This window comes from Insulibacter thermoxylanivorax, assembly GCF_015472005.1.
Classification (GTDB): Bacteria; Bacillota; Bacilli; order Paenibacillales; family DA-C8; genus Insulibacter; species Insulibacter thermoxylanivorax.
In genome coordinates this window covers 57,672-105,816 of the sequence record NZ_BMAQ01000008.1, presented here as the reverse complement: position 1 = coordinate 105,816, position 48,145 = coordinate 57,672, and the positions used below count along the sequence as shown (strand labels likewise).

At 52.9% G+C, this 48,145-nt stretch carries 37 protein-coding genes and 4 pseudogenes; 8 read left to right on the top strand and 33 right to left on the bottom strand.

The annotated features are described in order from the left end of the window. Positions 1-103 precede the first annotated feature (103 nt). The 12 genes from PRECH8_RS06025 to PRECH8_RS05970 form a co-directional block, all read right to left on the bottom strand. Positions 104-1,285, bottom strand: a complete 1,182-nt coding sequence (locus tag PRECH8_RS06025; protein WP_200966191.1) for a two-component system regulatory protein YycI — start codon at positions 1,283-1,285, stop codon at positions 104-106. Between the two features lie 314 nt (positions 1,286-1,599). Beyond that, positions 1,600-2,442: a sulfurtransferase gene (locus tag PRECH8_RS06020; protein WP_200966190.1), complete on the bottom strand. Its 843-nt coding sequence runs from the start codon at positions 2,440-2,442 to the stop codon at positions 1,600-1,602. A gap of 93 nt (positions 2,443-2,535) precedes the next feature. Further along, entirely contained in the window at positions 2,536-3,018 is a 483-nt protein-coding gene (locus PRECH8_RS06015; protein WP_200966189.1) for a hypothetical protein, read from the bottom strand. A gap of 55 nt (positions 3,019-3,073) precedes the next feature. Then, on the bottom strand, positions 3,074-3,502 hold the full coding sequence (locus PRECH8_RS06010; protein ID WP_200966188.1) for a hypothetical protein: 429 nt from the start codon (positions 3,500-3,502) through the stop codon (positions 3,074-3,076). Between the two features lie 46 nt (positions 3,503-3,548). Further along, on the bottom strand, positions 3,549-3,695 hold the full coding sequence (locus PRECH8_RS06005) for a hypothetical protein (protein WP_200966187.1): 147 nt from the start codon (positions 3,693-3,695) through the stop codon (positions 3,549-3,551). Position 3,696: 1 nt separating this feature from the next. Further along, positions 3,697-3,861, bottom strand: a complete 165-nt coding sequence (locus PRECH8_RS06000) for a hypothetical protein (RefSeq protein ID WP_200966186.1) — start codon at positions 3,859-3,861, stop codon at positions 3,697-3,699. Positions 3,862-3,989: 128 nt separating this feature from the next. After that, the gene (locus PRECH8_RS05995; RefSeq protein ID WP_200966185.1) at positions 3,990-4,886 is read right to left on the bottom strand and encodes a hypothetical protein; all 897 of its coding nucleotides are present in this window, start codon (positions 4,884-4,886) and stop codon (positions 3,990-3,992) included. A 114-nt stretch (positions 4,887-5,000) separates the two neighbouring features. After that, complete coding sequence (locus PRECH8_RS05990; RefSeq protein ID WP_207161774.1) at positions 5,001-5,948, bottom strand: type II secretion system F family protein; 948 nt, start codon at positions 5,946-5,948, stop codon at positions 5,001-5,003. Next, positions 5,945-7,255 carry an ATPase, T2SS/T4P/T4SS family gene (locus PRECH8_RS05985; protein ID WP_200966183.1) on the bottom strand — a complete coding sequence of 437 codons (1,311 nt, stop codon included), beginning with the start codon at positions 7,253-7,255 and terminating at the stop codon, positions 5,945-5,947. Before PRECH8_RS05985 ends, PRECH8_RS05990 begins: the two co-directional genes overlap by 4 nt. A 305-nt stretch (positions 7,256-7,560) precedes the next feature. Then, a complete protein-coding gene (locus PRECH8_RS05980; protein WP_200966182.1) occupies positions 7,561-8,439 on the bottom strand; it encodes a CpaE/TadZ family protein in 879 nt (292 codons plus the stop codon). After that, entirely contained in the window at positions 8,420-9,154 is a 735-nt protein-coding gene (locus PRECH8_RS05975; protein WP_200966181.1) for an SAF domain-containing protein, read from the bottom strand. The genes PRECH8_RS05980 and PRECH8_RS05975 overlap by 20 nt, the downstream gene beginning before the upstream one ends. A 223-nt stretch (positions 9,155-9,377) precedes the next feature. Beyond that, on the bottom strand, positions 9,378-10,007 hold the full coding sequence (locus PRECH8_RS05970; RefSeq protein WP_200966180.1) for an MBL fold metallo-hydrolase: 630 nt from the start codon (positions 10,005-10,007) through the stop codon (positions 9,378-9,380). A 175-nt stretch (positions 10,008-10,182) separates the two neighbouring features. Between PRECH8_RS05970 and PRECH8_RS05965 the strand changes: the two genes are divergently transcribed. The 4 genes from PRECH8_RS05965 to PRECH8_RS05950 all read left to right on the top strand — a co-directional run bounded on the left by PRECH8_RS05965 (position 10,183) and on the right by PRECH8_RS05950 (position 12,247). After that, positions 10,183-10,629, top strand: a complete 447-nt coding sequence (locus PRECH8_RS05965) for a cupredoxin domain-containing protein (protein WP_200966179.1) — start codon at positions 10,183-10,185, stop codon at positions 10,627-10,629. Between the two features lie 70 nt (positions 10,630-10,699). Continuing rightward, entirely contained in the window at positions 10,700-11,014 is a 315-nt protein-coding gene (locus PRECH8_RS05960; RefSeq protein WP_200966200.1) for a dehydrogenase, read from the top strand. 121 nt (positions 11,015-11,135) lie between these two features. Then, entirely contained in the window at positions 11,136-11,855 is a 720-nt protein-coding gene (locus PRECH8_RS05955) for an SOS response-associated peptidase (RefSeq protein WP_200966178.1), read from the top strand. A 167-nt stretch (positions 11,856-12,022) separates the two neighbouring features. Then, positions 12,023-12,247 carry a DUF1128 domain-containing protein gene (locus PRECH8_RS05950; protein ID WP_200966177.1) on the top strand — a complete coding sequence of 75 codons (225 nt, stop codon included), beginning with the start codon at positions 12,023-12,025 and terminating at the stop codon, positions 12,245-12,247. Between the two features lie 339 nt (positions 12,248-12,586). Here PRECH8_RS05950 and PRECH8_RS05945 read toward each other — a convergent pair whose 3' ends face one another. After that, positions 12,587-12,865, bottom strand: a complete 279-nt coding sequence (locus PRECH8_RS05945) for an alpha/beta-type small acid-soluble spore protein (RefSeq protein WP_200966176.1) — start codon at positions 12,863-12,865, stop codon at positions 12,587-12,589. 133 nt (positions 12,866-12,998) lie between these two features. Beyond that, complete coding sequence (locus PRECH8_RS05940) at positions 12,999-13,184, bottom strand: hypothetical protein (RefSeq protein WP_200966175.1); 186 nt, start codon at positions 13,182-13,184, stop codon at positions 12,999-13,001. 213 nt (positions 13,185-13,397) lie between these two features. On the opposite strand from PRECH8_RS05940, the gene PRECH8_RS05935 reads away from it, so the two are divergent. Continuing rightward, positions 13,398-14,564 (top strand): iron-containing alcohol dehydrogenase, encoded by a 1,167-nt coding sequence (locus PRECH8_RS05935; RefSeq protein ID WP_200966174.1) that lies wholly within the window; start codon positions 13,398-13,400, stop codon positions 14,562-14,564. A 97-nt stretch (positions 14,565-14,661) separates the two neighbouring features. Here the strand turns inward: PRECH8_RS05935 and PRECH8_RS05930 are convergent, their stop codons facing one another. Next, on the bottom strand, positions 14,662-15,261 hold the full coding sequence (locus PRECH8_RS05930) for a DoxX family membrane protein (RefSeq protein ID WP_200966173.1): 600 nt from the start codon (positions 15,259-15,261) through the stop codon (positions 14,662-14,664). A gap of 412 nt (positions 15,262-15,673) precedes the next feature. Between PRECH8_RS05930 and PRECH8_RS05925 the strand changes: the two genes are divergently transcribed. Further along, on the top strand, positions 15,674-16,210 hold the full coding sequence (locus PRECH8_RS05925; protein ID WP_371871181.1) for a DoxX family membrane protein: 537 nt from the start codon (positions 15,674-15,676) through the stop codon (positions 16,208-16,210). A 97-nt stretch (positions 16,211-16,307) separates the two neighbouring features. Here PRECH8_RS05925 and PRECH8_RS05920 read toward each other — a convergent pair whose 3' ends face one another. From PRECH8_RS05920 to PRECH8_RS05885, 8 genes and pseudogenes are all read right to left on the bottom strand, one after another. Continuing rightward, positions 16,308-17,120 carry a LysM peptidoglycan-binding domain-containing protein gene (locus PRECH8_RS05920; RefSeq protein WP_200966172.1) on the bottom strand — a complete coding sequence of 271 codons (813 nt, stop codon included), beginning with the start codon at positions 17,118-17,120 and terminating at the stop codon, positions 16,308-16,310. 118 nt (positions 17,121-17,238) lie between these two features. Beyond that, positions 17,239-23,034, bottom strand: coding sequence for a right-handed parallel beta-helix repeat-containing protein (locus PRECH8_RS05915; RefSeq protein ID WP_207161773.1), 5,796 nt, complete (start codon positions 23,032-23,034; stop codon positions 17,239-17,241). Between the two features lie 591 nt (positions 23,035-23,625). After that, positions 23,626-24,504, bottom strand: coding sequence for a hypothetical protein (locus tag PRECH8_RS05910; RefSeq protein WP_200966170.1), 879 nt, complete (start codon positions 24,502-24,504; stop codon positions 23,626-23,628). 214 nt (positions 24,505-24,718) lie between these two features. Beyond that, complete coding sequence (locus PRECH8_RS05905; protein WP_200966169.1) at positions 24,719-24,898, bottom strand: YezD family protein; 180 nt, start codon at positions 24,896-24,898, stop codon at positions 24,719-24,721. A 282-nt stretch (positions 24,899-25,180) separates the two neighbouring features. Next, positions 25,181-25,777, bottom strand: a pseudogene (locus PRECH8_RS05900) (sulfate ABC transporter substrate-binding protein); the annotation flags it as partial. Positions 25,778-26,231: 454 nt separating this feature from the next. Beyond that, on the bottom strand, positions 26,232-26,804 hold the full coding sequence (locus PRECH8_RS05895) for a hypothetical protein (protein WP_242457456.1): 573 nt from the start codon (positions 26,802-26,804) through the stop codon (positions 26,232-26,234). A gap of 52 nt (positions 26,805-26,856) precedes the next feature. Further along, positions 26,857-29,163 (bottom strand): thiamine pyrophosphate-dependent enzyme, encoded by a 2,307-nt coding sequence (locus PRECH8_RS05890; protein ID WP_200966167.1) that lies wholly within the window; start codon positions 29,161-29,163, stop codon positions 26,857-26,859. A 172-nt stretch (positions 29,164-29,335) separates the two neighbouring features. Further along, entirely contained in the window at positions 29,336-30,340 is a 1,005-nt protein-coding gene (locus PRECH8_RS05885) for a 2-oxoacid:acceptor oxidoreductase family protein (protein ID WP_200966166.1), read from the bottom strand. Between the two features lie 353 nt (positions 30,341-30,693). Between PRECH8_RS05885 and PRECH8_RS05880 the strand changes: the two genes are divergently transcribed. Both PRECH8_RS05880 and PRECH8_RS05875 read left to right on the top strand, forming a co-directional pair. Continuing rightward, on the top strand, positions 30,694-31,467 hold the full coding sequence (locus PRECH8_RS05880) for a MerR family transcriptional regulator (RefSeq protein WP_200966165.1): 774 nt from the start codon (positions 30,694-30,696) through the stop codon (positions 31,465-31,467). Continuing rightward, entirely contained in the window at positions 31,457-33,310 is a 1,854-nt protein-coding gene (locus PRECH8_RS05875; protein ID WP_276569093.1) for an ABC transporter ATP-binding protein, read from the top strand. The genes PRECH8_RS05880 and PRECH8_RS05875 overlap by 11 nt, the downstream gene beginning before the upstream one ends. 82 nt (positions 33,311-33,392) lie before the next feature. Here the strand turns inward: PRECH8_RS05875 and PRECH8_RS05870 are convergent, their stop codons facing one another. The 10 genes and pseudogenes from PRECH8_RS05870 to PRECH8_RS05825 all read right to left on the bottom strand — a co-directional run. Continuing rightward, complete coding sequence (locus PRECH8_RS05870; protein ID WP_200966164.1) at positions 33,393-34,508, bottom strand: rhamnogalacturonan acetylesterase; 1,116 nt, start codon at positions 34,506-34,508, stop codon at positions 33,393-33,395. A 67-nt stretch (positions 34,509-34,575) separates the two neighbouring features. Then, positions 34,576-36,780 (bottom strand): glycoside hydrolase family 88/105 protein, encoded by a 2,205-nt coding sequence (locus PRECH8_RS05865; RefSeq protein WP_200966163.1) that lies wholly within the window; start codon positions 36,778-36,780, stop codon positions 34,576-34,578. Positions 36,781-36,877: 97 nt separating this feature from the next. Continuing rightward, the gene (locus tag PRECH8_RS05860; RefSeq protein ID WP_242457458.1) at positions 36,878-38,086 is read right to left on the bottom strand and encodes a rhamnogalacturonan lyase family protein; all 1,209 of its coding nucleotides are present in this window, start codon (positions 38,084-38,086) and stop codon (positions 36,878-36,880) included. A 182-nt stretch (positions 38,087-38,268) separates the two neighbouring features. After that, the gene (locus PRECH8_RS05855) at positions 38,269-39,840 is read right to left on the bottom strand and encodes an extracellular solute-binding protein (protein WP_200966162.1); all 1,572 of its coding nucleotides are present in this window, start codon (positions 39,838-39,840) and stop codon (positions 38,269-38,271) included. Positions 39,841-39,971: 131 nt separating this feature from the next. Then, positions 39,972-40,859: a carbohydrate ABC transporter permease gene (locus tag PRECH8_RS05850; protein WP_200966161.1), complete on the bottom strand. Its 888-nt coding sequence runs from the start codon at positions 40,857-40,859 to the stop codon at positions 39,972-39,974. A gap of 16 nt (positions 40,860-40,875) precedes the next feature. Beyond that, a pseudogene (locus tag PRECH8_RS05845) lies at positions 40,876-41,860 on the bottom strand (ABC transporter permease). Positions 41,861-42,052: 192 nt separating this feature from the next. Next, positions 42,053-44,422 carry an AraC family transcriptional regulator gene (locus PRECH8_RS05840; protein WP_200966160.1) on the bottom strand — a complete coding sequence of 790 codons (2,370 nt, stop codon included), beginning with the start codon at positions 44,420-44,422 and terminating at the stop codon, positions 42,053-42,055. Positions 44,423-44,724: 302 nt separating this feature from the next. After that, complete coding sequence (locus PRECH8_RS05835; protein ID WP_207161772.1) at positions 44,725-45,657, bottom strand: helix-turn-helix transcriptional regulator; 933 nt, start codon at positions 45,655-45,657, stop codon at positions 44,725-44,727. 266 nt (positions 45,658-45,923) lie between these two features. Next, positions 45,924-46,820, bottom strand: a pseudogene (locus PRECH8_RS05830) (pectate lyase family protein); the annotation flags it as partial. Between the two features lie 387 nt (positions 46,821-47,207). Continuing rightward, positions 47,208-47,774: pseudogene (locus tag PRECH8_RS05825) on the bottom strand (LamG-like jellyroll fold domain-containing protein); the annotation flags it as partial. Positions 47,775-48,145 lie beyond the last annotated feature (371 nt).

The following is a 48,145-nucleotide window of genomic DNA, read 5'->3' as shown; positions in this document are numbered from 1 at the left end:
TAAGACTAGACAAGTCCCCAGGATACACAGAACAAAACGCAGAGATAGAAGGGCTTGTTTAAGATGAACACCTAATGAGGTTAGAATAACTGGCAATTAACCCTCACCTCGAACCGGAGATTTTCTCACCAGTGATGGCGTGCACAACGTATTGACGATATTCATATTTAATAGAGTCTTCATCGGAATGATCCGATTCATAAGGCTCGGCGACAGTGATCTTCCAAGCGGGGATCAACTCGAACGTCTCCTTCCCTTTCGGGATCGAGACGTAGACCAGTTCCATCGAGGTGACTGTGAGTTTTTCCTCTATGATCAAATCAGAATACTCGTCAATCATGGTGCGCAATGCATGGACTGGCGAAACCACCGGCATAGCTTCACTTGCCAGTTCTTCCTTGATTCTGTACATATTGTATGCACTTATATCTTTGAAGCCGTCAGTCATATACACAACGTTTATCTCTGTACTCTGCATCCAATTCCCTGCTGGACCAGTTCCCGTTCCTCGCCCCCAATACCACGATGCGTTCGAAACAGGGATGCCGTCGATCATTTGGCGGAAATGAAAGATATACTTCTCATCCGCTGTCGTCCAATCTTCAAGGTCGAACTCGGGTTCAATTCCTCTTTCTTCCACATAATACTCGTAGTGCTTCCTCTGTGTCTCGACATCCATAGAATAGGTTTCTGACACAGCCAATTCAGGGAAACCCATTTGCTTCATATGTTCCAGAACCTCTGCCAAAGCTTCCTCATAAGGCTTAAAGGTTAGATCGGCATAGGAGGAGTAATCCGATTTGGCCATACTTTTTCTTCCCTGATCACTAAGAGTTAGCGGATCGGGATGGTTGACGATCAAGAACGGCTTCTCAGTTTCACTCTTTTCATAGACGACATAACTCATTCCGCCGGCAGAGCTTTCTTCTATACCAAAACTTTTGCCGTTGTCATAAACATTCAAATATTCATCGTAGGTATCACCGCTGGCATGATACCAAGGACCTTCGGCCATGGGTTGCATCTCAACAAGCTCTCCCCGCAGCAGATGCTTAGAGACTGTCTCAGGATCCAGTTCCCAATATCCCGCTTCATGGATACGAGCTTCTTGGGCAGATACGACCGTCTCCGGATCAATGGCAATCTCGAGATTATTAGGAAGTTTAACCTGCTGTAGATACTGTTCTAATGTGAGGTTGTCTTCATCGTCCCCCTCCTTGGATCCTTCGCATGCAGCGAGGAATACTAATGATAGAATAAGCAGACTTACCATCAACTTTTTCAACACTCTTCATCCTTCCGTGAAAAATTAAACAACCAACATAGATGAAACACCTACATTGGTTTCTCTGCTATTCCCCGTACACCGTACAGGTTCATATTGATACTGATTAGTTAAATGTGGTGAAATTATTTTATATGACCTTTGTTGACATAATATAAGATTATATTACATGATTCTACCAATCCTGTAAATGGTATTATAGGGCTAATTATCTGATTCTGAACAAAAAAGCTGCGTCCCGGTCAGTTCTACTCTGAACCAGGGCGCAGCCAATTTATAGTTATATCTATTCTTTAATTTCAACCAGAACGCAATCATTCGCCCTTCGCAATCGGACGATCCTTATAGCTGATCCAGTCGCTCCAACTGCCGGCATACAACCTCACCTTGCGGAATCCGGCTCGCTCCAATGCAAGCACATTAGCACAAGCGGTAACACCCGAGCCGCAGTAGACGATGATCTCCTGATCCGGATCTATGCCCGCAGCGGCGAAGCGTTCGCGCTGTTCCTCAGGCGACTTCCACAGCCCCGCATCATCGAGGCTTTCCCGCCAATATGCATGGACCGCTCCGGGGATATGCCCAGCCGTATGATCCATTGGCTCTTCCACGCCGAGGAAGCGTTTTGCTTCCCGCGAATCGAGCAAGACAGTGTTTGACGCATATAAGCGCTCATATACTTCCTGCCGATCAGCGAGCATCTCCTCTCGGATGCGAACCTCGAATCGCTTGGGCACGATGACAGGAGGATGCGCATCCGATACCGGATAGCCCAGCGACCGCCAGTAAGAATATCCGCCGTCGAGGATGTATGTCTGCGTATGCCCGTGATAGCGCATCAGCCACCAGAACCGCGCAGCCAAGGCGCCTCCCTGATCATCATAGGCAACGACTCGTGTCTCATGATCGATGCCGAGCCGGCTGATCGTATCAGCGAAGGTCTGCGGATCAGGCAGCGGCTGCCTGCCGCCATGAGCCGCCAGCGGTCCGCTAAGATCCCGCTCCAGATCTGCATAGACTGCCCCGGGGATATGATCGCGATCGTAAGCGGCGCGGCCTGCTGACGGAACGCTCATATCATAACGGCAATCCACGATCACAAGATCCGGCTCATACATCCTGGCAAGCAGCCAACGAGGGTGTACGATGGGTTCCATATGCAAGTCTCCTATCTCCTGTTCTTATATCAAGCTGCCTACATTGTACCGGATCAGCCGCTGCCGTCTCAATCCTGTACCTTGCACCACAGCTTATCGCACGATCTCCGCAGCACCCTTCACCTGCCAGATGATCGGACCAAGTCCGCTGAACATCCGCTGGTACTCCGCCTCGATGATCAAGATAACGCCCGGTCTATACAGTGTCACGGCATAGTCATAGACTTCGTTCGTATATTCATAGGGAAACGTGCTGGCATCGTCAATAAACTCCAACACCAGGATGTCCACACCGCCCTTGATCGAGGCACCTTCCCCCGCCATCAGCTGCTCGTCCAAGTACAGGTTATGCTGCAGATACCAAGCCGCCGCTTGAACTGCTGCAGGTTCGTCGAAGACGATGCGCCCGTCTGCCAATTGCTCCAGGTCCACCTGCTGGGCGGCCGCATGGGCAGCGCGGTTCACCGCATGTTTAAGTTCGAACAATACCCTCACCGCCGCCTCCTCATCCAGCTGCACTCCGTACAACCCGAAGCAAGCAGCGGCAAGCACTGCGATGAGCAGAAGCTTCTCCATAACGCCCCCTTTCCCCGTCTCAACCTGATCTGCATCAACCGAGTATTGCTAATAGCTAATAAGGAATATATTCGCTCATCTTAACACCCGATGCTTGGATCATCGTGTTCTCATCCGGCGGGGTGATGCCGATCAACCGATCGATCACAAACAGATCCTCGATCGGGTAGCGAATCGTCAGTTCCAACCCGCTCCCCCGCGGCAGCGGAGCATCGGGGGAATCCGCCGCCTGTCCCGTATTGGAACGCACGATATAGACTAACCGTTCACCGTTGAAGCCTTTGTCCATAAGCCGTTGCCGTGAAGCTTCAACCATCGCCGCGTCGATATAACCATGCGAACCATTCGCACCGATCTCCAGCAGATAATCCACCTCTTGCTGAAGAGCAGCCTGCCGCATGATGAGTACATGGCGGTAGATCGGCGCGAACATCAGCCAACAGAGCAGGCCTGAGAGCATGACGAATACCAGGATCTGTTTCAATCTGCCTCCCTCCTGTCGGAAGCCATTGCTAAATTACAGGCTTAAGTTATGGACTTAACTTCATCATCCGCTCAGTGATCTTCGGCTCGCTGCGTTCCAGAATCGCATGCAAACCATCGTCACTATAGAACACCGCATAGCAAAGACTTACTGTGACGATCAGCAGCAATACGGTGACCAGAATATTCCGCATCTTAGTTCAACCGCGCATTCGGATCATAGAGTGTCTGGATGCGCGTGATCGCGATGTTCCCCTGATCCTCGATGGCATCCTGCAATCCCCCGTCCCGCGTCACCACATTGACGAAGATCACCGCCACAACAATCAGCATCATAACCGTCACTAGGATACTTCTCACCGATTCTTCACCTCTTAATGTTAATTTCACGCCTATATCACGTTGATTTACGCCGTTTACGAACCTTATGATGACTGCACAATTTCAAGCTTTACACCTCAAGGTCTTGCTCACACCGCTCCAACCAGCTAATACAAAGTGGAGAACAGATACCTTGACTCCGCAACCCACGGATAGATGAAGATCAGAAAGGTATACAGGATGGGGATTCCCGCGATCAAGAACAACACATAGGAAGCCGCTTCCCTGCGCCCTTCGCGGATGAGAGCCAGCTTCTCCTTATAGCTGCGAGCTCTTTCCTCCAGCAGGTCGTAATATCGCTCGCTGCCATGCAGACGAAGGGCATTCAACGTCTCTGCAAAATCATCCGCCTCCTCCACAGAGAGCCGCCTGCGAAACTTGGCAATCGCCTCGCCGGAGCCTTCGTACCACTCATTCACGAGCAGCTGCATCTCCTTGCGAATATGAACCGCAAGCGGCACACAGCGTTGCAGCTGGCTGTGAATATTCAAGCTGGATTGCCGGTAATACAGCAATTGCAAACTGATCGCCTGCAGATCTTGAACGATCCTCGCCCGGCGCCTCTCCCGCATTCCCCGCAGGATCATCTGGTCGCACGCCAGCAGGGCAGCCGCTGCCCCGCCTATGATCCAGACGATGTAGAGCACCGATCCTGCAAGCCATCGCTGTTCCCAGGCGAGATAAGCTGCCGCAGCAACGAGGATCACTGCTGCGGACAACAACCTTCTGACAACGGCATAATCAGCTGCATCCACCTGCAAACCACAGGCGGTTAATAAGCTCCGCAATTCCTCCAGCTGCGAAGACTGCTTCGGCAGCAGCCTCAGGCGGCGATACCAGCGGAGTTTGCGCTCCTGCGCCAACATCAACCGGATTCTCCGCAAGGGATCGATCCTGCGATTCGGCCACAGATATAACAGCAAGGAAGATACGGCGATATAGATCGCCAAGAACAAGATCACCAGCACAACGGCTTCCCACATATGCCAATACCCTTCATTCATCCCATCACCACCTTATATGATCCCGCACGAACACCGGCCCTTCATCTTCACTTCCTGCATTGCCAATATTCTGCTATTGCCTATATTCAGCTCCTTCCCATATCCTGCCGCAGCCTACATCCTGCGCATCGACAGCCAGATCCCCATCACGAAAGATGCGAACATCAAGAGGAGACCATTCAGGACCATATGCCGCCCCGCCGCATCAATCAGGTAGTAGTAAAGCGCCTGCTCCCTGTTCAGCCGCAGATTGACCAAGACGAACAAGAGGAAGAACAAAGGCGGCGAGAAATTCGCGATTCGAATCTCCAGCAGCCTGTTTCGCTCCCTGAGATCCTCCCGCTGCGCCTGCCGCATATCCCGGATCAATTCCTGCAGACTGGCTGAGATATCCGCCCCTTCCGTCAGACCGACGCGCAGCAGATTGGTCAAGTACTGCCCCCAGACATGTCCGAGTGAGAAGGAAAATATCCGCAGCGCCTCTTCCATCGGCCGATTCGTCGATAGATGGCGGAACAGCCTCTCGAAGGAAGCGCGAACCGGCGATCGCAGGCGGCGTTCTTCCAAGCACAGGGCCAGCACCTGACGAATATTGCGGGGCTCAACCATCATGTATGCCTGGTAGAATATTTCAACCGCCGGCAGAAAATCCATCCGCGCACGCATCTGCCTGCTGATCAGCCGCATCCGCAGCCATAGGTAGGGCAGCGCCGCCGTCATCGTCGACAACATCAGCAGGCCATTCACACTCTGGAACCATAATCCGCCGATCCCAACACCGATGAGCCAAGCGATCCCGCTTACGATTGCGAAAGCTGAAGCGGACATTGTCATGTTCAAGGCTTCCAGCAGATCGGCAAGATGCCTCATGATCCATGACAAAGACCAGCCGAGATGACGGGTTCGATCTCCCTCGCCATGCCATCTCCGCTGTGTTAATCTCAAGCGCAGGCGACGATCCGCCGTCTTGATCAGTCCGGTAAGCAATTGACACGAGGAAATGAACAGCAAGCTGAACAGGGCAAGAAGCAGAGCGGCTTGCACCAACATGTCCATCTTCAATCCGTCACCCACCCTCTCTGCCGCAGACGGCTGTAGGCCTCGGGCGCATGGCGTTTGATCCATTCGCTGGATTCGCTGCTGATCCGCTGCACCGCGCGCCAGGTATCGCTGTCGGCATCATAAGCGATTAGATCCCGCACCAAGATCTGCCCGTCCAGCTCCGAGATCTCCGCGATGCGAACGATCTTCCGCATACCCTGCACCAACTGCATCTCGATGCCGATCTGTGTGACGAATCGGGCGATCCTTCGCCGCAGGCGTTCCGGGTTCATCCCGCGCTTGTCCAGCATGCACATATCGGTGATCGCATCGGGAACATCTTCCAAGGTGTTCACATGGGCTGTCGTCATGCTCCCCATATGGCCGCGCGTACAAGCACGAACATAGAGATTCGCCTCCTGATCGCGGATCTCAGCCAGGATGATGCGCTCCGGCGATTGCCGCAGCGCCAAACGGAAGGCTTGTTCACCGAGACGCACACCGTCTTCATCCGAAGTTTCGAACTCCACGATATTCTTATCCGGGAAAGTCCGACCCAATAGCAGCTCACATCGCTGTTCGATCGTTACGATCCGCTGTTCATCCGGGATCTCGGCGATTAGAGCCTTCAGCAAATGGGACTTACCCGTATTTGTCGCGCCGATGATGATCAGGTTCAGCCGCGCGCTGACGAAGGCTTTGAGCAGCAGTGACGCATCCTCATTCAAGGTGTGGTACGGCTCCTGGATCAGGTCATCCAGCTTCACAACCTGCACCGGGAAGAAGCGAATCGTAATCGTCGGTTCCCGGGTATAGCCGAAGCTGGTCATCGTTACCCGCGATCCGTCGGGCAGCGAGACTTCTGCCCATCGCTTACGCGTGTTGATCGCATCGCGGTTATACAGCACGAGGTTCTGCTGCAGCCGCTCGACTTCTTCCACGGAGCGGAAGCTGTAGGCCGATCTTAGCGCACGCCCCTGCCTGACTTCGAAGATTCGCGTACCGATCACCTGTACTTCTTCCAGGTCCTCTTTGTCCCGCAGCACGGATTCCAGAACATTCATCCCGATCACTTCCGCAAACACTGCCTCCGCCATCGTTGCATACTGCGTGGACAACGGACGGAGATGATGCAGCCGCCGCGCCGCCAGCCGATCTTGTATCATCGCCAAGAAAGCCTGCCGTTCCCGGCTGTAGCCGAGCACAGCCCGGTTGAGGGCGGTGCTGTAAGCGATCTGCTCCTCTTCGCTTTCCGCGCGATGATCCACCAAGTAAGCCCGTATATCATCCACGATCTCCATAAATTCCTCATCAGAACCGAGATACACCCTTCCATCTCCGCGCTTGCTGAACCTATACCATGCTGAAGGATGCTTCGTGTCAAGGTCATACTGAACATGTTGAACATCATAGTATTCTGTGGGCAAATTCCTTCTCGTCGCATAGTCCCATATTGAAAACCGCTCTTCGTGCACATTGGTCCCTGACATAGTTGATGCTTGCACGCTGTCTCTTAGCAATTTATCTCCTTGCGCGTTTTCCCCTCGCATGTTATTTCCTCGCACTTTATCTCCTTGCACCTGATTCACAGACTTTTTCTCAGACTTTATCGCCCTGACTCCGATCCTGCCGCTCATGGTTTCCCCACCGCCTGTTCCGCTGCCTGCTTCCACCTCCGCATACGGATGCCGAGAAGCGAGCGCGGCGCCTCCGATGACGCCCAATCGATCCCTGTCCGCTTGGCTATATAGCGGCAGACGGGATGAATGGCCCGCGCAGCAGCACGATTCGTCAACTGCCAGCTCTGCAGCCGGCCTTGCTGCATGTCCGTTATCAGCTGTTTGTCATAAGGAATCGATGCGATCATAGGCAGCCCCGTCGCCTGCTGAATCTCCCCCGCTCGATACTCATCGGCTGACTGCCCCGTCTGTGCCAAGATCAATGCGAACTCCCGCGGATCGATTCCGAACATCGCGGCGGTATTGGTGATCCAGCCATGATAATCATCCTGGAAAGCATCGAGCTTCGGCTGGGTCACGAGCAGCTTCACCTTCGCGTGCATCCCGCTGACAACGGTGGCCGCATTGTCCCAGTAGGCGCTGCAATCCACGACACAGAGATCATAAGCTTCGCCGGCGACCATAAGCAGATGTTCGAGATCCTCCGGCGCGAACAACTCTGCCTGCGCCCGCTGCATATTCCCGCAGAGCACGAAGAGATTCGCAAGCGGCTTAGCCCTAAGGCACAGCTTCTCCAGCCGCGCCGCCGTCAGCGACCGTGCTTTCAGCTCCGCCCGCAGCATGCTGAGCTCTGCATGAGGATCATGGATTCCCAAGTAGCGGGCAATCTTCGAACTCTTCAAGTTCAAACACAGATAAGCAATCCGGCTCTTCGGAGCGCCGACGGCCAAAGCCGCCGCCGTGCGATAAGCGATCGCCGTCGTCCCGATATTCGGTGTAGTACCGACGAACATCACGAGATTGTCCAGCGTCTCACCAAGTCCGATCCTCATCATCGATCCCTCCATTCCATCCTTCCGCCGGCTCAGGACCCGCATCCCCAGGCAGAGCAATGATCAGCTTGCCCCGCTCCTCGCCTTGACAAGCTTCATCGATGGCCAGCCATTGCTCCTCAGTAAGTATGAGATTGATCCGTTCGATCGGATGACCAGCCCGCAGCGCCAACAGCTGCTGGTGCCCATCCGCTGCCTCCTCACGCAGCTCCGGACTGCCGCCGTCCCGCCCGGCAATCGACAACTTCACCGAAGCAACACGCACATCTTCCACAAGCAGTCTCCTGCCTCCCTGTTCACTGGAGACATAGACGCGGACGAAGTCCCCTTCCCGGATCCCGCCGGAGATCGAACGGATATACTCCCTTGGAATCTCGAAGGCGGATTCCCCCGCTGAAGGCAGCACCATATGCGAGGACAGCTTCCACTTGAGAACGGGCTCCCCGGCGCCGAGGGGGATCAGCGCCTGCTTGCCGACCGCCTCCTCAAAGCGCGTGATCATCTCCCCATCCACCGCCGCCGCCAAGACGGCGCGCTGCTTCAGAAGCTGTTCTGTCAGCACGGTTCCCTGCGGGATGAAGCGGGCAGGAACGATGACCTGCCTCGTCTCCTGCATCTCCACCTGTTTCAGCAAGGCGACGTAGATCGCATAGACCAGCGCTCCTGCCGCCACAGCAGCCGTTAAACTGATCAGCAGACGGCGAATTCGCAGCATAGACCATTCCCTCCCATCAACCAAAAATAAAAAAACGCACAACCGGGAATCTTCCCTGGTTATGCGTCCTTCGCCAACCATAACTGCGCTATTCAACTATGTAGACGTCCAGCATACCTGCCAGCGATCGCTGTACCAAATCCTAATCAGAGATTCGGTGTATAAATATTACCAGATGCACAGGAATTTGTCCATACTTTTGTAAACTTTTCTTGATATTTCCTCACACGTATGGGTTATGCTCCTTCTCAAACGCAATCGTCGTCGCTGGTCCATGCCCCGGCAGAACATGAGTTTCTGGATCCAGCGTAAATAACTTCTCGTGAATGGAAGCATACAGCTCGCGCGAGCTTCCGCCGTACAGATCCGTGCGCCCGACGGACATGCGGAACAGCACGTCACCGCTGAAGATCACCTGCTGCTTAGCCAGCAGGAAGCTGACGCTTCCCGGTGAATGGCCAGGAGTATGAAAGACTTCGAAGGTCTCCCCCAGCAGCTCCAGCCGATCTCCTTCCTTCAGCAGATGCTCAGCCGGCTTCGCCGTGATCTCCCCGCCGATCTGCGGCCACATGAGAGAGCCGTTGAGTTCCCCGTTCGTCAGCCATTCCTGTTCGATCTCATGCACGTACAGCGGACATCCCTTGAGCTCTCGTACTGCATCCACCCCGCCGATATGATCAAAATGCGTATGCGTAAGCAGCACCGCCTCGATCTCGATCTCCTTGATGCGTTCCAGGAGCGGCTCCGGGTCCATGCCGGGGTCGATGATCACGCCGCGTTTCTCATCTTCTGTAAGGATGAGATAGGCGTTCGTCTCCAATGCTCCGAGTGCGAAACGTTCGATCTTCAGCATAGACAAGTCACGATCCTTTCTGCCTAGTTTTCATTGTTTACATTGTATGCATACTCATCCGATCAAGTAAAGTCAGACCCTCACAAGTTTGACAAACTGTCGGCATGTCTCATTTCCCGCTGCATACACATAGATACTAACAACGTGTACACATGTTGAAAGGAGTGATCTGATTATGGCCAGGGTCTTCGTATTAAGGCGGTCCACCTTGATCCTCTTCGGTGCCCTGTTCGCTGTCGTCCTCATCGCGGCCTTCTATATCAGCTCCGTGAACTCGGATACACCGGCTTCAGCGGCGGCGAGTACCGCGGAATACCACATCGCAGTCATCGAATTCGAAGGCAAAACCAAACAAGGTCAAGAATACGAGATATACCGGTTCGATCCGGGGACGATCTACGTTCAGCACGGACAGCAAGTGACCTTGAATTTTCACGGTGTTCACGGAGCGCAGCATCCCTTCATCATCGAAGGTTATAACATCCAGGATACCGTGAAGAAAGGGGAAACCACCTCCGTACAATTCACCGCCGACCGCAAGGGGACGTTCCGCATCATCTGCATCGCTCATGATGAGCACACCAGCCATGTACCGATGATCGGCTACCTCGTGGTGAACTGATCTTCCCGCAGGCAGTAGCCGCCTCTTCCCCCCATGCATAAACATGTAAGGAGAGGAGGCGTTGGTCATCTTGCAGAAATTCCCGAAGGAGAAACACGCGGCACCTCTGCCCACAGCCCGCGGCATTCGGCGTGCATGCAACAAGGAGCTCTATCGAACGATCAAGCGTCTGAAGATCTACGTCCCGCCTGGGAAGGCAGCTGAAGCAGAGAAACTCTACTTCCGCAAGGTCGTCGGCAATCTGCTCTGGATCCATGAGAACGGAAGCAATCGCAAGCTGCTGGCCGATTGGTTCGATGAAGAGGTCGCCGGTGAGATCGCTGCATTATGGAATATCGATAAGGAAGCGTTAAGCCGGGCATTCCGGGATGCGTTCGGCGGTTGATGTGTGTTACAATGATGCATAAATTCACGGTGACGGCCATGACTTCTCTTAAGACCGGACCTGGCGAAGGAATCATGGCCGCAGGATTCTTTGAAGCATACGTCGACAGGAGGTCAAGATCATGTGCGGGAGATTCACACTAACGGTTTCGGAGGAGGAATGGGTGAACTTCTTCTATGTCCAATCGGTCAATCTGAGATTCGAACCCCGCTACAACATCGCTCCCGGTCAGCAGATCGCAGCGATCATCGCCGATGATGAAGGGCGCCGCCGGGCCGGTCCGCTTCGCTGGGGATTGGTTCCGTCCTGGGCAGTCGATGAGAAGATCGGCTACAAGATGATCAATGCACGCGCAGAGACGATCCACGAGAAGCGCTCTTTCCGCGAGCCGCTGGTGAGGAAGCGCTGCTTGATTCCTGCGGACGGCTTCTATGAGTGGAAGAAAACACCGGACGGAAAACAGCCCCTCCGCATCATGCTGAAGAGCAGACCACTGTTCGCCATGGCCGGCATCTATGATACATGGACAAGCCCCGATGGCAAGGTTCTCCACACCTGTTCGATCATCACCACCGCACCTAACGAATTCATGGCTGAGATCCACGACCGCATGCCCGTTATTCTGCCCCGCGAGGCGGAATCAGCCTGGCTGGATCGAGATCTGCAGTCGATCCCGGAGCTCCTGTCCCTGCTGAAGTCTTATCCCGCAGAGGACATGCAGGCATATCCCGTTCACCCGCAAGTCGGCAACGTGGCGAATGACACGCCCGCTTGCATCGAAGAATATAAGGTGCCGGATAACGACGCCGGTGGGGACGGCGAACAGTTGACGCTTTTCTAAACTACTATCTCACTGTCTGAAGAACCTTTCCCCAATTCTCCGACTAATCCGGCAATGACTCATCCCGTCACTTGACGCATATAGACGAACACGATACCATATGGGGAGTATACGGGAAGGAGGCCATTCCTTGACTCTGCAGCCTCCTTAAGGAAAGGATGGACATGATGGATCTGAACCAAAGATCGTTAGAGAACGTGCAGTATATGATCGATCGCATGATCACCAAATTAAAAATGGCCACAGCCATCGGCATGAACGCCGAATCCTTCGATCTCGACCGATATGAGGACATTCGCGACATTTATGAACTGGTGATGAGCAAAGATCACTTCAGCATCAACGAGATGGAAGCCATCGTCAGCGAACTCGGCCAGCTGCGCAAGGCTTAGTATCGTATGGATCGAGGCGGATTCGCGTGGCCTGCGCACGCGGATTCGCATGACCCGCGCAGCACGTATGCGCGGATTTTTGTATGATTATTAGGACAAAACACCCGGACGAACCTGCCGACTGCTTGCTTTTATTCGAATTTTTAGGACAAAACCCTGCGGAAAACACCGCATTCTTCCAACTTTTGTGCGAATTTTAGGTCAAAACCCGCCAACGACACCATCATCCTACCATGTTTTGTCCGATTTTTACGTCAAAACTATCGACCCACCCAGCATCCAGATCACATTTATCCTAAATATAGGATAAAATCGCAACACCCCATCCACATGGTCACACTATCTCCGTGCTAACTGTTCCTGTGCCAGGCGGATCATCTCTCTGACCATCGTTCCGCCGATCCGGCCGCCAACCCTGCCTGCATCTTCCGTACTCAGATTGCCGTTATAGCCGGGCTGGAGGTTGATTCCGAGTGTTCTGGCCACTTCATACTTCACATTCTCCGGCCTCTGCGGATCCACTGGAAACCCTGCATCACGCATCACGCGTGCTTGGAACTGAGCCATCTGCGCCCTGGCCTCGGGCACTATAGGTGTACGTCTTCTGCGTCTGGCCAACGTTCATCCCTCCTTTTTTGCTTCTAGGATGCCGCGGCAAAGCATAAGACATTCACGCTCCAAGGGGCTTTAAGCCTCATACAAGGTCTGAGCGATCACCTGAACCATCCATCTAACGAGACGCAAGCCCCGCCTATCCCTCATCTTCTTCCAATTCCCACCTGACCGTGAGATGTTGATTGATATAATCGCGAATGATCATCTCTACAGCCGCTTCTTTCTCTTCCTCGCTCAGCGGCTCGAATTTATCCGGATTAAGATCTATCACCGCCTGACGGATCTCTTCCTCTCCCCAATAGACATTCAGTGCAAGTTTCATCCGTTCTGCCCCCTTCCAGCTTATCCCTGCATTATATCACAGTCTCCATGCCCGCAAAATGCATCATTCCTTTACAAAACATTATAAATCCTGCATCAAATATCAACATCTTTTGCAGGAGTTTTTGCTATAATACGATTGAAGTTTGTGCATCTGATCACCTGTGTTTCAGATGAATTCAGCGCAGTCTACATACCAAGGAGTGAGTGCTGCATGTTAAACTTTACGTTTCAGAACCCCACCAAGATCATCTTCGGGAAGGGGACTGTCAGTCAACTAGCCGAACAAGTGAAGCCCTTCGGAACGAGAGTCCTTCTCGTATACGGCGGGGGAAGCATCAAAAGAACCGGTCTCTATGACAAGGTAATCGAACAGCTCAAGAGCATCGATGCCGCGGTCTTCGAACTGCCTGGTGTTGAGCCGAATCCCCGTGTTACGACCGTTCGCAAAGGGATCGACATCTGCCGGAAGGAAGATGTTCAGCTCATTCTGGCGGTCGGCGGGGGAAGCGTCATCGATGCGGCCAAGGCGATCGCCGTTGGAGTACCTTATGAAGGAGACGTATGGGATTTCTTCGAGCGCAAGGCGCAGCCAGCGTCTGCTCTGCCGCTCGGCACCATCCTCACCTTATCTGCGACGGGTTCCGAAGCGAACGGGAACTTCGTCATCAGCAACTGGGAATTGAAATTAAAACGCGGTTCCGGCAGCCAGCACGCTTATCCGAGATTCTCGATCCTCGATCCCGAACTCACCTACACGGTGCCGCGCGAGCATGTCGTTAACGGAATCGTCGATATGATGAGCCACGTCTTCGAGCAATATTTCAGCAAGACGCCGAATACGCCGCTGCAAGAACGCTTCTGTGAATCCATCCTGCAGACGGTCATCGAAAATGCCGAAACCGCCCTTGCCAAGCCAACGGATTACGATGCGCGGGCGAATATCATGTGGTGCGGAACGATGGCCTTAAACGGCGGACAGATCAGCCTCGGCATGCAGGGAGATTGGGCGACGCACGAGATCGAACACCAGGTCAGCGCTATCTATGATATTGCACACGGCGCCGGACTTGCGATCATCTTCCCGAACTGGATGAAGTACGTCTACAAGGAACGCGTTGATCGTTTCGTCCAATACGCAACCCGTGTATGGAACATCGATCCGGCCGGCAAGAGCGATGAGGAAGTTGCACTGGCCGGCATCGAAGCCACCCGCGAGTTCTTCACCCGCATCGGTGCTCCTGCAACGCTGTCCGACGTCGGCATCGGCGATGAACATCTCGATCAGATGGCCGCAGAAGCCGTAAGGTTCGGTCCAATCGGCCAATTCAAAGAGCTGCACCAAGAAGATGTTAAGGAGATCCTTCGCATGAGTTTGTAAAGCAGCTCAAGTAAAGCAGCAAGCAAAAGGCTGGGTCCGCCCCATGGGCGAATCCAGCCTTTTCTTGTTTACAGGATGCGTATTGTTAGGATTCTGATTATTCGTCGGATTGACCTTTATTGGGCTTTGATTTTTTGCCCTCAACATAGTCCCACGGCGTGCCCAGCTTGAGGAGTGCCCAGCGGTCCAACCCGTACCAGCCCGCCACCTTCCAGGCCAGCACGATCCACGTCGCCAAGATGAACAGCAGCGGGTTCGAGCTGAGCGTCCCAGCGAACAAGAAGCTGACATTCATCAGTGCACCGAAGAAGGCTGCGATTCCCGTCAACAGTCCGAGGATCAAGCCCAGTCCTACAGCAATCTCACCGAAGACCACCAGATAAGAGAAGATCGCCGCATTCGGCAGCACCACATGTTCCAGAAATGCCGCATACCAGCCTGAAACATCTGCACCTGCTTCTGCTTTCGCCAGGGCGCCGTTTACAAACCCGCGGATCGCCGCCCCTGCTTCACTGCCTGTCCAAGCCTCGCTGCCGAACTTGCCAAGACCCGCCTTAAGCCACACATACCCCAGATACAAGCGGATGATCAGCCAGATCCAAGCGGATTTGGTACTGCTGAACAGAAACATCGAGACCGGATTTTCCTTGACGATGATGTAGTCTCCTTTGCGCACTACGGATTTCGCCTTTGCCATGATCACACTCTCCTCGTCTTTCCAAGATTGTCTAATTGTCTAATTTCACTGCTATCATAACACAGTGAAATCGTGCAGAAAATGTCGAAGTGATGTTCACATAATTGTGAAATTTATCACATTCACATTTTCCAATATCTATGTTATAGTAAAAGTGTAACAAAGATCACTAACAAAAGTCACGCCAACATCGTGATCTAAGTTACAAACCATCGCAGAGAGGAGTCGATCGGCATGAAGCACTTCCATTGGTTGAATCCTTGGAATCGGGGAAACATATCGTCCCTGATCTGCTGCCGAACTTTTTATTCCTGGGATTGTGAATTTTTTCACTCATATCTGTGAATTAAATCACAATTATTGATTTCTTTCGATCAAACCCTTAGTAAATAATGATTAGGAGATGATGATCATGGTCAAATTCTTAAGAGAAAACATATACGCAGCCGGCATCTTGCTGATCCTTCGCGTCTATCTCGGTTGGAGCTGGTTGACGGCCGGCTGGAACAAACTGATCGGCGGGTTCAATGCAGAAGGGTATCTGAAAAATGTCATAGCTAATCCCGTCATGAAGGGCGATGAAGTGATCTATCCGACTTATACAGCATTTTTGGAACATTTCGCTCTTCCGAACGTGAAACTCATCAACTTCTTGATCCCTGTCGGTGAGTTTCTGGTAGGCTTAGGTTTAATCCTGGGCGCTCTCACTGCCGCTGCCGCCTTCTTCGGACTCCTGATGAACTTCATGTTCCTCTTTGCCGGCACCATCAGCACCAATCCATGGATGGTCCTGATCGGCGGCATCATCTTCATGGCCGGTCACCATGCAGGACGGTTCGGCATCGACTATTACCTCATGCCGTTCCTAAGGAAGGTTTTCGCTCGCAAGGGGAAAACAGCAGCCAATCAAGACACCGCGGTCAAACCCGGCACCCGTCCTGCCGTGTAATACACCATCGTTGTATAATTAAGCAGTCCCTGGGGAGTCAAACTCCTAAGGGACTGCTTGACTGTATGGCTGCTTCATGATCTTCCGCTCCTCATTCCTACTCGCCTATAATCACCCTCACCTGCACCAGATCGATGATCCGTCCATCCCTCGCACTTCGGGCATATACCCATAGCTCTCCCGACGAAGTTGTCGGCTGGCGCTCATACCGCAAAGCAGATGAGAAGGTGCCGAATGCCGGCGCCCCTTCAGAAACCAACAAGGTTTTCTCTGAGATGACGGATTGTCGGTTATCATCGATTAATTGATAATGGATCACCGCTTCAAAAGCCCTGGCGATCCCTTCCAAGGCTTGACCGGGCATGATCCGTGAACCGGGCAGCGGCACGCGAACAAGGATATTGCGGGACGCGGGCAGCGGGATGATCAGTTCATAATCCTCGTAGAGCAGATCAGGTGAGAAACCAGGCCGGTTGGCATTGGCCTGGATGATCGCGTTCATCGGCACCCCCAACTCCCTCGAGATCGAGTAGAGGGACTGCCCGCGTTCCACACTGTAGATGAAGGCCGGCACCTCCAACGGGAGATCGGCATAGATGAGATTTATATTGGTGATCTGCGGGTTGAGGCCGGCGAGAATATCCGGGGTGACGGAGAAACGCAGGCCGATCGTATACAGGCTGTCGCCTGGATTGACGATATAGGTAATCTCTTGCCGCTGTCCGATCCCCGTCTCCGGAATCAGCAGCACCTGACCGGGATAGATCAATCCCGGGTCTGTGATCGGCGGGAACAGCGCATTGGTCTGCTCGATCAGTTGGACTTCACTGCCGAAGCGACGCGCGATGGAGTACAGGGTATCGCCCGGTCTTACGGTATAGATAATATGAACACCTTGCACGACAGGCACCTTCTATCACACTCCCTTAACAGGCTCTTATATAACAAGATATACAAACCGCATGGGAGAAGTGCCTATTTCCAAGAAAAAGGAGGACGGCATGTCTCCGTCCTCCTCTGTGACATAATCAGCGAGCGTGTACCTCGTTATACAACCGGTAGATGAGCACCGCAGCTTCTGCACGGGATACTTGATCCAACGGGCGTACTAAAGTCCCGTCTCCGCGGATGAGTCCCGCACTCGTCAGTCCTCTGATTGCATCGATTGCGTAAGACGAAATCTTCGCATGATCTTCAAACACCGTCAGATCAAATCCTGCACCCGCATCGTCATCCCACCTGCCTGCTGCTTGCATCGCGCGCGCTGCCATCACAAACATATCCTGCCGCGTGACCGGATCGCGCGGTTTGAAACTGCCGTCGCCCGTACCCTTGATGATGTTAAGTTCTGCTGCGATCTGAACTGCATCGTAATAGTAATCACCAGGTTTGACATCAGCAAATTGTTGAGCATGAATCCCATCGACCAGGCCTTCGAGCTCAAATACCCTTGTCAGAAGCAGAGCATAGTCCGCTCTCGTCAGCGTCTGTCCCGGAGCGAATGCATCGGCGGATACACCTTTGATCACTTCTTTCGCTGCCATGACTTCAATCTCATGCTTCGCCCAAGGATATGCAGCTAGATCTGCGAAGGTCTTGGCAGCGTATGCAATCGCGAACCGGCTGAAGTGTGTTGTCGTGAAGGCAACGCTCTCCGTCTCCGCCGCATATCTGCCGTTCGTGATCGTTGTGATCCTTCCTTGTTCATCGATATGCCAGACGACGATGAATTCATGGTTCGTTTCTGCAGCAGACGGCTTATATGGAATCTCAACGCGAACAGCAGACCTTGGATGGCTCCAAGCGATGCGCTTATCGCCATCTGAGATGAAGATTTCATAGGCTGGACGATCAGCGAGTTGTACCATGCGATGTTCATCAGGCTGAACAATGCGAATGTTGAAGGTGAGCTGATCCGCATCCAACGTTTCACCTGCGAACATATCGCTGGACAGTGTCATCGTCAGAGCATCGGTACGAAGTGTCACAAGCAGATCTTCTGCATCCTTGTCAAACACATTAGCCGGAATCGTGATGGCATAATGATCAGCAGCTGCTGTATCATCCGCCGCATCGATGATGATGTGCTTGCGGGCCATTGCGTCTGCCGCGGCTTCATTCATCGCCCGATCCATGAGCTTCTCATCGATCACGGCGATCCTCACGCCCGCTTCATTCGTTGATGTCTCAACTGTTATCTTAACGCTTCCGTCTTCTCCTACCGACAGATCATACTTCGCGGTTGGAGTCGAAGGAGTCGGCGTGCCGATGATGACATATCCCGGACCTCCGCCGCCCGGCTTCTTAGGTTCTTCACTGTCACCGTCACCAGGCTCGGACGGATCAGTTGGATCCGTCGGCTCATCTGTATCATCGTTATCGCCAGGCTCTGATGGATCAGTCGGATCCGTCGGATCTTGTGTATCATCGTCATCATCAGGTATTTCCGGAGCGATGAATCTCAAGAAATCTCCTAAGACGAGATTACCGTTCTCATCCCTTTCAAATGGCAGCTTAGGTTCCAGGCTTGCGAAGTTCTCATCGCTTAAAGCGATGCCGGCTGCATTGACCGATCTAGTCCCATCGAACAAGAAATTATCCTTCGACTTCAGTCTCTCCGGTACAACATCCCTTGCCGTCCCTTTCGTTCGATACGATACGAATCCGTTCAGTTGAAAGTCTTCCTCTATACCAGTGTAGGTAGAGAGATGGAGGTTCGCCCCGTCATTGTTAAACGAGATGCTGTCCTCGATGATCACACCGGGGTTGCTGTTGCTGGTGAATCCTACTGCCCCGTTCTCAAAGGCAATATTATATCGAACGATATGCGGTACATGAATACCTTCACCGCCAAGCTTAAAGCCGTTCTTATCGCCGTTGCCCACTGTCCCATCCGACAGGAAGCCATTATGATAAGCGATGTTGTACTCGAGAATAACGGGTCCTATGGCTCCTTGGCCTGCTTTGGTGTACAGATCCCAGCCGTCGTCGATATTGTTCCGCGCGATATTCCCAATGAAAGCATTGCCTACCCCAGAAGTGAGCTTCGCAGCAAAACCGTCAGCATTGTTATGAGACGGATCCGCGTTATCGAAGGATTCATTATTCAGGATCAGATTGTACGATGGCCATTCATCGATGGTCGCTGCTTGATCCGTTCGGCTGATCTGCATCCCTGTATCGCCATGTTCATAGAATCGGTTCAACTCGATGATGTTATGGCTGCCGCCCAGGGTATAACCTTTCGTATTAGGTGCACTGCGTGCGAAGTCCAGTCCCTTCACATGCCAGTAATTCCCGCTGTGCACAACGCCCTCGGATTTCTTATCGAAATCGATCACAGGACGCGTGCCTTCTTCAGCATACAGCATCTTCATCGCATCGGGCCGGCCGTCGTTGTATTTCTTAATCTCCAGCTTCGAGTTTCGCTTGTACGTTCCATCCATTACGATGATCTTCTGACCAGGCAATACAAAGTCAATCGCTGTATCCAGATCCAAAGGCTTCTCTCTAGATCCATCACCAAGCGGTGTACCCAGAGGCGATACATAGATATCTCCGTCTTCTTGATAAGTTCTTACTTCAACCATGAAATTCGTGACAATCTTATCGTAGCTGGTCAACAGCTGTGTATCATCAGGGATGAAGGTCAAGCTGAAGCGGTTTTCCCCTCTGCTTAATTCGACCGGGATCTCGACCACTTCACCGGCTTCACCAGCGTGGTCCTGAACGATCAGCTCTCGCCCAAGATTTAAAGTGAATGTACCTGCTGCATTAGCCGCAGCCCTAAAGATATAGTCGGTCTCCGATGTCCGAGCCAGCGAGAGGATCTCCACTTCAGGCTCGATCGGCTGCTTGGGCGGCTCAACCCGCGGTGCATCGGAAGCGGCGCTGGTCACTTCGAATTCAATATTGCTCACTTCGATAACAGCTAATCGTGCCGCGAAAAATCCGACATAGATCTGATCATCCTGTACCGTCAGGATATCCGGTTCATAGATGATCGCTTCCGGGCCGTCATTGATCTTGCCGACGAATCCGCTGTTCGTCTTCGCCAGCGTTAAACGGTAATCCTGAACAGGATACGTGTTCTCCGGTCTCGGACGCTCATTCCGAAGCATGATCCGCTGGATGCCTTGACTTCCTGTGCCATCCGGGGACTCAACACCGGTTCTTACGAATAATTGGGTACCGTTATCATTTCTCGTACCGCCGCTGTATCCTCCGACTGCTGCTATATTCGAGGCAAAGATCGACGAGTCCCTTGCTTTGCCGATGGCATCGCGGGCCATGATTCCGAAGGATTCCTGACCATCATGGGGGTTTTTCGCATATTCGATGACGCGAATATCCGCTGAAAGGACGAAGTTCTCCTCTTTGCCATCGATTACGGTGTAATAGAACGATATCCCGTCGTGATCGCCGGTGACTTTGCCTGCACTGCCTCCGAGCGCTTCCAGAAGTATCGTACCGTCTTCCTTCACCGTCACCTTATTGTTCGCATCAGAGGTCGACTGACCGAAGCGAATCGCATGCCATTCATACTCCCTCTTCTCACGAACGGTAACAGGCAGCTCGATCGGCTCCAGCGTTGGATCATTCGGGATGATACGAATAGGGTACACGCCCGGCTGTGCAGCATTATAGGCCGATGTATCCAAGCTAAAGGCACTGTACAGCTCCCGATCGCCGTTATCATATACTTTGTTAACGGTCATCCCCGTCAGATCCAGAACTTCTCCCACGGTATATGTCGTCTTCGGATAATCCTTAACTTCAAGGTGCGTTGCTTCCTTCTCCTTCACATTCACCTTGAAGCTGGCGGACTTGCCGTTATAAGTCACAACGGCAATCTTATCGCCAACGGTCACAGAGTCGAAGCCGCTGACCGTAAAGTCATCTCTCAGCAGTCTCACCGAGGAGCCATCATCGTATAATGCATATACCTTGATCCCGCTGAGATCCAATACATCGCCTATGAAGTATTGGGTCTTCGCTGGAGGTTGACGTATCTCCAGTGCTTCTAATGAAACTGCTTTGACCGTTACATCGAATTCCACATACCGCTCAGGTGTCTCATTCGAGATCACTCTCACAGTATAATTGCCCGGCTGATCAAATCTAAAGCGATCCCCATCCGGCACCGCATCAGGAATAGAGATCGTATATAGATCCGGCGTCAGAATGCCGCTCAGACCGGAATTATAAGTCGCGTGGACCGCCAATCCCTGAGCATCAAAAATCTCCCCAGGGTAATAGATCATCTTAGCAGGATAGTACAGGATCTCCATCGTTGTGACTGATGCTTCTAAGATCTGAAGATCTATATGATCAGACAGACCGTTAAAATGCACTGTGATCCTGTTCGTCCCCTCCTGGCTGCTGTCAAAGCCGGTCACGACATATTCCTTAGTAGTAAGCCATTCCGTTCTCTGATACCCATATACATCCTGTGTAACGGTCTTGACGTTCAAGCCGGATAGATCCAGGCTCTCACCCACCAGATAGACCGTCTTCATATTACTGGGATCAGCCGTTAATGATAAGGGCTTTCGCAGGTCTTCTTGTGTGCTGAAAGATTGGAACACTACATCTGCATCACGAGCTGCATACAAGCCTGCGTAGATGCGATCTGTGAAAATATCCTTCGCTTCGAGGAGCTGAGTTTGTCCGTTCACCATCAGCAGATAAGTATCCCCGTTCTTACGGATCGACAGTTCATAGATTTCATCCTTGACCGGGTCGTTCACATCATATTGATCCAGCTTTGTCTGCGATCCTTTTTTGTAGAATGCTTTTATTTTTTGATCTAAAGCGCCGACGGCTACATAATTTGATGTCTGGGTACTGCTGTCATATTCCCCTCCAATCTCATCCCTGAGCATCAGACCGAAGGATTTCTGATTGGGCGTGCTGATCGAACTGTCTTCATTGAAACTGCGTACTCTCACTGCAGCGGAGATGGTAAAATTCGCGTCCGCAGATAGCTCTGTGAAGACAAAGGAGAGCCCTTCATCACCGCTTGCAATTTTTCCTCCTTTAGCAATAACTACTAACCCGCCCTCTTCGGAATCAACATAAGGTCTGGGATTCCTAGATTCACTCGTATTGCTGCCGAAGGCTCGGAATTCATAATCTTCATAATCCATATGATATGCTGAAGGAATCTCATAAAGCTCAATTTCGCTGAAGATCACCGTTGTATTTCTTGCAGTATAGAGACCGATATAATTGAAAGTGCTGAGACTTTCGAGTTCCCGCGTCTCGTCTCCGATCCGCAACAGATACGTATTCCCTGTCTTCTTCAGACTTAGATCATACGTTTCTCCAGCAGCGGGAACATTGGCGGTAAATTCATATCCTGATTTGACTTGATGTCCGAGGTTTTTGTAGAATCCTTTCATCTGCTGATCCAATGCGCCAACTGCAAGATAATCGCTTGTGAAGGACGAATTATTTTCATTTATCAAGATATTTTCTCGCATCATGATCCCAAACGAGACCTGATTGTTCGCATTCCACGATTCTACTGTTACCTTGGCACGTAATTCATAGTTCTTATGACTTTCGATTTCCTTGTAATAGTATGCGATTCCTTCCGTGCTGCTGGCAATCTTACCGCGATTATTCGAACTTCTTATCTTAACTGTTCCATCAGACTGCTCGGTGATCTCGAAGTTTTCTTTGGTCAGCTTATCATTTCCGCCTAGATCACCAAACACACTGCCCGACCAATCGCTCAAGATATGGATGATCCCTCCGGCCATTGGATCGGAATCATCAGCGAATCCAGCCGGCGGAAACGTGGATAGAGCGATCAGCAAAGATACAATCAGAGACACTCTTTTTCTGAATCTTCTGAATTTCGTCAACGCACATGCTCCCTCCTGACACAAGTTGTCATCCCAAGCATGTTTCTCATCCATCCTAGACCCCGCTGCCGTCTCTTCATTGAACATTTCCTTTGATTCTTCCTTGATCCTGTGAAAACTACTTACCTCCTTTCCTATAATTGTAAGCGTTAACATACAGATGCATTCCTCGACGGCTTCTTGATGATTCACTCATGTTGGTACTCCTAATGTAACCAAATTGATGGATAACCTCTATAATCAGGTTCTTATATGAAGAGGATCAGCAGGCATTCTCCACAGCACAATCATGAAGATATGAAAAAATGACACCACTATAAAAAAATAAGCATCAGGTCAAAAAACGTCCTGAAAATTAGAAAAAGGCGCCGGAGTCGGCGCCGCACAGTCATGACGAGGCTATTCTATTCCTTCATTGCTCATCCGCAGTACACGAAGTAAAGCATAGCGATTATGATCAACATCCAAACCTTACTCAGCGTGTCCACCCTCGCATCTAGAGCGTCGTTCAGATCAGCAAGCATCGTCGATCATCGTCGATCCTCATTCATTTTCATCATCGATTACGCACGGCAAAACCTCGATCGTTGCTTCTAAATCTCGTTCAAACCAAAAGCGATACATACTATCTTCCGGCTGTAAATAAATATCCTCAACATAAAGTCCTTTCATTCCTACAGCTGCTATAGTGCCGTTCCTTTCATCAAAAAAGACCGGCGCCATATAAGCATCACCATTTGGAAAGACAAACCAAGCATAAGTATCGGTACTGTATTCATAGAAGTCTCGAATATAGAAATTCACGATCCCTTTCCATTCTTCTTCAACAGTTTCAGAATTTTGTCTCTTCTCGCAATAACTCTCATAATATTTTCGAGCTGCAGCTAACAATTCATCCTTATAAGTGGATTTTCCGAAGTTTGGACTTCGTAACTTAGAGATGATTAAATCAAATTGGGAGGCCGATACATAATCACCTTCCGGCACTTCTTCTTTTGTCAAAGTTCTGTCAATATAGACAGTATTGTTCTTATTTAATAACTTAAAAAATTGCTGATCATCATCAATCTCCTCAATTACTGCATAAATTTCATCATCATAAATGCGAACTTCTACTTCGAAGGTTTCTCCAATGTACGGTTCATAATTCGTAATTCCAGGAGGATTGTTCCACATATCATAATTGATATACTCATCGACCGCAGCTTGGATATTCTCCATGGTATAAGGGTCCGGAAGCTTGGCAGGAATCGGTTCAACATTTTGATGCTGGTCGGATTGAACATGTTGTTCATCTGCTGTCGTCATTTCTTGCTCGACACGGTTAGTGTCACCATCCTGCAATGTTGAACCAGTAGAACTTTCAGAAGTACATGCACTCATTAGGAAGATCAATACCAGCAGCCCAAGATACCTATTCATCACTCAGTGCTCCTCTGTTATTGAGCTGATCCTTTTTTCATTTGAGATTATATCCCATTTTTGTATTTTGATCAACAAATTTTCATAGATTTTGAAGATATTTGGAGATGCGAAAAAACGGACCGCCCATCCAAGATCGGACGATCCGTTCTCCTCATACCGCATTTGCTTGCTCCCCTATATCCCCCATACTCAACCGAACTTCAGCTGCTTCTTACTCCGCTGCGTCCCGCTTCCCAGCTTGCGGCGTATCAAAGCGCCTGCGCTCCGTCCGTTCGATCTGCACGATCCTCCCGTCATGCACGATGATCAGCACGCTGCCATATTCCAATCCCTTGATGCTGTCCAAGACCCGCTTGGACCAGATGTCGTCGATCTGCACCGATTTGCCCATCCTCATCCCTCCATATTGCTGAACATACAAATTGCTGTGATCTGCAGCCGTATACCGTGCTCAACCTTGCAATTCTCCCCAACCTTCGCTGCACCGATCCGCCCCGCGTCACACGCCTATGCGCCTGCAGCCATCCGTCCTAACGATTCGCCTATCTCACCGCTGCAGGTTGAGCCGCTGTGTGCTTTGCCTGCGGGAGCTCGATATGCTTATTCGCATTTTCCACGATCTGCAGTACCCCGCCGCGAATCAGATACAGCCTGTGAATGAATACCCCAACCTCTTCTCCCTGTATGAATCGTTATCATATTGCTTCAGCGCATAAGCCCAAGCAGCGAGATAATTCCATCTGGCACCGCCGGAGGTCTTGGGATTCGGCGTAATCACGCTGATCTCCGGCTCGATGAGATCGCTCCAGTCCCGGATGTCTTTCGGATTGCCCTTGCGCACCAGGAAGACGATCGTCGAGGTATAGGGCGAGCTGTTATCCGCCAACCTCGTCTGCCAATCGCTGTCGATCAGTCCGGCTTCTGCGATCGCGTCGATGTCATACGCCAGCGCCAGGGTGACAACATCGGCCTGGATGCCGTCGATGACGGACCGCCCTTGACTGCCGGAACCGCCGTGGGATTGCTTGATCCTCACCTCTTGGTTCTGCGTTTCCCGCCAATACTTCGCAAAAACTTCATTGAACTCATCATACAATTCACGCGTTGGGTCATAAGAAACATTCAGCAGTTCAACGGCTGGCTTCATGGGATCAGCCGCAGGGTCTTCGGAAGCAGACGGTATCCGGGATTGCCCGCCGCTTCCACCGCCGCAAGCGGCAAGTCCCAAGATCATGACCATAACAAAAGACAGCTCAGATAACTTTTTCATCGACATGTTCTCTCCCCTCTTCTACTCATCAAACATGGTTCACCGCTGATCATGCAGAAGTCTGAAAAAGTCTCCGGCTGTCCGGTCGAACTTAATTCATATTAATTATCTAGGATTTATCGGAAATCATACACCCGTCTATTTCTCCTGTCAATAGCTGGCGAAGATGTTGTCACTATGGATAAAAGCGGACAGAGGAGGAGGGAATTCCGGCTGAAACGCATGCATAAGAGCATCTGCGGTCAAGGACTTTTTTTCATTTTGTTAATAAGTAACTCTTTGGGCATTCATCATATTTTCTTATAAATAACGGATAAAAAAATCGCACATCCTGCGGCCGCTTCTCGCCCATGTACACCTTATGCACGACCGCCCAGTCATGTGCCATGTTCATCCTTACAAACAAAAAAACAGGCCATCCGATCCCTGCACGGACAGCCTGTTTGTTCATCCGCTATGTTGAAGACGGATCCTCACCGGTATGCCAGATGACCGTCTCCACCTTCTGCAAGCGAATGTATTCATTTTTCTCTAGATCCGTTCGAAAATAAGCGTACATATACGCGGCCTCCAGAAAGGACAGACCCGGATATACCGCGATATGTTCATGGGAATACGGGTTATCGATGAGCACCTGCCACTCTCCGTCCCTGTCTGATGCCGGGATCTCCCGGAGCAGCGATGACTTGTAACGCACGATCCCTTCGAACTCCCGCCAGAGGTCCTGCCAGGACGGACTGATCTTGCCGGGATCAGGCAGGGCCTTGCGCACTCGCTCGATTAACAAGGCCGCTTCATCGGCATCCTCATCGGTGAACTCGCGGAGCACTTGCCGCAGCTCCTCGAGAAACCTGCGCACGACCGTGAAGCCTTGTTTCGCCAGCTGCTCACCGAACTTCCGGAGGTCTCCTTCGCTGTCCAGCGCCAGCAGCGCCTCCTTCCGTTCGGCTGCCGTCTGTGCCTCATGTGCCTTCTGCCGCCCGCCTCCAGCGAGGGAGCGGCCGGCACCGGGTCCTGTCATCGTCATAAGGATTCTCCTACAAATACAGATTATTAGAACTCATGAATCTCACTTTCAATTACAGATACGGATTCTCGTGTTTGGCTTTGAGGCGCATCCAGCGGCGTTCTACTTCTTCTTCAAACTCCTTCAATGCTTCCGCGTATTCCGGACGTGTCAGATGCCGCGTCTTGCCCATGTTCTTCAGCCAGTCGGTGAGCGGGATGCGCTTGCCCCGATCCTCCGGATTGTACGTGATCTTCGTTTTCCCTTTCTCTACTTCATACAGCGGGAAGAAGCAGGAGTTCACCGCATCCTCGATGATCTTCTGTCCGAGCTTCTCTTCAGACAGCCAGTTCAGCGGACAGGTGATCAGGATCTTACCGTAGACCAGCCCTTCGTTCTGTGCGTAGTACTGAGCCTTCGCCGCCTTCTTCAAGAGGTCTTGCGGGAACGCCTCAGAACCGGTGAACACATACGGAATATTCGTAGCTGCCATGATTCTCGGCGTATCCTTGTGGTGGAAGGTCTTGCCGCCCTGATATTTGCCGATGTTCGATGTCGACGTGCGGTGGCCGAGCGGCGTCGAATAAGACAGCTGCGCACCGGTATTCATGTATCCTTCGTTGTCATATTCGAGGATGATCATCTTATGGTTGCGCAGCGCGCTGCCGATCGCAGCACCCATACCGATATCCATGCCGCCGTCGCCGGTGATCATAACGAAGGTGAAGTCGTCCTTCAGGCCGTATTTGTCCAGTTCGCCGCGGCGCTTGCGCTCCAAGAACATCTCGACCACACCGGAAAGCGTAGCCGCACCGTTCTGGAACAAGTTGTGGATATACGTCGCTTTGTGCGAGGAGTACGGATAGCCCGTTGTGACGACCATCGCACATCCCGTCTGATAGAGCGCGACGATATCCCCTTCGATTCCCTTGAAGAACAGCTCGAGGCCGGAGAAGATGCCGCAGCCCGGGCATGCGCCGTGGCCGGGTGCCAGACGCTTCGGCTTGTTCATCAGCTGGCGGATCGGGGGCACGCGAACATTCAGCTCGCCGGTCTCTTCATCCTTCTGTACGCGGATCAGTCCCGTCTTCAGATCTTCATACTTCAGCGGTTCGATGACGCGCTTCGGCGCCTTGTCCGGATCGCCCGGCGTATGGCCGTAGTAGTCGAAGGGTTTCTCCACATATCCCTTGTTCATCGCATCGATGGCCAGCTCGAAGAAGTGAAGCCCGTCTTCTGCGTAGAAGTCCTTGCCGCCGAGACCGTAGATCCGGCTGATCACCAATGTATCCTTGTTGCCGTAGGTTTGCAGGGCCGCCTTGATCTCGTTCGTCATGTTGCCGCCGTAAGCACCGTAGGAATCCGCGCGGTCGCCGACGGTGATCGCCTTGACATTCTTCAGCGCTTCGGCGATCTGCTTCTGCGGGAACGGTCGGATCATGTTCGGCGAGATCGAACCGGCCTTGATCCCCTTCGCACGCAGATCATCGACCACATCCTTGATGATCTCGGATGCGGAGTTCAAGAGGAACACAGCGACCTCTGCATCTTCCATCCGATACAGGTCGAGGATCGGATAATCCCGTCCCGTCAGCACGGCATATTCCTTGCGGATCTCATCGTAGATCTCGCCGGCTCTGTACATGGCTTCAGACTGCTGATAACGGTTGTTGATGAAGTCCGGTTCATTCATGTACGGACCTACGGTGATCGGATTATTGCGGTCGAGCACATCCGGGAAACCTTCCGGCGGCTGCTCGCCGATGAACTTCAAGACATCTTCGCGGTGCGCGAAGGTCTGTACCCGTCGCTTCTGGTGGGAAGTGAAGTATCCATCCGATGCGACCAGAACGGGCAGGCGAACCTCAGGGTGTTCTGCCAGTTTCAGCGCCATGATGTTCATATCATAGACCGCCTGCGGATCACGGCACAGCAGGATCGGCCATCCAGTGTTCAGAGCGAAGTACAGATCCGAATGGTCCCCGTGAATATCCAAGGGGCCGGATACGGACCGGCATACCAGGTTCATGACCATCGGGAAGCGAGTCCCCGACTGCACCGGCATCTGTTCCAGCATATAGAGATAGCCGTTGGCGCTCGTCGCATTGAAGACGCGTCCGCCGGCTGCCGATGCACCGTAGCAGATCCCCGCGGAGCTGTGCTCGCCGTCGGCTGGAATCAGCTTGATATCATGCTGGCCATTGGCCTTCATCAGGTCAAGAAATTGAGCCACTTCCGTAGATGGGGAGATCGGGAAATATCCCATGATGTGATAGTTGATCTGGTGAGCCGCATACGCCGCCATCTCGTTGCCGGACTCGTAGACCATGCGCTGTTCTACGGTGCCTTTGCTCAGTTCTTTGTCGATATTCATCGCCATCTTTAACCCTCACCTCACATACTTATCTCATGTCAAACGCTGCTAACCTCAGTCCCAATAAACCTCAACCAAAGCCTAACCAAAGGGGAAACCAATATCTAAACCATAGAAACCGCCAAGAACTGCTGCCTTCACCTGCAGCCTCGCCGTCCCGGCATCGATCCGATGCCTGTCACTGCGCCAGTTCGAAGCGATGCGGCACGCGATGCTCTTCAGCATATCCATCCGTTTCACGTTCCGCCACCAGCGCTTGCGTCGGACAAGCCGTCACGCACTTCAAACAGCCTTTGCAGTACTGATAATCAATCCCCTGCAGGAACATCTGCATGCGTCCCTTCTTATCCGGCTTCTCTTCCCACACGAAGCAGAAATCCGGACAAGCGATGTCGCACTGCGCGCAGTGGATGCATTTCTCTTCTATAAAATGCGGCATCATCCCTTGCCTGGAGATGCTGAGATCCTTCAGGATGCTGTTGCCCGGGTTGATGATCGTGCCGCCGATCGGCTGGGTCTCATAGCCCAGGACCGGGATGTCCCAACGAACGGGCTTCGGCAGTTCCGTCCCCTCCGGCAGTTCGAAGGTTTGGAAAGTCACCTCTTCATAGCCGCGCTCGAAGGTGCGCAGAGCCGGTTCAACGGCATGCGGATATTTTTTCTCCAGGGATTTGCGTATGATCCCTTTCATATGTTCCGGGTCCAAGAAATCGCAAAGCCGGAACAATCCACCCAGCATCGCCATGTTCACCCGGTTCTTCTCCTCCAGCGCGATGCCCGTCGCGTCGACGACGGCGATCGTCCCGCCCTTAAGATTCAGCTTCTCCTTCAGCTGTTCCGGCGTCTTCGCCGAGTTCACTAAGACGATGCTGTCTTCGTAGATCCCGCTGATCACGTTGACCGTCCGCGACAGATTCTCGTGGAAGATCCCTACGATATGAGGCCGTTCGACCGGCGTCGTATCGCGAATATTCATGCTGGGATCGCAGAAACGAATATGCGCTTTAACGGGGGATCCTTTCTTCTCAGAACCATAAGAGGAAAAACTCACTCCATTGAAACCGCTTCCAACAACGCCTGCCTCAGCTAACATCTTGCCGGCCAAGTTAGCGCCCAGCCCCCCGATCGATTCCAGGCGAATCTCGAAGAATCCTCGTTCATTCGTTCTCGGAAGTACAGCCATCCTCAATCTCCCTCCCTAGAAACCAAATATTAAGAATAGTCAAAAAAATAAGACCGCCGAGTAAATTATACCACTTATTTCTACTTTTGAATATGATGTTCCTCATTTTTGTGCACTGCACGCCTGCGGAAAGGCGTCCCAGCATACTATAAACCAATATATGACGAGGAACATTCATACTATTACTAGAATTCCTATGATACTTACGATTGATTTATTATACTAGAGTGTTTTATAAGTGCTCGATGACAAATGTCACGCCATATTCACTCGATCCACTGTGTTTTTGTATCGATTGGGTATTGATTCTTCCGTTACGTTAAGTTCTACAATAGCAGCAAGGGGTGATTCCAGTGAATAAAGCCATGTCCATCGGTGAATTTGCCAAGATGACGGGCGTCAGCCAGCGGACGCTGCGCTTCTATGAAGAAAAGGGCCTCTTGAAGCCCAGCTTCGTCAGCGAATCCGGCCGCCGATCCTATAAGATGGATGATCTCGTCGTCCTGCAAGAGATCTTGGCTTACAAGTATCTCGGCTTCTCCTTAGAAGAGATTCGCGCGATGATGCTCCATAAGCCTCGCAGTTTGAAGCAAAATCTCTTGCTGCAGAAACAAGCGATGCTTCAGAAGCGCGCCTCCCTGGATCAAGTGATCAAAGCCCTCGATCACGCCTTGGAACTGCTTGAGACCGAGGAGACGCTCGATCCGCAGGTGCTCTCCTTCATCATTCAGAGCATCATCACCGAACCGAAGCAGCTAAGCTATCTCTCAGAGATCTTCCCGGAACATACACTGAATCACATCAAGCAGCTCTTCTCCGACCAAGCCCGTGAGCTGGAATGGAATAAGAGAGCCGGCCTTCTCTTCCATCAGATGAAGCAGGCGGTCAAGCAGCACCCGCCGGAATCCGAGGCCGTGCAGCTTCTCGTCGATGAACTATTCACTATGACCCGGGAAATAATCGGCGGCGACTGGGATACCTTGCAAGAAGCGAGCGGGAAGCTGGAAGAGCTGGTGAACACGCCGGATCTGTTCGGCTCGCCCTTCACCGCCGAGGAAGAACAGCTGGTGATGCAAGCCTGCGACTACTATATGCGCAAGAAAGGACTGATTCCTGATGAAGCCTAACAACCCCGGCCAATGGCGGCAATTTCTGCGGATGCTGTATGAAGCGATGCCGCCGAAGTGGATCTTGATTGCCGCCCTCATACTAAGCATCGCCGAATCCGCAGGGGGCCTGATCGTCCCGATCTTCACCCGCGATCTGATCGATCAGTTTGCAGCCAGCGGCATCGATTACCGCGTGATCCTCTGGCTGACAGCAGCATTCATCCTGCAGGCGGCGGCCGGCGGACTCTCCTTCTATCTGATGACCTATATCGGTGAAACCTTCGTTCGCCGCATCCGCACCCGCTTATGGGATCATGTGCTGAAGCTGAAGGTTTCTTACTTCGATAAGCATGAATCCGGCGAACTGATGAGCCGCGTCACGCAGGACACGAACACGATCAAGACCCTCGTCGCCCATCATCTCGTCACGTCCGTCTCAGGCATCATCTCGATCATCGGCGCGCTCGTCATCCTGTTCCTGATCGATTGGCGGATGACGCTGATCATGCTGAGCGCCGTGCCGATCTCCCTGCTGATCCTGATGCCCCTGGGCGGGCTTGTCTATCGCATCTCCCTGCAGACGCAGGATGAACTCGCTTCACTCAGCGCTTCGCTGGGCAGGGTGTTAAGCGATATCCGCCTCGTCAAGTCGCATAACGCGCAGATCATCGAGAGCCGCATCGGTGCCCAGAAGATCCGTAACCTGTTCAAGTTCGGCATGCGGGAAGCGAAGATCCAGTCCATCGTCTCGCCGCTGATGACAACGGTCATCCTCGCGCTCCTCGTCGTGCTCATCGGCTACGGCGGTGCCCGGGTAGCCGCCGGCGATCTGTCCGCAGGCACGCTCGTCGCTGTTATCATCTATATGTTCCAGATCGTCATGCCGTTCAGCTTGCTCGCCCAGTTCTTCACCGCCTTCCAGAAGGCGATGGGCGCCACGGAACGCATCCAGGAGCTCCTGGCAACGGAAACGGAAGCCATCGAGCTCGTCGACGCACCGGCCGCAAGTACTCAGCCCTCAGTTCAGCCTATAGATCAACCCATAGATCAACCCATAGATCGGCCTATATCGCAGGAACCGCCGAGTCAGAGGAAGGAGGAAGGAGTGGATTGGAAGCAGCCCATCACCTTCCGCAGCGTATCCTTCGCCTACGATCAGGAGAAGGTACTGCACAATCTAGACTTCACCATTCCACCGGGACGCACCATCGCCTTCGTCGGTCCGAGCGGGGCCGGCAAGACGACGATCTTCTCGCTCTTGGAACGATTCTATGAAGTGACGGACGGCGATATCCTGCTCGGCGGCACCTCGATCTATGCTCTCCCGCTGCATGCCTGGCGGCGGGGGATCGGCTACGTATCCCAGGAGAGCCCGATCATGGCGGGGACGATTCGGAGCAATCTCATCTACGGACTGGAGCGCGAGGTAACGGACGAGGAGATCGCCCAAGCAGCGCGCTTAGCCAATGCCGCCGCCTTCATCGAGGAGTTCCCGGACGGCTATGATACGGAGGTCGGAGAACGCGGCATCAAGCTGTCCGGCGGACAGCGGCAGCGCCTGGCCATCGCCAGGGCGCTGCTGCGCGATCCGAAGCTGCTCCTGCTCGATGAAGCAACGTCCAATCTCGACAGCCAATCGGAAGCCCTCGTCCAGTCTGCTCTGGAGCACTTGATGCGAGGCCGGACGACCTTGATCATCGCCCACCGCCTGTCCACGGTAATCGGCGCCGATCACATTCTGTTCTTGGAGAAGGGCGTGATCACCGGCCAAGGCACCCATGATCAGCTGATGCAAGAGCATGAGCTCTATCGCCGCTTCGTCCAGCAGCAGATGCAGCATGAGGTGCTGAATACGCCGTAAGCATATCCTGTTCAGAGCTCCTGATCATCCCTGCACAGTAAAGAGGGGGACGCCGGACCAGCGTTCCCCTCCCTTCCAGAGATTATGATCTTAGGTACATCGTAAGCGGCCATAGATTCAGCTCGCGGATTCCTTCAGCCACCAGGCCGGCAATTTTCACAGCGCCGTATTCCTGGAAATGGGTATTGTCTTGGATACCAGCCGGGAAGTTCTCGAACTCCCCCTTCGCCCCCCACATGAAGAGCGACTTGGAGCGCTCCGGTCCCAGTTCCTCATACAGCTTCTTCGTCTTCTCCGCCAGATCGATGAGCGGCACCTGCTGCTCTTCCGCCAGTTTGCGCATCGCCGTCAAGTATTCCCCGTGGGTATCCTGCAAAGTGCCGTCCTCATGGAAGTACCTGCGCTGCACGCTCGTCAGCAGCACCGGATGGGCGCCGGTGTTTCGCGCTGCTTCGATATACTGCATCAGATGTTCGACATAGCTCGTATGGGGATCCGTTCCCCGCTCCGGATCTTTCTTCTGGTCGTTGTGTCCGAATTGGATGAAGAGGAAATCATCCTTCTGCATCTCCTCTTTGATCGCTTCGAGCCTTCCCTCGAGGATAAAGCTGCGCGAACTGCGTCCGGAATAAGCGTGGTTGGCGATCACCACATCATGCTTAAAGTACATGCCGAGCATCTGCCCCCATCCGGCATAAGGATACCCTTCCTCCGGCTGATCTGCCGCCGTGGAATCGCCTGCGATGAAGATCTTCACCGCATGCGGCGCCGGTACGATCTCCAGCGCGTTGATGCGCGGTGCTTTGCCTGAGAAGGCCAGGCGCAGCTGACCATTGCGCACATAAGCGGAGAAGGATTCACGGATGAACTGCCCCGGCACGGTCCGTTTGTTCTGGAAGACGATATGCCCCGTCCCGGCTTTCAATGTGGTGACCGTCGGCAAGACGGCATCGCCGATCGTCACCGTCACCATATAGCTGCCATTCGGAACATCGACGACGAAGACGGAGTCGAAGGGGATGCAGAAGTCCCCCTCGATCCCGCTCTGTTCCTCCCGCTTCTTCGCCGTTACCTGACTTGGATCGAGGAATCCATATCCCAGTTTGGTATCATAAGCTTGGTTGTCCGTTACCTTGATATATCCTTCCTGTGCCGGTTCTCCCTCCGGTCCGAAATCATAGCGATAAGTTGCTGCCACTCCTTGTTCCTCCTTCTGCGGTCACTGAGCTTCAAGTTCAAACCTTCCTCACAACCATAACTTCTCCTTACAGATCAGTTCGCTCTCCATGTTCCGAGTTCCTGTTTCTAAGCGCTTCCCTCAGCAGCCACGTCTCGATCCCAGCGAGCATGACGATTCCGATGCCATGGGTATCATTCAGGTTCCACGGCAGGTCATCCTTGTAGTACAGCGCGGAGAAGGCATAACCCGAACCGCGGCAGACGCCGTAGATATTCCCCTCGCCGTCGATCGCATAACGGGCCAAGCCTTCCCAGCCGCGTTCGACCGCCTCCACATAGGGCTCTGGATTCGTCAGCCAGCCGTACCGCACGCCTCTGGCAAAGGCATAGATGAACATCGACGTACAGGAAGCTTCCTCGTACGACTCCGGCATCGTCAATACTTGGTGCCATAAGCCGTTCTCGCCCTGCAAGGCAAGGTAGCCCTCCGACAATTCACGGAAGAAGGTGAGGAGTTCGTCCCGATCCTCATGATCCTCCGGCAGGACGCGGAGAAGTTCCGTCAAGGAGAACAGCACCCAGCCGTTGCCCCGGCCCCACGGCACTTTGTTCTGTTTGTCAAACTTAAAGTCGTAGACATGGGACATGATCTTCAGCTCAGGCATATACAGGTACTTCTTATAGAGCAGGAATTGCTTCGCCGCATCATCCACATATGCCCGATCCCCGGTCAGCTCATAGTAGCGGGCCAGAAACGGCGTGCTCATATACAGGTCGTCGCACCACATCGTATCCTTCATGAACAAGGTGCTGCCGGTGACGCGGTACAGCGCCCCGTCCTCCAGGCGGGACTGTTCATGGCTGATATAGTGAGCGATGCGGTCCGCAACCTTCCGCGCCCCCTTCAGTTCGCGCTGCTCCATCGCATACAACATCGTGGCGGCGAAGGAGCCGCAGTCATCCAGGCTGTCAATCGCCGTGAGCTGATGGTTGATGCCCGCTCCCCCGTACTGCTCCTTGTCCCAGAGCGCGTACTGCTCATAAGCCGTACACTGCTCGATATGATCGAGCACATAATCGACATAGTCCTGTCTTCCCAGCTTCAGCCCCGTCCGGAGCAGCCCGTATAAGGTCACGCCGAGCGGATAGTTCCATCTGCCGTAATGGGTCGTCTCGACGAAGGGGCGGAGCACGGTATTCGGCTGATCGACGCGCCAATAGGTGCCGCCCTTCGCCGCTTCAAAGACGGTATCCAAGCGGCATAGATCAGCGGCTGCGGGTTCACTGCCCTTCCGGAAGGCGCCGGTGTACAGCCAGTCTGCCGCAAATCCGTGCACCAGCACCGGTGCTTGCAGGGCAGTGCCGGAGCTGATCATGCGCAGCTCATGATCCCACTTAGCATCATCGGCCGGCCGCTCAGAGCGGACGAGAAGATCATGCACGCCGTATCCGCAAGGAACAGTGATGCGGTAATTGCCGCTGTCCGATGCGGAGCGGTACACCTCCTTACCGTTCAGATACACCGTAAGCGCACCCCTGTGCTCACCGGCGATCTCCACCGCCGCGCCGTCGGGACGCTGATTCACCAGTTTCGTCCAAGCATAAGCGACCTCGCCCTCTTCATCAGCGAACAACCGGCCGAACACGCCGCGGCGAAGCTCTGCTTCCTCCCAAGCCGCCTGCGGCAGCCAGCGCACCGGGTCATCCGCCTCCGTCGTCCCTTCACCCGGCAGCTCAGCGAGGCGTTCATCCAGCGGCTCAGTGTAGAGCCACCCCTCTTGCCCGTCCCGCTCTGCCGACGCCGTGACAAAATGCAGCGGCAATCCCTTGATCGATCCTGTCCCAAAATGCCCGCCGCAGCCCGTGCCCGTCTTCTCGAACTGCAGGACGAAGTGATTCCATCCCGCTTGCAGCTTCTGGCGGAACCAGCTGCGCTGATCCGGGAAGACATCCTCTTGGATATTCGACTTAAAGGCCAGTTCCCCGTTCACATAGACGCGAACCGGACCGAAGCAGCTCACGCTGAAGGGCAGCTCCGCCTCCTGATCCGACCAGAGCTTCGCCCAGGCATAGACGAACTGCCCATCGCGGATCTCGGGAAACTTCTCCACGAAGTCAAACTCATACCGGTAATCGATATTACGCTTGAAAGCGCCGCGGTGACTTGCCCGGAACACCCAGGGATGCTTCGGCTGACTACCGATATAGCGGTTCGCGATCAACTGCAGGGTATCTGCAACATCGCCGTGATAGACACGATAACTGCTGTGTTCTGGAGGGAAATAAGCCATCTTGTTCACTGCTCCTCTCTCGTTCTGTTCATCGCTTTGTCATATCATATAGATTAATAGAATGAACGGATATACATCATTAGGCAGATCTGCTCCATTAGTATTCCGGCCCGTATTCCCCGCCGGGATACAGGGTTGAGCTGTACAGGCGCTTGCTCTGCTTCAACGCAAGGCCCGGCCGTTTGCGCGACAGATCGAGCGGCCTTGTGCCATAGATCCAAGCCTTCTCATGATCATAGATGATCACCTGCGTGCAGCCGCTGCCCAGCAGATCTGCATGGGCAACATAACCATCCACGGGGAAAACGGCGACGGGATGCATATAACCATCGTAGATCGTCGGCATGACGCCGCCGCCCCGCCGATACGCTAAGATATAATCCAGCATCCCGTCATCCCAATGGCGAAGCGTCTCGATGATCGTCAGCCACCCGCTCGTCCGGCGGTCCTCCTTCCACACTTCACGTCCCTCGGCATCCAGCAGGAACATGCCGTCCTTGCCGCTGCCGCGGTTTCGGCCGTCGCCGCGGCTGATCCGATCAAGCCCGGCGATCTGCAATCCCGGCAGATCCTCGCGGAACCGGCCCAGCGCGATATGCTGCGATTCAATCGAACCCTCATATCGCCAGATCTCCCGCCCCGCCGCATCATACATCACCGTAACACTGCCGCCGATGACGATCTCCATGCCGCTCTCCGGATTGCCGTCCACATCGCCGATCCATACGCTGTCGGCGTGACCGGTCAGATCCTTGCAGCTCCACAGCTTCACGCCGTCATGATCGATGAGATCATATCCTGCCATAATCTCATCGCGGCCGTCCCCGTCAAGATCATATGCCCATGGATAATGGCCGGGATTGCCCTCATAGGTCCACAGCAGGTTGAAGTCCCGATCCAGCGCCCATAACTTGCGGTAGCGGTCCTTGAGGATGATATCCTGCGGGTACTCCAGCCCCCTTAGATTACAGATGAGGATGCAATCATGGGCTTCCTCACCAGGAAGGGGATAGGACCGTTTGAGTGAACCGTCGCGGCCGTCAAGGATCAAGAAGGTTTGGTTCATGACGCAGAGCACTTCGGGATAACCATCCCCGTCGATATCATAGATCTGTGCCGGATAATCCGATCCCGGACCGCCCGCCTGCTCATCGGGCTCACCAACCTGCCACAGGAGATTCCCATCCAGATCATAAGCGGTGAGACACTGCACCTGATGGGGGACATAGCGGTCATCGATGCCGCCGTCCGCCTGCACCATGACCATCTCCATGCGTCCATCAGCATCCAGGTCGCCGAGCAGCATCTTCGTCCGCACGCCGGCTTGACTGATATCGATCGTGCCGAGCAGGATCGGTTCACAGGGGTTCACATGCACAACCTCCGTCCAAGTTTAAATGAAAGCTGATTAGAAGGAATAGACAGTGCAGCGAGCGCTGCACTGTCCGTTATGAACTTATATAAGGCTGAACAGCTGACGAAGCGGGATTAACCATTCTTGGCTGCTTCGTACAGTTCGTTAATCTCCTTGATGTACTCTTCACCGCCGCTTCTCATCCATAGATCGATCGCAGCGTCGAATCCTCCATCATCGATCTGACCCACGATGTATTGGATGCGCGCGTCACCGATGATGTTGTCCAGCTGCTGACCGACGCGGCCGTAAACCTCGGAGACGAGCGGTTCAGCCGGGTTGCCGACGACGATCTTCTCGTTGGCTTCCCACACCTTATTGATCATCTTGTTGATCTCGGTTTCTTCATAGCCGGGCTCCGGCTCACCCAAGAACATCAGGAGCTGGTTGAAGCCTTCGATTTCTTTCTTTAAGCTTGCATCGAGTTCTCTCGGTACGACGTAGCCGTTAACCATGTCATAGTGACGTCCTTCGATGCCGTAACCGAGGAGCAGCTTCATCTCGACATCGTTCAGTTTGTCGAGGAATTCAAGCACACGATGCAGTTCCTCTTCCGTCTTCACCTTGGACTTGCTGATCACGAACATGCCGGACCAACCGGATGTCGGCAGATCGCGATGGCCCTTCGGACCTACCGGAGCCTGGAACACGCCGGTATACGGCTTATCTCTAGGCTCTTTGTCTTGCATGCTGTTGTTTAGACGGCGTGCGTTGTCCGCAACGTCTACGAATACTCCGCTCTTGCCGTTGATGAACGGATCGTTCCACACCGCCGGGTCCATGACCGCGAAGTCCTCGTTCACAAGACCTTCCTCATAGATCTTGCGGAAGAATTTCAGCGCTTCGCGATATTCCGGCGTCATGAAATCCGGGATCAGCTTGCCGTTCTCATCCTCGCCCCATTTGTTCGGCGCGCCGAACCACACCTGCATGATATCCCACGGACCGGTGTACTTCGTGATCGTCATGCCGTAGGTATCATCCTTGCCGTTCCTGTCCGGGTCGCCGTAAGTGAACTGGTACAAGATGTTGTAGAACTCATCAATGGTTTTGGCCGGCTCTAGACCAAGGTTCTCCAGCCACACCATGTTGTAAGTGACACCCATGCGGCCAAGGGTGCGGGCACGATAGACGCCGTAGATCTTACCGTCGATCGACGTATTGTTGAGAACCACTTCATGCGCTTGGCTCAGATTCGGATAGTCCTTCAAGTGCGGACCCACTTCCCAGAATGCGCCGTTGCGCGCAGCGCTGATCACGCTCGGATCCTTGCTTACGTTCATGATCGTCGGCAGGTCGCCGCTCGCCAGCGTGATGTTCATCTTATCCGGATAAGAACTGTTCGGAGTCCACAGAATCTCGAGCTCCGTATTGGTGTACTCTTCAAGCTGCTGCCATACCGGACTGCTCTTATCCGGCAGTTCCGTGCTGAACGCAGGAACCATGATGCTGAGCTTGAGCGGCTCTTCTTTGGGTTCCGGCTTAGCCTGATTGTTCGCGTTTGTTCCCCCTGTATCAGCAGTTGGCTGATTGTTATTGCTGCTGCTCGAACCATTGCCCGAACCGCCGGAGCATGCGGCAGTGATGACCATAATCACTGCGATGAGCAGAGCAGCTAATGGGCGGGACCAATGTTTCCCCTTCATGTTCAAGTGTCCTCCTTTATCGATATTGATATATTAGATAATCACCGGATGGTGATATCTAAACCAAGCCATAACCCTGCATACCTGCAGATTCGCGCAATATACTTACCGATTGCTCCATATTGATCGGATCAGCCCTTGATCGAACCGAGCAGGACACCCTTGGCGAAGTGCTTCTGCAGGAACGGATAGACGCATAAGATCGGCACTGTACCGACGACGATGACCGCCATCTTAATCGCCTGATCCGGCGGTTCGACGAATTCAGGATCCATCGCACTCATGTCGCCTGCAGCCATCTGGGATAACATTACGATCTCCCGCAGCATCACCTGGAGCGGCCACATCTTGTTGTCATTCAAGTACAGCAAGGCGGAGAAGAAGTTATTCCAGTGGCCGACGGCGTAGAACAAACCGAAGGTTGCGATGATCGGCTTCGACAGCGGCAGCACGATGCGCCAGAATACGCCGAAGTCTGAACAGCCGTCGATTCTCGCTGCCTCCTCCAGACCTGCAGGCAGGTTCTGGAAGAAGTTCTTGATGACGATCAAGTTGAAGGCGCTGATCGCTCCGGGCAGGATGACTGCTGCATACGTGTTCAGCAGGCCCAATTCCCTTACTACAAGGTACCCGGGGATCATCCCGCCGCTGAACAGCATGGAGAAGATCACCATGTTCATGAAGAAGTTGCGGCCCATCAGATCCTTCCTGGATAAGGAGTAAGCCATCGTCAAGGTGAAGGCCAGATTCGTCAGGGTACCTGTGACGGTGATGTACACCGAGTTCATGATACTTCTGAAGATCGTGTCAGAAGAGAAGATATATTGATAGGCATTTATCGAAGGATTTCTTGGGAACAGGAAGAACTTCCGCTCGATCAGCTCGACCTCCGTTGCAAAGGACCCTGCGATGATATACACGAACGGCAACACCGTAACCAGCGCGAATAAGGTCAGGAAGAAGTAGTTGAAGACATCAAAGACGCGTTCGCCAAAAGAATCATATTTGCTAGTATTCATGCCGGTGCTCCTCTCCCTATATAATTCCTTCATGGCCGAGCTTCTTCGCGAAGTAGTTACTGCCGTAGATCAAGATGATGCCGACTACGGATTTGAACAGTCCAACCGCTGTACTGTAGCTGAATGCTCCTTGGGTAATCCCGACAAAGTACACATAAGTATCAAAAACATCCGCCACCGACCGGTTCAAGGAGTTCGTCATCAGGAAGATCTGCTCGAATCCCGTATCCAGGAAGTTGCCGAGACGCAGGATGAGCAGGATAACGATCGTGCTGCTGATCGCGGGCAGGGTGATATACCATAACCGCTGCCATCTGGTAGCGCCGTCGACGATAGCTGCTTCGTACTGCTCCACGTCTACAGATGCCAATGCAGCAAGGAAGATGATCGTCCCCCAGCCAGTTTCCTTCCACATGATCTGCAGGATGATCAGCGGCCGAAACCATGCGGGATCTCCCAGGAAGTTGATCTTCTTGCCGACTATCAGCTGTATCAGTTCGTTGATGACGCCGCCGTTCGTCGTTAAGAAGACATAGGTCATACTCGCGACGATCACCATCGAGATGAAGTGCGGCACATAGATCGCCGTCTGCACGACCCGCTTGAAGATGCCGACGCGCACTTCATTCAGCAGAAGGGCCGCGATGATCGGCGCTGGGAAGAAGAATACGAGGTCATACACGGCCAGGATCAACGTGTTGCGCAATAATCTAAAGAAATCAGGGTTGTTAAAAAAAATGTCGAAAGTGCTCAAACCCAACCCATTTGCTCCCGAACACGCCTAAGAACGGACTGTAATCCTGGAAGGCGATGACGACGCCCCACATGGGCAGATACTTGAAGATGATGAAGTATACCAACCCAGGAAACAGTAAGATATACAGCCACAGATCCTTTTTGAATTTCGCCCACCGCGATTTCTTCTTCTTGATCTCGGGGGAGGAAGGGTGAGCCTGTTTGCTCTCTGCGATGTCCGAAACAGCATTGATTGTGGTATCCATCCGCTCTCTCCCATTCTGTCCGTCGTATTCAGCTCGTCTGCCCGCAAGCTGCTCGTAAGCTGCCCGCACGGTGAGCTGTTACTTTTAGTATGGGATGATGATGTGAGCGTTTTCAATTAGACAATTTTGCAAAGCAAAAAGCCTTGATAAACAAGGCTTTGCATGGGCTATGGTACTTTTTTGGACGGTGTTTCAATTTTTGCTCTGCTCAACCGCTTGCAGCGAAATCTCGCGGAATTGGCCGGGGGTAACGCCGACATGCTTCTTGAAGATCCGATTGAAGTACCGTTGCTGATAACCGACTTCGGCTGCGATCTCATTGATCCGTTTATTCGGATGCAGGAGCAGTTCCTTCGCCTTCTCGATCCGAATATTCGTGACATAATCAATAAAGTTCACACCCGTCGTCTGTTTGAACAAGCGGCTTAAGGTGTAGGAGTTCGTCCCCACCCGCTCCGCGCACTCGTCGAGGGAGATATCATTCATATAGTTCTCATGGATATAATCCACCGTTTGATCCACGATTTCCTTCAACTGACGACTGGCCCGTGACTCCCGTTCCTCTATGTAAGGGCGGATGACGCGTTTTTGCATCCAGGTCAGCATCTTATTGGGCTCGCGGATCTGCGAGAGATGTTCGAACAGATTTTCACCCTCATACAAACGAAAGATATTAATCCCCGACTGCAAGATCATATGCTGGATGCTGCCCAGAAGCTGCAGCATGCCTTGCTGGACATAGATCTCCGTATCCTGGCGCGCCAGCAGCTCGTCGAGGAACTGAGCCACGAGCTTCTCCGCTTCTCCCTGTTTGCCGCTTCGCAGCGCCTGCAGGATATCCTGTTCCTTGGCGAAGGGGTAGCCCCCCGTATCCTCGGCGATGGAGTCCGCCGGGATCTCGTCGATGCGGATAAACTGGTACTGATTAGAGAACTTGCGATAGCCCGAGAATCGCTCCACTTCCATATAGGCTTCCGGGGTCTCGCGCAGATAATCGATGGCGCGGGAGACCGTAATCGTCACATTCAAGCCGAGGAGCTTGTGGATCTGCTGCGCCGCACGGTCACCGAAGACGCGCAGTTTCTCCCGCTCCTCTTCATCGATATGGGAGAGCAGGAACATCGCCACGGACAGATCATGGAAGTTCATCACGCCGAATTGCTGGAAAGTCTCCGCCGCAAGCTCCTCGATGATATTGAAAGCCACGAAGGTCACCAAGGCTTCATCCCCCGCTGAGAAACGCCCCTTCAAACTGTCAAACCCCGTTAATTGGAAGCGCAGGATGTAATAGCGATGCTGATCGACTTTCCAGCCGTAGCGTTCCATCTGCCTGTGCAGATCCCCTTCCGAATAAGCATAAAGATGCCCTTGGATCAGCTGTAACAAGAAGCTGTTGCGCAGGTTATGCAGCTGTTCATTCAGCCGCCTCTCCAAGATAAGCCGCTGGTCGGCGAGACTGCTCCACTGGCTCTCGAGAAACTGGAATTCATCGAGCTTCTCCAGTTCCGTATCCGCATCAACCGTCATCTTAGTGAGCAGCCGGCGAATCGGCATATAGATCCAATTCGAGGCGACCCAGGAGAGCAAGAGACCCAGCAACAGGACCGACAAGCTGACGGTGATGATGATATTGGACAGCCTGATTACGGGGGAAGTGATCGCGGTGAGCGGTGCAGCGGAGACATAAGTCCAATCGCTTTCGATCCGCTTCATACTCCCATAGGAGACGGAATAGGTCATATCGCTCCAGTCCCACAAGAAGGTCCCCCGGCCTTCCCCTTGCCCGTTCTCCCTATGGGCGAGGATCGACGCTCGCAGCGCGTGATGCACATCCTGCCCGCCCTGCGGTGAATCGCTTGCGATGACATAACCGTCCCGATCCATCAAGAAGGTAATTCCTTCATTATACGGTGTCATCGTCTTCAGCAGGTTGACCAGTTTATCCGCCTTGACCGTGACCGTTAAGATCCCGAAACGGGGTGAGCTTTCGCCTGGTACTTTGTGCACGAGGCGGATCTTATTCGCTGCATAAGCATGCGGTGACGCTTCCTCCTGCGCGGCGATGTCCGCAAGCTCATACTGCCAGTAGACATGCCGCCGATCGCTGAGCAGCCCGCGGTATAGATCGATCTCCTCCTCCGTCGGAAGGCGGTATCCGGTACGGAAAAGCACCGGCTGTTCACGATCAACATAGAGGACCACGTCATCGATCAGCGGATGGGATCCCTGCAGGATGTTCAGCGTTCTGCTGATATCCCATGTTTCTTGGAAATGATAGACAAAGTCCAGATCCGCCAGTTCCCAGCCGAAGCGGGAATGAAAGGCCCAATGGGCCAGATCGAGTTCCAGATAACTGAGCTGATCATCGATATTCTTAACCCTTTGGTCGATCTGATTCTGGTGCAGGTCACTGAGATCCTGTTCGATCTGCGCTTTAGAGAACGTATAGATGAATATGCCTGTGATGAGACCCGGTATGCTTGCTGTCAGCAGGAACCAGATGAAACTCTTGCGGTAGAACGCTCCTCGCATGGAACTGCTCTTGGTCTTAGGACGCAGCACAAGATTCACCCCCCGGCGATTTTGAAGCGCTTACAACAGACGGTTACAACTGCCAGCCGGATCATCTATTTCTATCGATCGGCCGAATCACTGCATATTCATTACAACACCTCGCCGCGAGGTGCTCAATTGCACTTTTTTGCAGAGACAGGAAACCGTAGTATAACACGATATTCTGACCGCCGCTGTGAGATTCATGCAGGCATGAGAATCATGCTCTTCTTTTGCAGCGGGTATACTTTTTTGCAGCATAGTGAAGTATCTGCTATCCTGCTCGATATTTCAGACGATTCTGCTGCGAGTCAGGCACGCTTCTGCAATTGATCTCTGTACTGGCTTGGGGAATAACCGGACATCTTCTTGAACACTTGGCTGAAATACTGAACATTGTGAGGAAAACCGACCAGCGCTGCGATATCGAGGATCTTCAGATCCGCATTATGCAGCATATACTGCACAGCCTTCTCCATACGCACGCGCATGACATATCGGGAGAACTTCTCTCCGGTTTGTTTGAGGAAAAGCTTGCCGAGATAGTCGCTGTTCATGTAGAACACTTCCTTGGACAACTTCTGCAGGGACAGCGCGGGATCCGACAGATGCTCATGAATATAACGGATCATGCTCGCCACGATATCCGATGATTCACCAGCGTCCGTCCTGGCATCTCTGGTTCCGCGAATCTGCGTTCGTAAGCCCTGCCTCCGCATATCCCCGCGAAGATCGAGGCTCTCTGCGGCACTCACAGGGTTCACAGCTTCATTCAGCAGGCTCATCGCTTCCTTAAACATGCGTCTTAGATTGTGCACGTCGCCGAGATCCGTATAGACGGACATGAAGTTCAAACGATAATAACGCTTATAGTAATAGCGAATCATCTCGACGGAACGCGCCAGACATTCCAGGGAACAGTCATCAACCAGGAACACGAGCGTCGCCCCGACCATCGTATCCAGAGCCAGCAGTCCCTCTTCTCTGAATATGTCTTCTGCGATGTTCGCCAGCGCGAAGAGATATTCGGATTCCAAGCTCCTCTGCGGCTTAAGGAGGATCAAGCGGACGCTGTTCTGCCAGCCGTCCAGATTCAGCAGCTGCTTAAGCTGCACCCAATCGCGGAATCCATAGGTCTTGTTCGTGAGCAGTTCCCGCAGCACCTGTTGTTTGATATGCGGCAGATACCTCTGCAGGCTCAGCTCCGGCATCATCACATCCTTCACCATGATCCTTGGGCTCACCTCCTGATCATGCTCAGAATGGTTAACAACGTTGTTAATCTTGTGCAAAAAAGAAACACTTCTCCTCCGTCTATCCGATCGATCCCTTGCCTGATCCCTTTACTATCATGATAATCGATCCAACATCAGAGTTAAACCATTTTTATATGCGGCTTTGTGCTCATTATTACGACAAAGGGCAAAAAAGCTGTCCATAACACGCATGGCGTGTCTGGACAGCCGAATGCTCTCCGTGAATCCTATACGCGGATCATGACCCAGAATCGTTATCGTGAAGTATCGATCTTGCCTGCTCCCGCATTTTGCAGCACGATATTTTTGACATTCTGTACAGGATCTAATGTGTAACTGTACGGCGGCGTGTAGTTCACCGTCGACGTAGTCGGCATATTGCCAGTGCTGTTGATATACAGATTATTGACCACATGCCAGTAACCTTCTTCTTGGCTGTACATCGTGACGATCGGGTCCTTGGAATTCTCGAACACATTGTGCTCGATGCGAAGTCTTGCACCCATGCGCGAGTTAATGCCCGTATCGATGATATTATTGTAGTAATTGTTGAACAGATGACCTTGCCCGAAGCGGAACAGCGGACCGCGGGAGTTGATGTTCTCGAAGCGGTTGTGATGATAGGTGATCTTGCGGTCGTAGTTGTCGCTGTCAGAAGATCCTACGAGGGACGTCTTCCAGCTGTCATGGAGATAGTTGTAGGAGATGGTGATGTATTCGGCATTTTTCTTCACATCGAGCAAGCCGTCATAATAGTCCTTGTGCACATCCAAGCTGGCATAGATCTCGTTGTGGTCGATCCAGATATTGTTGGCCGGCCCTTCGATGCTGATGCCGTCCTTATCCCCTGTGTTCACATGGTGAATCTTCAGGTTCTGGATGATGATGTTGCTTGCCCGGGTGATCTTAATCCCGATGCCGTTCAGTTCACCGTACTTGCCTGCACCGAGGATCGAGACATCGCTGACATCCTTGACATTGATCTTGCTGTCCGATGAATTGCTCGGCGTGATCACTCCGTTCACATAGATGGTCAGCGGCGTATTCGGGTCTTTGTTCTTCAGCGCATTCTGCAGCTCGGTGCCCGTGCTGACGTACACGACCGTTCCGCCTTCACCGCCTGTTGTGCCGCCGTTCAACGTCGCGAAGCCCATATAGCCTGCCCAGCGGTTGCCGCTGCCGCCGCCCGAAGAGCCCTGCGGCGTTGCACCCGCCTGTTGGGAATGGCCGCTCTCTCCGGCAGCATTCACCGCGGTGATGACATAGTAGTAAGTCGTGCCATTGCTCACGCTGGTATCCATGTAATAGGTGTTCGTCAGCCCTGCTGCGATCTGGCTGTAGGGTCCTCCCGGAGAGGTCGAGCGCTTCACCTTGTAGCTGTCCGCATTGCCCACTGCAGACCAACTGAGGGAGACTTGTCCATTGCCGGCGCTGGCTTGTACCGATTCCGGAGGAGCAGGCACCTGCGGATCGGGATCTCCGGGATCGCCCGGATCACCAGGACCTGCGCCGCTGCCATCGTCGCTGACGACGATATCATCATATTTGACCTGGGTCTTGTATCCGACAAGACCAATCGCCCCATGAGTCAGGCTGTTGTCCGTAGCCTGCAGTTCGAGATTGCCGTTCACATACATCTTGATCGTATTGCCCGAGAGCTCCAGCTTCACCGTATACCAAGTTCCCGTCTGCAGCGCATACGACTTGCTGGCCAGATTCGTCGTGCTGCCATTCACCTTCTTGCGCAGCTCGAGCTTATTGCCCCCGGTCAGCGATGCGGCATAGTAGTTGTTGCCGTCCTGATAACGGCCGGCGAGGTATGCCCGGTTCGAACCGTTGAAGGACTCCACTTTCATCTTGGCTTCCACGGTGTAGTTGGTCCAGGACTGGCTGCCCGCGGAGGTCCTGCCTTCACTTGTGCTGGATGAATAATAGACATAATTGCCGTTGTCCGAGACGATGGTCCAATCGTTGTAGTTGCTCTGCGGCGTCCAGCCGTTGGCGTTGCCGTCATTGAAGTTGTCGCTGAACAGAACAGCCGCATGGGCTTGGGTCTGTGATGAGATCAACACCAAAGATGCGGCCAGCGCCAGACTTAGCACCATTGCGAACAATTTTCGCGGAATCGACATCGTCATCATGATTCCTCCTTTAATTTTTCACCTTCGTTCGTCACGCTTCTCCACATTCCAACCTCCCCCCGATTCGCTCACCTCCTGTCAATCTATCAATCTTCTTCCATTATAGGAAGATTTGATAGAGCAGAGAATTTAAATATCAGTGATCCTAGTTTCAAAAATCCGAGATCATCGCTCATCGATACACGATCTGCCGATGAAAAGTTGGTATTTTGCTGCCCATTCAGTTACATTAATAAGAGACCCTTCGTAAGAGCCCCTTAGGAATTAGACTTTAGGAATTAGACTTTAGGAATTAGACTTAGGTATAGGCTTAGGAAGAGACTTTAAGATGAGAC

Coding starts and splice junctions, on each gene's coding strand:
- PRECH8_RS06020 (WP_200966190.1), bottom strand. CDS start 2,442: ATGGAACCCATCGTACACCCTCGTTGGCTGCTTGCCAGGATGTATGAG.
- PRECH8_RS06015 (WP_200966189.1), bottom strand. CDS start 3,018: ATGGAGAAGCTTCTGCTCATCGCAGTGCTTGCCGCTGCTTGCTTCGGG.
- PRECH8_RS06005 (WP_200966187.1), bottom strand. CDS start 3,695: ATGCGGAATATTCTGGTCACCGTATTGCTGCTGATCGTCACAGTAAGT.
- PRECH8_RS05995 (WP_200966185.1), bottom strand. CDS start 4,886: ATGAATGAAGGGTATTGGCATATGTGGGAAGCCGTTGTGCTGGTGATC.
- PRECH8_RS05980 (WP_200966182.1), bottom strand. CDS start 8,439: ATGAGGATCGGACTTGGTGAGACGCTGGACAATCTCGTGATGTTCGTC.
- PRECH8_RS05975 (WP_200966181.1), bottom strand. CDS start 9,154: ATGCTGCGAATTCGCCGTCTGCTGATCAGTTTAACGGCTGCTGTGGCG.
- PRECH8_RS05970 (WP_200966180.1), bottom strand. CDS start 10,007: ATGCTGAAGATCGAACGTTTCGCACTCGGAGCATTGGAGACGAACGCC.
- PRECH8_RS05965 (WP_200966179.1), top strand. CDS start 10,183: ATGGCCAGGGTCTTCGTATTAAGGCGGTCCACCTTGATCCTCTTCGGT.
- PRECH8_RS05955 (WP_200966178.1), top strand. CDS start 11,136: ATGTGCGGGAGATTCACACTAACGGTTTCGGAGGAGGAATGGGTGAAC.
- PRECH8_RS05950 (WP_200966177.1), top strand. CDS start 12,023: ATGGATCTGAACCAAAGATCGTTAGAGAACGTGCAGTATATGATCGAT.
- PRECH8_RS05940 (WP_200966175.1), bottom strand. CDS start 13,184: ATGAAACTTGCACTGAATGTCTATTGGGGAGAGGAAGAGATCCGTCAG.
- PRECH8_RS05935 (WP_200966174.1), top strand. CDS start 13,398: ATGTTAAACTTTACGTTTCAGAACCCCACCAAGATCATCTTCGGGAAG.
- PRECH8_RS05930 (WP_200966173.1), bottom strand. CDS start 15,261: ATGGCAAAGGCGAAATCCGTAGTGCGCAAAGGAGACTACATCATCGTC.
- PRECH8_RS05925 (WP_371871181.1), top strand. CDS start 15,674: ATGGTCAAATTCTTAAGAGAAAACATATACGCAGCCGGCATCTTGCTG.
- PRECH8_RS05910 (WP_200966170.1), bottom strand. CDS start 24,504: ATGAATAGGTATCTTGGGCTGCTGGTATTGATCTTCCTAATGAGTGCA.
- PRECH8_RS05905 (WP_200966169.1), bottom strand. CDS start 24,898: ATGGGCAAATCGGTGCAGATCGACGACATCTGGTCCAAGCGGGTCTTG.
- PRECH8_RS05895 (WP_242457456.1), bottom strand. CDS start 26,804: ATGACGATGACAGGACCCGGTGCCGGCCGCTCCCTCGCTGGAGGCGGG.
- PRECH8_RS05890 (WP_200966167.1), bottom strand. CDS start 29,163: ATGGCGATGAATATCGACAAAGAACTGAGCAAAGGCACCGTAGAACAG.
- PRECH8_RS05885 (WP_200966166.1), bottom strand. CDS start 30,340: ATGGCTGTACTTCCGAGAACGAATGAACGAGGATTCTTCGAGATTCGC.
- PRECH8_RS05875 (WP_276569093.1), top strand. CDS start 31,457: ATGAAGCCTAACAACCCCGGCCAATGGCGGCAATTTCTGCGGATGCTG.
- PRECH8_RS05865 (WP_200966163.1), bottom strand. CDS start 36,780: ATGGCTTATTTCCCTCCAGAACACAGCAGTTATCGTGTCTATCACGGC.
- PRECH8_RS05860 (WP_242457458.1), bottom strand. CDS start 38,086: ATGCTGCTCGGCGACCTGGATGCTGATGGACGCATGGAGATGGTCATG.
- PRECH8_RS05855 (WP_200966162.1), bottom strand. CDS start 39,840: ATGAAGGGGAAACATTGGTCCCGCCCATTAGCTGCTCTGCTCATCGCA.
- PRECH8_RS05850 (WP_200966161.1), bottom strand. CDS start 40,859: ATGAATACTAGCAAATATGATTCTTTTGGCGAACGCGTCTTTGATGTC.